This is a genomic window from Inquilinus sp. 2KB_23 (genome assembly GCF_052115705.1).
Taxonomy (GTDB): domain Bacteria; phylum Pseudomonadota; class Alphaproteobacteria; order DSM-16000; family Inquilinaceae; genus Inquilinus; species Inquilinus ginsengisoli_A.
Genome location: NZ_JBFRHF010000001.1, coordinates 342803 through 399658, shown reverse-complemented (window position 1 = coordinate 399658; position 56856 = coordinate 342803). Strand labels below are relative to the sequence as shown.

Sequence of the window (56856 nt, the reverse complement as noted above, 5' to 3'; positions counted from 1 at the left end):
CGCCCGCCGCGCCGGGGTGCCGGCGGCGATGTAGCCGGTGGCGACCACCGGGCCGTCGGCGGCGCCCCAGCCCTCCAGCAACGGCTTCGCGGCGCCCCCGGTGGCGTTCGGCTTGGCGGCGATGATCGGCCGCTGCGGCGGCGGCTCGAAGCTCTCGATCGGGTCGATCCGGCGGCGCAGGGATTCCAGCATCGAGGCGGCGCCGGGGCGCAGCCAGGCCGGGTCGGCGATCAGCCGGTCGATCATGTCGCGGTTGGCGTCGCACACCGCCGGCCGCTGCTCATGCGCCATCGCCGCGGCCAGCGCGATCTCCGGCCCGCGCCCGCCGGCCGGGGCCAGCAGCAGCGACCGCTTGGCGGCGAAGACCGGGGCGAAGGCGGCCAGCCGGTCCTCATGCCGTGTGTCGTCGTCGCCATAGGAGGCGTCGAGGATGGCGAGGCGGGCGGAGGGCGGGCTGCGGTCGACCGCGAAGACCACGGAATCGAAGCCCATGTCGCCGGCATAGAACAGCCCGGCGCCGATCGCGAGATGCAGCCACACCCCGCCCGGGGCATGGCCGGACCGGCCGCAGGTGACGACGAGGCCGCCCGGCAGGGTGTTGCGGCCGAGGGCGAGCGGCCGGCGGTCGACCGCCAGGTCCCGCGGCAGCGCTTCCAGCACCGGCGGGGTGGCATGGACCGGCAGCGGGCCGAACCGCTCCACCGCCTCGGGCAGGGCGTCGACATGATCGGGATGGGCGTGGCTGAGCAGGATGGCGTCGATGCGGCCGAGCCCGGACAGGTCGGGCCGCATGCCCTCGTCCGGCCCGGCGCCGCAATCGAGCAGCAGGCGCAGCCCGTCCGCCTCCACCAGGAAGCAGGCGGGGCCCTTGCCCCCGACGCCTGAGATCGCCCGCACGCTCGCCGCCATCTGATCCTCCGGATCGTCGGACCTGCGTAGCCGGGATCGCCGCGGGACGCCACCCCTTCGCCGGCCGGGCAGCGATGCCGGATCGATATCTCTGAAACAAGGATCGCCCGGGTTCAATCCCGGCCGGGAGAGCACGACGTTGGAGGGCAGGCCTTCCCCGCGGCTCACCCTGGAAAGAGCGACCGATGACCATTTCCCGCTCCGGCAGAAACACCGTCGCGCTGGCCGCCATCTGCCTGGCGGCGCTGATGTTCGGCCTTGAAATCTCCAGCGTGCCGGTGATCCTGCCGACCCTCGAACATGTGCTGCATGCCGATTTCAAGGACATGCAGTGGATCATGAACGCCTACACCATCGCCTGCACCACGGTGCTGATGGCCGCCGGCACGCTGGCCGACCGCTATGGCCGCAAGCGCATCTTCCTGGTCAGCCTGGCGGTGTTCGGCATCACCTCGCTGATCTGCGGCGTGGCGGAGAGCACGCCGGTCCTGATCGTCAGCCGCTTCCTGCAGGGCATGGGCGGTGGGGCGATGCTGATCTGCCAGATCGCCATCCTATCGCACCAGTTCCAGGCGGGCCGCGAACGCGGCAGGGCCTTCGCCACCTGGGGGATCGTGTTCGGCACCGGCCTGGGCTTCGGCCCCATCATCGGCGGCATGATCGTCGCCGTGTCGAACTGGCAATGGGTGTTCCTGGTCCATGTCGTGCTGACCGCCCTGACCGTGGCCCTGGTGTTCGGCAGCGTCGAGGAATCCCGAGACCCGCAGGCCAAGCGGCTGGACCTGCCGGGCATCGTCACCCTGTCGCTGGCGGTGTTCGGCCTGACCTACTTCATCACCCAGGGGTCGGATCTCGGCTTCGGCAGCGCCGCCGCCCTCGGCATCATCGCCGCCGCCGCGGCCAGCTTCATCGCCTTCATCGTCGCGGAGCGGCTGAACCCCTATCCGATGTTCGACTTCTCGGTCTTCGGCATCCGCAACTTCTCGGGCGCACTGATCGGGTCGGTGGGCATGAATTTCAGCTTCTGGCCGTTCATGATCTACCTGCCGATCTATTTCCAGAGCGCGCTGGGCTACGACGTCGTCACCGCCGGGCTGTCGCTGCTGGCCTACACCCTGCCCACCCTGGTGATCCCGCCGCTGGCGGAGCGGCTGTCGCTGCGCTACCAGCCGCGCCTGGTCATCCCCTTCGGCCTGTTCACCATCGGGCTGGGCTTCATCCTGATGCGGATCGGCAGCGGCGCCGACCAGGCCGGCTGGCTGACCATGCTGCCGGGGTCGCTGGTGGCCGGCACCGGCCTGGGCCTGACCAACACGCCGGTGACCAACACCACCACCGGCTCGGTGCCCAGCACCCGCGCCGGCATGGCCTCGGGCATCGACATGAGCGCCCGGCTGATCACCCTGGCCATCAACATCGCGCTGATGGGCTTCATCCTGCTGGAAGGGGTGCTGTCCTCGCTGAGAAGCGCCCTGCCCGGCGCCTTCGACGCGGCGCAGCTGCGGACCCTGGCGGAACGCACCGCCGCCGGCAATCTGGGGGCGCTGCCGCAGGACTTCCCCGCGCTGTCCGCCCTGGATCCGTCCGGCACCGTGCTGCATGCGGCCCTGGTCCACGGCTTCGGCCTGGTGATGCTGTATGGCGGCATCGGCGTCTGGGTCCTGGCCGTGGCCAGCTTCATGGTCTTCGGCCCCCGCAACGCCGAGGCTGGCGCGGCCGGGTTGGCCGCCTGCTCCACGGCGGAGAAGTAGCCCGCCCTGCCCCATTCGGGACGGTTGACTCCCGCATGAAACGTTTCATAGTTGCGGGATGTCGCAGCGGAAGACGACGATCCGGGAGGTCGCGTCGCGGGCCGGCGTCTCGCTCGGCACGGCCTCCAACGTGTTCAACGACAAGACCAGCGTCGCCGCCGAAAGCCGGCAGCGCGTGCTGGATGCGGCCGAGGCGCTGGGCTATCGCCCCAACAGCCTGGCCGCCGGGCTGCGCCGCCAGCGCACCCGCACCATCGGGCTGGTGGTGCCCGACGTGCTCAACATCGTGTTCAACGAGCTGGTCGAACACCTCGAGAACCTGGCGCTGTCGCAGGCCTACGAGGTCATCATCGTCACCTCGCGCGAGGACCCGGAGCGCGAGCATGAGCGGGTGCGGGCGCTGCTGTCGCGCCGGGTCGACGGGCTGATCATCATCCCGACCCGCGACTGGTCGGCGACCGAGCGCGAGATGCGGCATCACCGCATCCCGGTGGTGGTGCTGGACCGCGTCGCGGCGAAAGACCATTTCCCGTCGGTCGCGTCCGACAACGCCGCGGCGACCCGGGCCGGAACGGACTACCTGCTCGGCCTCGGCCACCGCGACCTGGCCTTCGTCATCAATTCCACCCGGCTGTGGAACAGCGCGGCGCGGGTCGACGGCTTCCTGGCGGCGATGCGCGATGCCGGGCTGCAGGACCGCGCCCGGGTGCTGCTGCCGGGCATGACCGAGGAGGAGACCCGGGCCGGGGTGCTGCCGGTGCTGGCCGGGCCGGATCGGCCGACCGCGATCTTCACCGGCAGCAACGTCGCCACGCTGGGCGTGCTGCGCGCGGTGCAGGATGCCGGGCTGGCGATCCCGCAGGACCTGTCGCTGCTGGCCTTCGACGATTTCGCCTGGCTGACCGTGCTGCGGCCCTTCGTCAGCGCCATCCGCCAGCCGACCGAGGCGCTGGCCGGGCATGCCTGGCGCATCCTGACCGCGGGGTTCGAGGCGCCGGACCGGGCGGCGGAGCACATCCGCCTGCCGGCGCCGCTGATCGCGCGCGAAACCACGGCTGCGCCACCAGCGATGAAAGCTTTCAGCCCGGCACGGAGGCGGGCGACGGAGGAGGCCGGACCGCCGTAGCAGCCAACCGGGCGGACGCAACGAAGCCGCCGAGACCGATGGGGGAGGAGACGTGTCGACCACTGCCACAGAGAGTGTGGGCACAGAGAGACCGGCACCGGGCATCCCGGCGCTGGAGGCCGTCGGCATCGGCAAGGCCTTCGCCGGGGTCACGGTGCTGCACGGCGTCGACCTGGCGGTGTTCCCCGGCGAGATCCACGCGCTGATGGGCGAGAACGGCGCCGGCAAGTCGACCCTGATGAAGATCCTGGCCGGGATCCACACCGACTATGACGGCACGGTCGCGGTCGACGGCGTGCCACGCCGCTTCGCCGGGGTGCGCGACGCCGAGGAGGCCGGCATCGGCATCATCCACCAGGAGCTGAACCTGGTGCCGGGCATGACCGTGGCCGAGAACATCTTCCTGGGCCGCGAGCCCCTGCGCGGCGGCATCTTCGTCGACGGGCCGGCCCTGCGCGCGGCGGCCGCCCGGCTGATCCGCCGCCTGGGCATCGCCATCGACCCGGACGCCCGGGTGGCCAGCCTGCGGGTCGGCGAGCAGCAGCTGGTCGAGATCGCCAAGGCGCTGTCGCTGGACACCCGCATCCTGATCATGGACGAGCCGACCTCGGCCCTGTCGCCGGCGGAGTGCACCACCCTGTTCGCGGTGGTGCGCCAGCTGGCCCGCGACGGCGTCGCGGTGGTCTACATCTCGCACCGGATGGACGAGGTGATGGACCTGGCCGACCGCGTCACCATCCTGCGCGACGGCCGTCCCGTCGCCACCGCGCCGATCGCCGCGCTGACCCGTGAGCGCATCATCGCCCATATGGTCGGGCGCGAGCTGGCCGCGGCGGCGCATCCGGCGGGACGGGACGCCGCCGGGGCGCCGGTGCTGAGCGTCCGCGACCTGTCGCTGGAGGTGCCGGGACGGCGCGGCGGCTGGCGCCGGGTGCTGGACGGCGTCGGCTTCGACCTGCATCCCGGCGAGATCCTGGGCATCGGCGGGCTGCTGGGCGCCGGCCGCACCGAGATCCTGGAGACCATCTTCGGCTCCGCCCGCGGCCGCCGCGGCGGCACCGTCCGCATCGACGGCGCCGAGGTCGCGATCGACGGCCCGATCGCCGCCAAGCGGCACGGGCTGGCGCTGGTGACCGAGGACCGCAAGGTCACCGGGCTGCTGCTCGGCGCCTCGATCCGCGACAACCTGGCCCTGCCTTCGCTGCCGCTGCTGTCCCGGCTGGGCATCCGGCTGTTCGGGCGCGAGGCGGCGCTGGCGCGCGACACCATCGGCCGGTTGGGGGTGCGCTGCACCGGGCCGCAGCAGCCGGCCGGCCGCCTGTCCGGCGGCAACCAGCAGAAGGTGGTGATCGGCAAGTGGCTGGCCACCGCGCCCCGCGTGCTGCTGCTGGACGAGCCGACCCGCGGCATCGATGTCGGCGCCAAGAAGGAGATCTACGACCTGGTCTTCGCCCTGGCCGGCCAGGGCATCGCCATCCTGCTGGTCTCCTCCGAACTGCCCGAGCTGCTGCTTCTGGCCGACCGCATCCTGGTGATGTGCGAGGGTCGGCAGACCGGCCTGCTGTCCCGCGCCGAGGCCAGCCAGGAGGCGATCATGCACCTCGCCACCGCCCGCACCCCCACCCGATCCGCCGAGATTGCGTCATGACCCTGCTGCGCCTGCTGTCCCGCACCAAGCTGTACTGGGGCCTGCTGGTCATCCTGCTGATCGGCGTCGCCTTCTCGCCGGTCACCGGCAGCGGCAAGAACATCTTCCTGTCCTACGGCAACCTGACCGACGTGCTGCGCCAGGTCTCGATCACCGGCCTCGCCGCGGTCGGCATGACCGTGGTGATCCTGATCGCCGGCATCGACCTGTCGGTCGGGTCGGTGATGGCCTTCGGCACGGTGCTGACCGCGACGCTGCTGACCCAGGCCGGCTGGACCAGCGCCGCCGGGGTCGGAGTGCCGGCCGCGATCGCCGTCGCCTTCGTCGCCGCCTTCCTGCTGGTCCGGTTCGTCGGACGGGGATTGCGCCGCACGGCCGGGCCGGTCGGCGCCCGCCACCGCGCGGCGGCCGACCCGCTGCGCGACGGCTGGGTGCCGGGCGCCGCCGGCCTGGCGCTGGCGGCGCTGGTGGCAGCCTGGCTGGTGCCGCAGGTCGACACCAAATTCGGCGTCCCCGCTTTGCTGGTGGCGGTGCCCTGTGCCGGGCTGATGGTCGGCGCGGTCAGCGGCGCCATCATCGTCGCCGGCCGGCTGCAGCCCTTCATCGTCACCCTGGCGATGATGGTCGGCATGCTGGGCCTGTCGCGGCTGACCGCGGGGCAGGACAGCGCGGTGCTGCCGGTCTATGCCGGCACCAACGCCACCGAGGACATCGAGCTGCTGCGCAGCATGCTGTGGGGCGTGCTGCCGGTGCCGGGCCTGTTCTTCCTGGCCGCCGTCGCCGTGTTCGCGGTGCTGCTGCGCCTGACCGTGTTCGGCCGCTACGTCTACGCCATCGGCGGCAATGAGGAGGCGGCACGGCTGTCCGGCATTCCGGTCGACCGGGTCAAGATCGCCGCCTACGCCTTCTCCGGCATGCTGTCGACCCTGGCCGGCATCCTCTATGTCGCCCAGTACCGCCAGGGCAAGCCGGACGCCGGGGCGGGGCTGGAGCTGGACGCCATCGCCGCGGTGGTGATCGGCGGCACCAGCCTGATGGGCGGGCGCGGCGCGCTGGCCGGCACCCTGGTCGGGGTCCTGATCTTCGGGCTGCTGTCGAACATCCTGCAGCTCCACAACATCAACTCAAACCTGCAGCTCGTGTTCAAGGGGGCGATCATCATCGTCACCGTGCTGCTGCAGGAGCGCAACCTGGCCGATCTGCTGGCGCCGTTCCGCACGGCGCGCGCAGCCCGGCGGGACCCCGCCGCCCGATCCGAGGCGCCGGGCCAACAAGGATCGTCGCTGATCCATCGGGAAGGAACGCAACCATGAACCGTCGCGATCTTCTGAAGACCACCGCGCTGGCGCTGGGCGCCGGCGTCACCCTGTACCTGCCCGCGGGCTGGACCGCGGCCCGCGCCGCCGACAAGAAATGGCGCATCGGCTTCTCCCAGGCGACGACGCTGGAGCCATGGCGGGTGCAGTTCAACAAGGACATCAAGGCCGAGGCCGAGAAGCAGCCCGATGTCGAGCTGCTGATCGCCGACGCCGAGGACAAGACCGAGAAGCAGGTCGCCGATGTCGAGAACTTCATCCGGCAGGAGGTCAACGCCCTGCTGATCTCGCCCAAGGAATCGGCCGGGCTGACCGGGGTGGTGGAGAAGGCGATCGCCGCCAAGATCCCGGTCTTCGTGCTGGACCGCAACGTCGACACCCAGGGCTACACCCAGTTCATCGGCGGCGACAATGTGGTGATCGGCAAGGCGGTGGGCGACTTCGTGGTCAAGACCCTGGGCGGCCCGGGCAAGGCCGCGGGCAATGTGGTGGAGATCTGGGGCGGCCTCGGCACCCAGGCCTCGCATGACCGGTCCGACGGCTTCCACGCCGTGGCGGACAAGGAGCCCGGGCTGAAATACCTGCTGGACAAGCAGTCGGCCGATTGGAAGCAGAACCTGGCCTACGACATCATGACCACGGCGCTGCGCAACTTCGAGAAGATCGATCTGGTCTACGGCCACAACGACCCGATGGCCTATGGCGCCTATCTCGCCGCCAAGGATGCTGGGCGCGAGAAGGAGATCAAGTTCGTCGGCGTCGACGGGCTGCCCAACGAGGGCGTGGTCTGGGTCAACAAGGGCGAGCTGGCGGCGACCTTCCTGTACCCGACCCCGGGCGCCGAAGGCCTGCGCCAGGCGGTGAAGCTGCTGAAGGGCGAAAAGGTCGAGAAGACCATCGTCCTGCCGACCGAGACCATCACCAAGGAGAACGCACCCGAGATCCTGAAGCGGAACGGGCTGCTGTAGCACCGGCCGCAGGTTGGGCTCGCCGATGGGCGGGCCCGGCCTGCGCCTGGACTGCGGACCCCTTGGATCGACGCAACAACTGTAAAATTTTATCTGATTTCTGGTTGCAGTTCCCTCTGGGCATCTTCAGAAATTAACATTATCTTAAGCTTCCAGTTTGCAGATCATTATTTCACGAACGATGTATTTCGAGACATCAGGACGCGCCCGACCGGCATTTCGACTTCGGCGCGGCCTGATCCCCGAGGCATCGCGGGTTTGTCCTCAACGCCGCACCGGGACGGACACCATGGCCTTCAGATTCTGCCTCGCCGCGTGCCTGTTCCTGGCCGCCTGTGGCAACGTTACCACCGGTGACGCGCCGCTGGTCGGTGAAGGGCCGGTGACCGATGTGCCCTATCCCGGCATCCTCATCCCCGGGCTGCCCCCCACCGCACCACCGCGGGTTGCAGCCCTGCCCGAGCCGTCATCGCCCGACGCCATCGCCGAGGTCGGCGCCGGGCCCGGCTGCGGCTCGGGCCGGCTGGGCCCGGCGCAGCGCGCCATCTGCGGGTCGCCGACCGCGCTGTGGCTGGACCGCCAGATCGACGGCATCCAGGGCTGGAAGATCGCGGCGACCGGGCCGGCGCAGGTCGGCCCCGGAAAGACCGACGCCATGCGCCTGGCCGTGCGCCGCTGGGTCGAGCAGTGCGGCGCCGACATCGCCTGCATCCAGACACGGCAGTTCGGCATGCTGCGCACCCTGACCGCGGCGATCGACCCGGCCGGATGGGGCGGCCGCTACGACGGCCCGCATTGGACCATGTATGTGCTGCCGGCCCAGTATGTCGGCGAGGTCAACGTCTTCTTCCATCTCGACCACAACGGCCATGAATGCGCGGTCGCCCTCACCGGCGTCCGCCTCGACCTCGACGACCGCTTCCCGCTGCCCGACCTGCGGGACGGCGCGATCGGCGGCCGCGACCGGCTGTACCTGGCCGACCCGCTGAATCCGTCCGCCCTGATCCGGTTCACCCGGGTCGGCACCAAGGTCTGGATCAACCGCGACGGCCGGACCCCGGCGCTGGACCGGCAGTGCCGGGCCGGCGCAATCTACGGCGAATACCGCAAGGCCGAGGCGAAGAAGCCGGTGGTCAGCTATCTCGGCGCCCCGGGGCTGGAGCCCCTGCCGCCGCACATCATGATCCCGGGGGCGTGAGTCACCTCCGAAGCGCCGCCAGCCTACGCCGCCTTCGCCACCCTGGCCGCGCCGAGGCCGCGCTCGAGGTCGACCAGGATGTCGTCGATATGCTCGATCCCGACCGAGAGCCGGACATAGCCGGCGGAGACGCCGGTCGCCTGCTGCTCCTCGGCGGTCAGCTGCGAATGGGTGGTCGAGGCCGGGTGGATCGCCAGGCTGCGGGCGTCGCCGATGTTGGCGACGTGGTACAACAGCTGCAGCCCGTCGATGAAGCGGCGCCCCGCCTCGGCCCCACCGGCCAGCTCGAACCCGACCAGGCCGCCGAAGCCGCCCTTGAGGTAGCGCTCGGCCCGGTCGCGCGCCACCCCGGTCTGCAGCGACGGGTGGATCACCCGCGTCACCTCCGGCTGCCGCGCCAGGAAGGCGGCGACGGCACTGGCGTTCTGGGAATGCCGCTCGATCCTGAGCGGCAGCGTCTCCAGCCCCTGCAGGATCTGGAAGGCGTTGAACGGTGACAGCGCCGAGCCGAGGTCGCGCAGCAACGTCGTCCGCGCCTTGACGATGTAGGCCACCGGGCCGAGCGGCTTCGTCGCCTCGACCCAGACTGCGCCGTGATAGCTGGGGTCCGGCGTGTTCAGCGCCGGCTGCCGCTCGGGATGCGCCGCCCAGTCGAAATTGCCGCCATCGACGATCAGCCCGCCGATCGAGGTGCCATGGCCGCCGATATACTTCGTGGTGGAATACACCACCACGGCGGCGCCGTGCTCGAACGGCCGCAGCAGGACCGGGGCGGCGGTGTTGTCGACGATCAGCGGGATGCCGAATTCGCGCCCGATGGCGGCCACTTCCGCGATCGGGAACACCGTCAGCTTGGGGTTGGGCAGGCTTTCGGCGTAGAAGGCGCGGGTGCGGTCGTCGACCGCACGGCGGAAATTCTCCGGGTCGGCCGGGTCGACGAAGCGGACCTCGATGCCCTGGTCCTTGAGCCGGTTGGCGAACAGGTTCCAGGTGCCGCCATAGAGGTCGGTCGAGCTGACGATGTTGTCGCCGACCCGGGCCAGGTTCTGCACCGCGAAGGCCGAGGCCGCCTGGCCGGAGCCGACGGCGAGCGCCGCGGCCCCGCCCTCCAGCGCCGCGATCCGCTGTTCCAGCACGTCGTTGGTCGGGTTGCCGATGCGGCTGTAGATGTTGCCCAGCTCCTCCAGCGCGAACAGCTTCTGCGCGTGGTCGGTGTCGCGGAACTGGAAGGAGGTCGACTGGTAGATCGGCACCGCCACGGCGCCGGTCGCCGGATCGGCCCGCCAGCCGGCATGGAGGGCGAGGGTTTCGGGGCGCAGCGCCGGATCGGACATCTCTCTCTCCCGAGGTAAGGCAATGGCGTCATGGAGAGATTAACACGGATTTGGTGCGGCACAATTTGCAAAGTCATTTTCTGTTTGTTCATTAACATATATAACTATTTCATGATGTTATAACTACTCCTCAGATGTCATTGCCCGGCTTGACCGGGCAATCCAGGGGCCCCGAAGAGCCGCTCTGGCCGCCCCTGGATGCCACGGTCAAGCCGTGGCATGACAAAGTGCGAGTAGGTTGGGTTCGCGGCTCGCGAACCCAACATGTCCCGTCCGGATCTGCGGCCCGATGTTGGGTTCGCCGAGGCGAACCCAACCTACCCCGTGGGCGGCGTTACTCCGCCGCCTCGGCCTGCGGATCGAGAATCTCGGGCGGGTCGAAGGCCGTCACCCGCGGCACCGGGCCTTCGTGCTTCGCGATCTCGACCAGGCAGGTGTGGGCGCTGGGCCCCTGCCCCAGCCGCGACGTGCCCTTGTCGCGGGTCAGGACATTGGGGTTGCCGTGCTTGCACATCGCCCCGATCTCGCCCGGCACCTCCGGGTCGTACCAGGCGCCGGTGGCCAGCTGGATCACGCCCGGCATCACCCGGTCGGTGACCAGCGCCCCGGCGAGGCAGGCGCCGCGGTCGTTGAACAGCCGCACCACGTCGCCGTCCTGGATGCCGCGCGCCGCGGCGTCGGTCGGGTGGATCCATACCGGCTCGCGGTCCGCCACCTTCTCGCCCCGGCTGGTCACCCCGGCGTCGAGCTGGCTGTGCAGCCGGGTCTTCGGCTGGTTCGAGATCAGGTGCAGCGGGAAGCGGTCGGTGGCCGCCGCGCCGAGCCATTCCGCCGGCGCCAGCCACACCGGATGGCCCGGGCAGTCGTCATAGCCGAAGCCGGCGATGCGGTCGGAGAACACTTCGATCCGGCCGCTCGGCGTGGCCAGCGGGTTGGCGCCGGGATCGGCGCGGAACGCCTCGAGCAGGATCTTCGGCCGGGCCGACAGCGGCATCTCGACATGGCCGCGCTCCCAGAACTCCTGGAAGCCCGGCAGCTCGACGCCCTCCTCGGCCGCGGCGCGGCGGTCGCCGTCGTAGAAGTGGCGCACCCAGCCCATCTCGTCGCGGCCTTCGGTGAAGGTCTCGCGCACGCCACCGCGGTCGGACAGCTCGGCCAGGATGTCGAAGTCGCTGCGCGCTTGGCCGACCGGCGGGATCGCCTGCGGCATCGCCAGGATGAAGGGGTCGCGCGCGGCGCCGCCGATGTCGTTGCGCTCGAAGCTGGTGGTGGCCGGCAGCACGATGTCGGCGCGGCGGGCCACCGGCGTCCACCACGGCTCCTGCACGATCACCGTCTCCGGCTTCCGCCAGGCCAGCAGCAGGCGGTTGAGGTCCTGATGGTGGTGGAACGGGTTGCCGCCGGCCCAGTAGACCAGCCGCGTGTCGGGATAGGTGATCTTCTGGCCGTTGTAGTCGTCCTCCATCCCCGGGTTGAGCAGGAGGTCGGAGATGCGGGCCACCGGGATGTAGCGGCCGGTCGGGTTCGGCCCGGCGCCGATGCGGGCGCGGCCGCGGCCGTCGCTGGCCGAGCCGACATTGCTTTCGGCGCCGTAGCCGTAGCCGATGCCGCCGCCGGGCAGGCCGATCTGGCCCAGCATCGCCGCCAGCACCGTGCCCATCCAGTAGGGCTGCTCGCCATGGTCGGAGCGCTGCAGCGACCAGCTGAGGCTGATCAGCGTGCGTTGCGACGCCATGCGCCGGGCCAGGTCGCGCAGGGTGGCGGCGGGCAGGCCGCAGATCGCGGATGCCCAGTCGGCGTCCTTGGCCACGCCGTCGGCCTTGCCCATGAGATAGGGCAGGAAGCGGTCGAAGCCGGTGGTGCAGCGGTCGAGGAAGGCGCGGTCGTGCAGCCCCTCCGTCACCAGGGTGTGAGCCAGGCCCAGCATGATCGCGGTGTCGGTGTTGGGCCGCGGCGCCAGCCATTCGGCCCCGGCCTCGGCCGCCATGTCGTCGCGCACCGGGCCGATATAGACGAACTGCACCCCGGCCTCGCGGCTGCGGCGGTTCCAGTCGCGCTGCTGGTGCCGCCCGGTGCCGCCGGAGGCGATCTGGCTGTTGCGCGGCGGCATGCCGCCGAAAGCCACCACCAGCCGGGCGTCGCTGGCGATGCTGCGCCAGTCGGTCATGTCGGTCAGCACCCGGTTGAAGTCGCCGATGATGTGCGGCATCAGCGGCAGGGCGGTGCCGAAGCTGTAGTTGTTGACCGAGGCGGTGTAGCCGCCGGTGACGCCGAGCATGCGGCGCAGCAGCGTCGGGGCGTTGTGCAGCCGGCCGGCGCTGCCCCAGCCGTAGCTGCCGCCATAGACGGATTCGGGGCCGTGTTCGGTCCGCACCCGCGCCAGCTCTTCCGCCGCCAGGGCCAACGCCGTCTCCCAAGACACCGGCACGAAGGCGTCGGCGCCGCGGCGGCTGGTGTCGCTGTTGTGCCGCTTCGCCAGCCAGCCGGCCCGGACCATGGGCTGCGAGATGCGCAGCCTGCTGTGCACCAGGCCGGGCAGCGAGTTGATGATCGGCGACGGGTCGATGTCGCTGGCATAGGGTTCGATGCCGACCAGCTTGTCGCCGTCGACGACAGCCATGACGGCGCCGTAATGGGTGGAGGACGGGCTGAGACGGCGCACGGCGAAGCTCCCTGGTCGATCGCAGGCGGATAACCCGATCGTCGCAGCCAGGCCCGCCGCGTCAACCGGATTTCCGGCATGGCCGCCAACACTTATGGTCGGAATCCGGGAACGCGGCCACCGCCGCGCCGTTCGGAGTCGGAGGCAGGGGCCGCAATGGGGAGCGGGATGGAGGCGGAGGAGGCAACCGAACCAGCGACCGGCGCGCCCAACCCACGGAGGCGCCCATGGAAGCGCATGGCGCGCCGCTGCGGCATCGTCCTGTGGCGGGTGTGGCACGAGATCGGCGACGACCGGGTCTTCGCCCTGGCCGCCGGCGTCGCCTACTACACCCTGCTGGCGCTGTTCCCGGCAATCGGCGTGTTCGTGTCGCTGTACGGGCTGATCGCCGACGTCTCCACCGTGCAGCAGAACATCGACGACCTCGCCTTCATCCTGCCCAGCGGCGGGCTGGAGATCATCGGCGGGCAGCTGCAGCGCATTGCCAGCCAGCCGCCGAAAAGCCTGGGCATCGCCTTCTTCGCCGGCCTGGCGATCTCGCTGTGGAGCGCCAATGCCGGGGTCAAGGCGATGTTCGATGCCCTGAACGTGGCCTATGACGAAGAGGAGCGGCGCGGCTTCATCCGGCTGAATGCGGTGTCGCTGCTGTTCACGGTCTGCGCCATCGTCTTCGCCACCCTGGCGATCGGCGTGGTGGTGGCGGTGCCGATCGTCCTGAACCTGGTCGGGCTGGGGCCGGCCGCAGGCACGCTGGTCTGGATCCTGCGCTGGCCTGCCCTGTACCTGGTGACCATCCTGGCGCTGACCCTGGTGTACCGCTACGGCCCCGGCGGGCGGCGCGAGCACTGGCTGAACTGGGGCGGTATCATCGCCGCCACCATCTGGCTCGGCGGGTCGATGCTGTTCTCGTGGTACGTCGCCAATTTCGGCAATTATGGCGCGACCTACGGGTCGCTGGGCGCCGTCATCGGCTTCCTGACCTGGATCTGGCTGTCGACCGTGATCTTCCTGATCGGCGCCGAGTTGAATGCCGAGATCGAGCGCGAACGCGGCCCCCGACCTGGACGCAGGCCACCCTCCTGACGCGGCGCCCTTCCTGACGCGGCGGCGGCCCCACCCGCCGCCGCCGGCGCCGCATCCGATCAGCGCGTGACGAGATCGGGCGGCAAGTCGCGATCGTGGAACTTCTTGAAGGTGGCATTCAGGCTGCCATCGGCGAAATGGGTCTTGATCCAATCGTCGAGCCAGGTCTTGAGCGCGGTCTCGCCCTTCGGCAGGGCGATGCCGAGGTTGAGCTCGCGCTGCACGAACTTGGTCTCGAGCTTCTCGGTGCGGTTCTTGTTCATCTCCGCGACCACCGCCGCCTGGGTCGAGACGATGTCGACCTGGCCCGACACCGCCGCGGTGATCAGCGTCGCGTCGTCCTCGAAGCGGACGATGTCGGCGTCCTTGGCGTTCTGGGTCACCAGCGTGTCGTTGACCGTGGCGCGGGTGACGCCGATGCGCTTGCCGGCCAGGTCCGGATAATCCTTGATCGCCTCGCCGGCTGGGGCCGCGACCACGATGCTCAGCGTGGCGTAGGGGATGGTGAAGTCGACCGCCTTCTTGCGCTCGTCAGTGATCGCCAGGTCGGCGACCAGGAAGTCGGCCTTGCGGGTCTGGATGGTCGGCACCCGGGCGGCGTTGGTGATCTGGACCAGCTCGAGTTCGACGCCGAGGTCCTTGGCGATCATCTTGGCGGTCTCGACATCCGAGCCGGTGGGCTGCAGCTTGTCGTCCACGAAGGCGAACAGCGGCACCCCCATGGCCACGGCGATGCGCACCTTCTTCGCCGCCTTGATGTCATCCAGCGAATCCGCCTGCGCCACCGGCGCGGCCGCGACCCACAGCGCCGCCGCAGCCGCGGCGACCTTCAGCAAACCTGTCAGCGTCATGACGTTCCTCCACCCTCATTTGTCTTGTCGTCCGGCATCGGGCCGGCACCGGGTCCCGCGGCTAGAGTTCGTTGGACAGGAAGTCGCGGAGTTCCTCCGTCCGGGGGGCTGTCAGCATCTCGCCCGGCCCGGTCTCCCAGACCTTCCCGAGATGCATGAACACGATCCGGCTGGCGACGCGCCGGGCGAAGGCCATCTCGTGGGTGACCACGATCATGGTCATGCCGCCGCGCGCCAGGCTTTCCATCACCTTCAGCACCTCGCCGGTCAGATGCGGATCGAGCGCCGAGGTGACCTCGTCGAACAGCATCACCTGCGGGTTCATCGCCAGCGACCGGGCGATCGCCACCCGTTGCTGCTGGCCGCCGGACAGCTGCTCCGGATAGGCCTGGATCTTGTCGGCCAGGCCGACCCGCTCCAGCGCGCCGCGGGCCAGGTCGCGCGCCTCGGCGCCGCGGATCTTGCGGACCCGGCGCGGCGCCAAAGTGATGTTCTGCTCCACCGTCAAATGCGGGAACAGGTTGTAGCTCTGGAACACCATGCCGACGTCCTGGCGCAAAGCGCGCAGGTTCAGATCGGCCGAATCCACCCGGTGGCCGCAGACCTCGATGCTGCCGGACTGGATGGTCTCCAGCCGGTTGACGCAGCGCAGCGCGGTGCTCTTGCCCGAGCCGCTGCGGCCGATCACGGCCACGACTTCGCCCTTGGCGACTTCGAAGGACACGCCCTTGAGCACTTCGAGGTCCCCGAAACGCTTATGCACATCACGCAGCGTGACGACGGCCGACATTCAGCTTCCTTTCGAGCGAACGGCTCCAACGCGACAGCGGATAGCAGAGGGCGAAGTAGAACAGCCCTGCGATGCCGAAGACGAGAAACGGCTGGAACAGCGAGTTGTTGATGACCTGGGCGGCGCGCGTCAGTTCCACGAAGCCGACCACGGAGGCGAGCGAGGTGCTCTTCAGCACCTGGACCAGGAAGCCGACGGTCGGCGGCGTGGCGATGCGCGCCGCCTGCGGCAGGATGACGTCGACCAGCACCTGCCAGCGGGTCAGGGCCAGGCATTCCGCCGCCTCGCTCTGCGTCTTCGGGATCGCCTCGACGCAGCCGCGCCAGATCTCGCCCAGGAAGGCGCTGCAATAGACCATCAGCGACACCCCGGCGGCGAGCAGCGGCGGGATCTCGATGCCGACGATGCCGAGCCCGAAATAGACCAGGAACAGCAGGATCAGCAGCGGCGTGCCCTGGACGATCTGGACATAGACGAAGGCCGCGCGCCGCACCCAACGGCGGCGGGCGATCCGCAGCAGCATGACGCCGAAGCCGGCGACCCCGCCGAGGCCGAAGGCCAGCAGCGAGAGCACCACGGTCCAGACCACGCCCTGCAGCAGGTAGACCAGGTGGTTGAAGGTGAAGGCGCCGCCCATCCGGCCTCTCCTACAACGGGGTGCCGAGCCGGCGGCGGCGCGGGAAGATCGCCTGGCCGAAAAGGTGGAAGCCGAACTTCAGCAGCATCGCCATGGCGAGGTAGAGCACCGCCACCACGATGTAGGTCTCGAACGGCCGGAAGGTGTCGGACTGGATGTTGTTGGCCACCGCCGTCAGCTCCTCCGCCGAGATTTGCGAGGTGATCGAGGAGGCCAGCATCATCAGCACGAACTGGCTGGTCAGCGCCGGATACACCCGCTCCAGCGCTGGGCGCAGGATCACGTCCCAGTAGATCTGCGGCGTCGACAGGCCCAGCGCCTGGGCCGCCTCGACCTGGCCGGGGGGCACGGTGTCGATGCCGGCGCGCACGATCTCGGCGGTGTAGGCCCCGACATTGATCACCATGGTCAGCACCGCGGCGAAGAAGATCGGCAGCCGCAGGCCGATGCTGGACAGGCCGAAGAACAGGAAGAAGATCTGGATCAGGTAGGGGGTGTTGCGGACGATTTCGACATAGGCGCCGCACAGCCCGGCGATCCAGCGCGACCGGCCGCGCCGGCCGATCGCCAGGACCACGCCGATGGCCAAGCCCAGCACCGTGGCCAGCGCCGTCATCTCCAGCGTCATCAGCGCGCCGCGCAGGAAGGACGGCCAATACGCGACCAGGCTGTCGAAATCGAACTCGTACCGCATCGGGCCGCCAATCCTCCCTTGTCTTGCAGCCTGGTCCCAGGCTTGCGCCGCTTAGAAGCCGATCGGCCTCGCCGCATCGATGAAGTAATCCGGGTTGTGGCCCTGGATGTCGCCGATCTCGCCGAGCAGCGCGCCGAGATGCGCCCCCATCCGCGCCGCGGCGCGATCGGGGTCATGCGCCTCGATCCCCGCCAGGATGGCGTCGTGCTCCGCGATCACCCGCGGCAGCCGCCCGTCCTCGGGCAGGGTCAGCCGCCGGTAGCGGTCGACCTGCAGCTTGACCTGCTGCACCAGGGTCCAGATGCCGGGATGGCCCGCCGCATCGGCCACGCCGGCGTGGAAGGCCTCGTCGGCCTGGTGGAAGCCGTCGCGGTCGTCCGCCGCCGCCCGCTCGCGCTGCCGCTCCATCACCGCGCGCAGCCCGGCGATCTGGCTGCCGCTGGCGCGCTCGGCCGCCAGCCGCGCCGTCGTCTCCTCCAGCGATTTGCGGATGATGATCGCCTCGGGCAGGGACCGGACCGGAATGCGCGACACGAAGGTGCCGGATTGCGGGAAGATGTCGACCAGCCCCTCATCGGCCAGCCGCAGCATGGCCTCGCGCACCGGGGTCCGGCTGACGCCGTAGAGCTCGGCGATCTCCTTCTCGACCAGCGGCGCGCCGGGCTTCAGCCGCAGCGCGACGATGTCGCCGCGCAGCGCCCGGCGAATCAGCGCCGCGGCGGTGTTGGGCTGGCCGGTCGACCATGCGTCCAGCCGCGGCGATCGCGGCATCCGCCGCCGTCCCACCGACCCGTCACCCTCTTCGGCCATGGCCGCACCTCGCATCCGCGTCTCCCCACCGCGTTTGTGATATGCAGCGTATACTAAAATATCAGTTGATCAAGCTCTGGTATGGTACGGATCACGATTGAGGGATTCCGCGGCCTCCAGCGGAATCGATCGAAAGAATTAGCCACCGCGACAGGGTGTGACTTGATTCTCGCGGAGGAAGGTCATTTGATTAAAGGGTCGAAGGATCGTGGCGCCCCCCTGAACCGGATGGGAGCAGAACGCCGGGGCCTGGTGTTGATAGGGAGAGCGAAGAGGATGGTCGTGAAACAGCGGGCCCATCAGCGGTTGAAGCAGATGCTGAAGAGTTGCGGCGCCCGCGCGGACGCCAAGGTGCGTGAGCAGCTGGCCACGCTGCCCGCCGGCTGGGCCCGGTCGGTGACCGGCATGTTCGCCCGGGTCGAGCGCATCCTGACCGACGAGGAACGCCAGACCTTCCGCTGGACCGAGATCCGCGACCGCGACGGTCGCCTGGCGGCCTCCTGGTCCGGCGCCCGCGATTCGGGGGTGCTGATCGACCAGATCGTCGAGGAGGCGGCGACCGACGTCTCCGACCCCGGGCCCGCCGCCTGGAAGGATTCCGCCGCCGAGCTGGCGCAGAGCATCCGCGGCATGGCCGCGAAGGCGACGTCGCAGGCCGCCGCCGCCAAGGCCGCGGCTGCCACCCTGCCCGTGCTGATCGCCGAGGCGCAGGCCTATTTCCGCACCCCGGACGGCGATTCCGGCGCCATCACCCAGCAGATCCGCGAGGCCCTGCAGCGCCTGGACCGCGAGGCCCGCCGCTCGCTGCGCGCCAAGCTGATCCCGGACGCGTCGTAAGGGCCACAAACACGTTGCCTCTCCCGCGTGGCGGGAGAGGCAACGCTTTCACACCTCGCAGGCCTCCGTCGTCTCCAACGTCACCCGCTCTCGGCGGCGCAGCAGGGCATAGGCCACCAGCGCCGCCGCCAGGGTCGCGGCCACCAGCACCGCCAGCATGGCCTGGAAGGCCCCGCCATAGGCCTGGGCCAGCGCCGCCCGGCCGAGGCCGGGCAACAACGCCTCCGCCCGGCCGAGGTCACCGCCGGCCATGGCGTTGACCGCCTCGGCCACCCGCGCCGCGGACTCGCTTCCAACGGCCTGGTGCAGGCCGGACTGGCCGAGCGCCACCACCACCGCCCCGGCGGCCGCGATCGCCACCGCCTCGCCCGCCACCCGCATGGTCGAGAAGATGCCGGTGGCCATGCCGGCGCGCTCGCGCGGCACCACACTGACCGACAGGTCGTCCATCAACCCCCAGGGCAGGCCGGTGCCGACGCCGACCACCAGCATCGGCAGGGCCAGCGCCAGGGCGCCGGCGCCGACCGGCACGGCGGCGAGCCAGGCGAGGCCGAGCGCCGCGACCACCAGGCCGAGGCCGGACAGCGCCGCTGCCGAAAACCGGCGGGCCAGCAGCCCGGCCAGGAACGGCACCACCGCCATCGGCGCCGACAGCGCGATCATCAGCCCGCCGGCCTCGATCTCGCTCATCCCCTCCGCGCCGATGAAGCGCACCGGCAGCAGCACCAGCGGCACCACGAAGCAGACCGCGGTGGCGATCGGCAGGAACTGCGCCCCGACGAAGCGGGGATAGCGGAACAGCGACAGGTCGAGCATCGGCCGCCGCACCCGGGTCTCGACCGCCACGAACAGCGCCAGCATCGCGGCGGCGCCGAGCAGCAGGGCCAGCACCACCGGGCTGCCCCAGCCGCTCTGCGGCCCCTGCATGATGCCGAAGGTCAGCAGCACCAGGGCGGCGGTGAAGCCGAGCAGCCCCGGCCAGTCGACGCCGGTGGCGCCGGGATCGCGCGATTCCCGCATCCGAGGCACGCCGAACCCCAGCACAGCCGAGCCGATCACCGTGCCGGTCAGGAAGATGGCGCGCCAGCCCAGCGTCTCGACCAGCGCGCCGGCCAGGATCGGGCCGAAGGCCAGGCCGATGCCGAAGCTGGTGCCGAGCAGGCTGAAAGCGCGGGTGCGGGCCGGGCCTTCGAACTCCTGCGCCAGCGAGGCAGCGCCGCCGGCCATGGCGATCGCCGCGGCGACGCCCTGGGCGCCGCGCAGCAGGTCGAGCACCACCACCGAGGGGGCGAAGCCGATCACCAGCGACAGCAGCGAGAAGCCGGCCACCCCGGCGCGGAACATGCGCTTGCGGCCGAGCTGGTCGGACAGCGCACCGGCCGCCATGACGAAGCTGCCGAAGCTGAGCACGAAGGCGTTGACCACCCAGGCCAGCGCCAGCGGGCTGCCGCCAAGGTCGCGGCCGATCGCCGGCAGCGCCACCGCCGGGCCGGTGAAGCTGAGCGGCATCATCAGCCCGGCGAGGCAGACGGCGCCGAGCACCCAGGCGCTGTTGGCGGTGCCGTCGGAGATCGCGCGTGCGGTCATCTCGTTGCTCCCGTGATGCGAGGATCAAGGTCCGTTTCGAAACTCGCTCCGGTGAGTCGGCTGGCGTGGTTTTCGAGAACCGGAGCGCAGCGGACGTTTGGGTCCGTGAGCACCGGAAGCGCAGAAAACCGCGTCAGACGGCCGCCGGGGCGAGTTTCGAAACGGGCTGTCAGATCGACATGCCGCCGTCGATGGTCAGCGCGGCCCCCGTGAGGAAGCGGCTCTCGGCCGAGGCCACCCAGGCGACCAGCCCGGCGATGTCGGCGCCGCTGCCGTAGCGCGGGATCGCCATCAGCGACCGCAGCGTGTCGGCGCGCGGCCCGTCGGCCGGATTCATGTCGGTGTCGGTGGGGCCCGGCTGCACCAGGTTGACGGTGATGCCCTGGGGCCCGAGATCACGGGCTGCGCCCTTGGCCAGGCCGGTCAGCGCGGTCTTGCTGAGGGTGTAGAGCGTGGCGCCGGCCCGCGGCACCCGGTCGGCCAGGTTGCTGCCGATGATGATGATCCGCCCGCCCTCCGGCAGGTGGCGGGAAGCGGCCTGGGCGGCGACGAAGACACCGCGGACATTGATCGCGAGGGTGCGGTCGAAATCCTCGAGGCTGAATTCGGCGAAGGGCTTCTGGATGGCGATGCCGGCATTGGCGACCAGGATGTCGAGCCGGCCCAGCCCTTCCGCCGCAAGGTCCACCGCCGCCGCGGCCGCGGCCGGGTCGGCGCTGTCGGCCTGCAGCACAAGGGCGCGCCGGCCGAGCGCCTCGATCTCCCGCCCCACGGCTTGGGCCTTCTCGGGCGAGGCGCTGTAGGTCAGGGCGACATCGGCGCCGTCCCGCGCCAGGCGAAGGGCGATGGCGGCGCCGATGCCGCGGCTGGCGCCGGTGACCAGCGCCACCTTTCCGGTCAGGTCGGGCATGCGAAGTCTCCATATTTTTAATGATCGATAAACAAATCAATGGAACGGTTGCATCCGACGGTCAAGAGAATTATTTATGGAACGTTAAAGAAAGGAATTGAGATGGCGGAACGTGGCCGGCCCCGTGGTTTCGATCGCGACGCCGCCCTGCGGCGGGCGATGGAGCTGTTCTGGCGGCGCGGCTTCGAGGGCGTGTCGATGGCCGACCTGACCGCGGCGATGGGCATCGCGGCGCCGAGCCTCTACGCCGCCTTCGGCAGCAAGGAGGCGCTGTTCCGCGAGGCGATCGCGCTGTACCGCGCCACCGACGGCGCCGCCACGCGCCGGGCGCTGGACTGCCAGCGGACCGCACGCGCGGCTATCGAGGCGATGCTGCGCGACAATGCCGACGCCTTCACCGATCCCGCCCTGCCGAATGGCTGCTTCGTCATCCTCGGCGCCATCAACACGGCGCCCGAGCACGAGGGCGTGCGTGCCCACCTGCTGGACCTGCACCAGGAATCCTGCGGCCTGCTGCTGCGCCGGCTGGAACAGGGGGCGGCGGCCGGCGAGTTCCCGCCGGGCACGGCGCTGGGCCCGCTGGCCGGCTTCTATTCGACCGTGTTGGCGGGGATGTCGATCAAGGCCCGCGACGGCACCAGCCGCGCCGAGATGCACGCCATCATCGACCACGCCATGGCGGCGTGGGACGCGATGACGGCGGCTACGCCGGCGGCCGCTGCCAGCGCCGGCTGATGCGGTAGACCGCGGCCGGCGGCACATTCGCCACCGCCCGGCCGATCCGCACCGCCTTCAGCCCGAGCCGGTCGAGGATGGCGCGCGGGATCGGGCAGCGCGGGCCGTAGGTGAACTGGTAGAAGGCGCCGTCCGGGCGCAGGTGGTGGAAGGCGCCGTCGAGGATGGCGATCACCGCCCGCGGCGGCATCGACAGCACCGGCAGGCCGCTGACCACCGCGCCGGCCTTCTCGCCGCCGAACGGATCGGCGGCTGACAGCCGGGTGGCGTTCATGCACAGCACCTGCGCCTCGGGGAACCGCTCCTGCAGCAGCTTGGCGAAGTCCGGCCCGGCCTCGACCAGGGCCAGCCGCGATTCCGGCACGCCGCGGGCCAGCAGCGCCCGGGTGAAGGCGCCGGTGCCGGGCCCCAGCTCGATCACCGGGGCGGTGTCCGGAACGATCTCGGCGGTGATCGCGGCGGCCAGCGCCCGGCCGGACGGCACCACCGCGGCCACCCGCAGCGGCGCCTTCAGCCAGGCCCGAAAGAAGGCGAAGTCATCCGCCGCATCCTGGCGGCGCGAAGCCACCATCGGCGGCAGGGTCGCCGGCGATGCCCCGGCGGTCGAGGCGGCGAGGCCGACGGCCTGACGCCGCCGGGAGAAGTTGCGCCAGATCATGGTGCCCAGAAGCTCCAGCAACAGCAATGCGACCAGCGCCTTCAGCGCGGTCGCGGTGGCATTCGGATTGGGTTGGACCAGCGTCGCCGCGGCATAGCCGGTGCCGATGAACAGCCCGTTCCACAGGCCGATCCCGAGGGCGGTCGCGGTGAAGAACATCAGCGGCCGGGCGCGCAGCAGCCCGGCGATGCCGGGCACCACCAGCCGCACGGTCGGCACCAGCTGGGCGAACAGCGCGAACACTGCCCCGCGGTCGCGGAGCCAGGCGATGCAGCCGTCGATCCGCGCCGGCGCCATGCCGAAGAACCCGGCGGAGCGCCGCAGCAGCGCCCCGGCGCGGGCCTCGCCCAACCCCCAGCCCAGCCCGTAGAACAGCACGCTGCCGGCGAAGCTGCCGGCCACGGACAGCGCCAGGGCCATCGGCCACGACCAGTAGCCCTCGTTCACCGCTACCCCGACCGCCACCAGCAGGCCATAGGAGGGCAGCACCGGCAGCAGCCGTTCGAACAGGGTGATGCCGAGCAGGCCCGCGACACTGCAGGCGGCGATCCAGGGCATGAGGTCTCCAAGCGGATCCATGGACGACTCCGGATGCATCATAACAAGGAGATACAGGGAGATCGCGGGAAGATGATAGCGCCGCTTCGCTTCCACCAGAACCGAAGCGAGAGGCCGGGCCCGAAAGCGGCGTTCCGCCGCGGCAGCAACGTCCCCCTCCAGCACGATCAGTAGGACTCTATGCAGGCTCGATTTCCGGCGGCACCCCCGGCCTGTTCCTGTACTAACCCCAGCCGGGCCTAGGCCCTGCCCAAGCTGCCCGCCGTCGTGCAGTTCGCGCACGACACGCTGCGGCCGCACCCGATGCGGATTCTGGCGAAAGCCTGAAAAAATCTCGCGGCGATGTCGGAACCGGCGCCGCCGGACCGTCCTTGGGTCAGCAACCACGAGAGGAGGGCGGGATGTCCTATGTCGACGGATTCGTGCTGGCGGTGCCGAAGGCCAAGCTCGATGCCTACAAGGCGCTGGCGCGCAAGGCCGGCGCCGTGTGGAAGGAGCACGGGGCGCTGGCCTATGCCGAGTGCATCGGCGACGACGTGCCCTATGGCGAGCTGACCTCCTTCCCGCGCGCGGTGCAGGCGAAGGAGGACGAGGTCGTGGTGTTCTCCTGGGTCGTCTATGAATCGCGCGCGGCGCGCGATTCGATCATGGCCAAGGTGATGGCCGACCCACGGATCGAGATGGATCCGGCGTCGATGCCCTTCGACGGCAAGCGCATGATCTTTGGCGGGTTCGAGGCCTTCGTGGAGCTTTGAGCTCAGCTGATCGACCCGGCCGGCGCCCGTGAAGGGTGCCGGCCGGGACACCATCCGCGCAGGATAAGGTCCGAACGGCCGCGCAAACGTTGTCGATCGCTGCGCGAAAGGTTACGGTGCAGCTGCATATTCGAATGCTTTCGGGGACGTCGACGATGCAGGGCATCCGGTTTTCGTCCCAGGCGCTGCCGCATGGCCTCGACGAGCGGGCGCGGTTTTCGCTGTGGCGCGATCTCTACATCGCCAATATCGGGTCCCTGGACATCCGGATCTCGGAGGCGGCGCCGTTCCGGGCGGACCTCGACATGACGCTCTACGGCGCGGTCGGGCTCGCCAGCTTCAGCGGGACGGTGCAGACCGTCAAGCGGACCCCGCATGACCTGCACGCCGACAGCCAGGACGCCTATTTCCTGATGATCAACGATGGGCCCGACACGGTCGGCGGCCTGCATGTCGGGCGCGAAATGGCGCTGGCGCCCGGCGCGGCGGCGCTGATGTCGACCCAGGAATGCGGTTCGATCACCGGCGGGGCGGCGCCGCGCGGCGGGCATGTCTGGCGCAACTTGGTCGTGCCGGGCGAGCTGATGCGCGGCGCGCTCGGCGGGGTCGACGATCTGCTCGCCACCAGCCGGTCCGGCGCGTCGCTGGCCTTCCTGCGCAGCTATCTGACGCTGCTGAACGACACGCCGCCCAGCGACGACCCCGCGCTGGCCGCCCACATCTCCACCACCCTGATGGACCTGCTCACCCTCGTCCTCCGGGGCGCGGGGGATGCGGCCCGGCAGGCGGCGTCGCGGGGTCTGCGCGCGGCGCGGATCGACGCCGTCCTCGCCGGCATCCGCGACGGCTACACCGATCCCGGCTTCTCGGTGAAGTCGCTCGCCCGCCAGCTCGGCCTCTCCGTCCGCTACATCCACGACCTGCTGCAGGAGACCGGGACGGGCTTCGCCGAGCGGGTGCTGGAGCTGCGGCTGCAGCGCAGCGCGGTCCTGCTGGGCGACCGGAGGTCCGACGCCCTGCGCATCGCCGACCTCGCTTTGGCGGTCGGCTTCAGCGACGTGTCCTATTTCAACCGCTGCTTCCGCCGGCGCTTCGGCTGCACCCCGACCGCCATGCGTTGACCGCCAGACGCCGACTGCACCGCGAGTCAATTCCGGTGCCGTTCAGTCCAAGACACCCCGCCGCCGGCCATGCGATCAACCGCTCAGCGCTGCCACATCACCGGCACGCGCGCCGCAAGGCACCCCGTCTCCCGGCAGCGGGACATCGGCCGTCGGCCTTTGTCCCGCTGTTGGGCGTGCCGCGTCGCGGCGCCAACCGCAGCATCGATTTCGGAACGGAGAGATTTTTCATGCCGACCATCAACGGCGACGCCGGCAACAACACCATCACCGGCACCGCGGCCGGCGAGACGATCAACGGCCTTGCCGGAAACGACTATCTCTTCGGCGCAGGCGGCGATGACATCCTGAATGGCGGCGACGGGAACGACCTGCTGCAGGGCGATGCCGGGGTGGACACGTTCCACGGCGGCGCCGGCGTCGATGTGGTCGCCTATGACAGCACCGTGATCGGGGTGAACGTCACGATCGGCGGCTTCGGCTTCGGTGGCGAGGCCCAGGGCGACGTGATCGGCGCCGATATCGAGTGGCTCCACGGCACGAATGCCGGCGACACGCTGACCGGTGCGGCGACGGACAACATCCTGACCGGCGTCGGCGGCGACGATTTCCTCATCGGCATGGCCGGCGATGACACGCTGCAAGGCGATGAAGGCGACGACTTCCTGCGCGGCGGGGATGGGGCGGACATGTTGTCCGGCGGCAACGGCATCGACACGATCGACTACAACGGCGCCAGCGTCACCATCAACCTGTCGACACTGACGGCGGCCGGCGGCGAGGCCCAGGGCGACGTCATCGGCGCCGATATCGAGAACGTCCAGGGCACCGACAGCGATGACAGCCTGACCGGCTCGGCCGTGGCCAACCTGCTCGCCGGTTTCGCCGGCGACGACGTCCTCATGGGCCTGGCCGGCAACGACACGCTCAACGGCGGCAACGGCGACGATTTCCTGGATGGCGGGGCCGGGGCGGACACGCTGAACGGCGGCGCCGGCATCGACACCATCGACTACAACGGCCCGGCCGGAGTGACGGCGACGATCGGCGGCAACGGGCTGGGCGGCGACGCCCAGGGCGATGTGATCGGCAACGACATCGAGAACCTCCGGGGCACCGACGGGTTCGGCGACAGCCTGGCCGGTTCGGCCGGGGCCAACGCCCTGTCGGGCTTCGGTGGCGATGACCACCTCTTCGGCATGGATGGCGACGACGTGCTGGATGGCGGCAGCGGCAACGATGTCATGGAAGGCGGGGCCGGCGCGGATGTCCTGACCGGCGGCAGCGGCACCGACACGGTCGACTACAATGGCACGGCGGGCGTGATCGTGACGATCGGCGGCACCGGGTCGGGCGGCGACGCCGAGGGCGACACCATCGGCGCCGACATCGAGAACCTCCAGGGCACGTCCGGCTTCGGCGACACGCTGACCGGATCGGCCGGGGACAATGTCCTGCGCGGCTATGGCGGCGACGACCGCCTCTACGGCAAGGCCGGCAACGACACGCTCATCGGCGACGACGGGGCCGACTTCCTGCAGGGCGGGGCCGGGGCGGACACGCTCAGCGGTGGCGCCGGCATCGACACCATCGACTACAACGGCCCGGCCGGGGTGATGGTGAACCTGACCACGCTGGCCGCCTCCGGCGGCGAAGCCCAGGGCGACGTGATCGGCGCCGACATCGAGAACGTCCAGGGCACCAATGTCGACGACGCGCTGACCGGCGCAGCCACCGACAACGCCCTGTCCGGCTTCGGCGGCAGCGACACCCTGTCCGGGCTGGACGGCACTGACAAGCTGAACGGCGGCGACGGCAATGACGTGCTGCGCGGAGGCGCCGGGGCCGATGCGCTGGACGGCGGCATCGGGACCGATGCGGCGATGTACAGCGAGGGCAGCAACGGCGTGACGGTCGACCTGCTCGCCGGCACCGGCGTCGGCGGCAACGCCCAGGGCGACACCCTGGCCGGCATCGAGAACGTCTATGGCAGCCACGGCAACGACGCCATCACCGGCAACGACGCCAACAACGGCCTGGTCGGCAGCGACGGCAACGACACGCTCAGCGGCGGCAACGGCACCGACACGTTGCTCGGCGACACCGGCAACGATGTGCTGCGCGGGGGCGCCGGGGCCGACAGCCTGCAGGGCGGCGACGGCATCGACATCGCGATGTACAGTGAGAGCGCGGTCGGCATCACGGTCAATCTCGCCCTCGGCACCGGCCTCGGCGGCAACGCCCAGGGCGACACCCTGACCGCCATCGAGGGCGTCTATGGCGGCAGCGCCGGCGACACCCTGGTCGGCGATGCCGGGGTGAACACGCTGGTCGGCAACGCCGGCGACGACGTGCTGCGGGGCGCGGCCGGCAGGGATATCCTGGCCGGCGGCGCCGGCGCGGACCGCTTCGTCTATGCCGCGACCGCCGACAGCGCCGTCGGCAATGCGGCCGATGTGATCAGCGATTTCAGCCACGCCCAGGCCGACCGCATCGACCTGACGCAGATCGACGCCAACGCCGGCCTGGCCGGCGACCAGGCGTTCAGCTTCATCGGCGCCGGGGCCTTCACCCACCATGCCGGCGAACTGCGCGGAGTCGTCATCGGCAGCCAGACGGTGGTCACCGGCGACGTGAACGGCGACGGCGCCGCCGATTTCAGCATCACCCTGACCGGTGCCATCACGCTGGCGGCTGCCGACTTCCAGCTGTAGCCGGCGCCGGACCGACGGCCCGCCTCCTTCTGCGGAGAGGCCGTCGGTCCGGTCCTTACAGCACGAAATCCGCGGCTGTCAGGCTGTGGCCGGCGATGACGTTGATCGCGAAATCGAGCTGCCGGTCGCCATTGGTGTCGGCACAGACCAGTTGCACCGCGCCGATCAGCACCACCCGCAATTCCCCGGCCTGGCCGGTGAGCGGCCCGGTCGCGGTGCTGAAGTGGAAGGCGGTGTTGCCGTTGCCGGCATTGCCGTCGGCGTCGATCGCCGACAGGTCGATCCTGTCGCCGGTGGTGAAGTCGGCAATCACATCCTTGCCCGCCGCCGCCACCGTGCTGTCGCCGATCGCCAGATAGATGAAGCGGTCGTTGCCGGCGCCGCCGGTCAGCCGGTCGCCACCGGCGCCCCCCGTCAGCGCGTCATTGCCCGCCCCGCCCGACAACGCGTTGGCGCCGGCATTGCCGCCCAGCCCATCGTCGTGACCCGACCCGACGAGGTTCTCGATGAGCACGAGCGTGTCGCCCTCGGCGTCGCCATGGTGGCCGAGGCCATCCGCCAGGCTGACCGTCACGAAAGCAGCCGACCCTCCATAGGAGGCCGCGTCGATGTTGCCGCCCCCGTTGAGCACATCGGCCCCTGCCCCGCCATTCAGCACATCGTTCCCGGAGCTGCCATAGAGGCCGTCATTGCCGGCGCCGCCATCGAACCGGTTGTCGACGGCACTGCCGCCCATCACGTCGTCGAAGGCGGAGCCGACGAGGTTCTCGATGGCTACGAGCGTATCGTTTTCGGCATCGCCATAGTGGGCGACGCCATCCGCCAGAGTGATCCTCACGGCGGCGCCCGATCCGGCATAGGAGGCGGTGTCGACATTGCCGCCGCCGTCGAGCGTGTCGGCCCCTGCGCCACCCTCCAGTACGTCGTTCCCACTGCTGCCGTAGAGGTGGTCCTCACCCTTGCCGCCGAACAGTGTATCGGCACCGGCTTTGCCGATCAGATGGTCGTCACCCAGGCCGCCTTCGAGGTGGCTGCCTGCCACGGCACTGGCCAACCAGTCGTTGAAGTCCGAGCCGGCGACGCTTTCGATGCTGATCAGTTGATCGCCTGTGGCCTCGCCGCCGAAATACCGCCCGGCCCCGAGATCGACCTGCACCCTAAACTCGGAATAGCGATAGTTGGCGATGTCAAAGCCATCGCCGCCGTCGATGGTGTCGGCGCCTTCGCCGCCGAACAACGTATCGTCTCCGGCGCCGCCGAAGAGACTGTCAGCCCCGTCGTCGCCAAGCAGATAATCGTTGCCTGCCTGACCAGACAGATGGTCGTCGCCCGCACCGCCCGCGAGTTGGTTGCCGCCTGCGTCACCGGCCAGCCGGTCGTTGAAGTCGCCTCCGACGAGGGACTCGATACTGATCAGGGTGTCGCCCGCTGCACTCCCGCCAGACACAGTGCCGGCGGCAAGATCGACATTCACTTCGGCATCAGAGTCGCTGTAGTTCGCGGTATCATAGCCAATGCCGCCATCGAGAATGTCGTTGCCCAGGCCTCCATATAGGAAATCATTGCCACCATTTCCCGAGAGCCTGTCGTTGCCTTGCAGGCCACGGACGAAATTGTCCGCGGCATCTCCATTGAGGACGTCATCTCCCGGAGTGCCGATATAACCCGACAAGCTCGCGCTGGAGTGACCAAAAGATTCCAAGATCGGCTTGATCAGGTCCGAGAGCTCGTTTCTGTCGCCACTTTCCGAAAAAACAACAGCCATTTCTATCCCCATTCTCTGTCACACTTTGCTTTATTGTTATTTATAGGTCAAAATCTATATCGCTTATTCTCGAATTCTAAAGAATTACCATTTCCCAAGAGCGTAATATCTAAGATCATCGATGCAATTGATTAGATATATTTTTCAATTCGGCGAGATCGGTTGTTAGTGAATTTCGGAAAAGTTAGTACTGATTCCCAACCCCCCGGCAAGCCGAACAATTATGACGTTTCGGACTCATTTGCCGTGAACTCGCCGGAATTGCAGCGCTCACCGGTTGGATGGCCTCTCATCCCAGATCGTCACTCCGGCCGCCGCCCGGCCACCAGCAGCCCCTCCAGCAACGCGTCGAACGCCGCCACCGCCTTGCGCGCCGTGGCCTCCGGGTCCGGGGCGTTGGCGATCCACAAAGCGGCGTGCAGCATGGCGCCGTTGACCAGGCGCGCCGTTGCCTCCGGGTCGACCGCGACGATCACCCCGTCCGCCGCCAGCCGCCGCAGCGTGTCCGCCATCGAGCGGATGCATTCGCTCTGGCTGGGCCAGGTCGAGGGGTCGCCCAGCACCGAGGGGCCGTCGCGCAGCACGATGCGCTGGATCTCGGGCTCCAGCGCCATCTCCAGATAGGCGGTGCATTCCGCGACGAAGCCGCGCCACGGGGTGTCGGCGCGGCCCGAGACCTGGTGCAGCCGCGCGCCCATCTCGGCGTCGATCTCGGCCACCACCGCCTGCAGCAGCCCCTTCTTGTCGCCGAAATGATGGTACAGCGCGCCCCGGGTCAGGCCGGCGGCGGCGGTGAAGTCGTCCATCGCGGCGTCGGCATAGCCGACCGTGCCGAAGGCGTGGCGGCCGGCGCGCACCAGCTTGGCGCGGGTTTCGGCGATCATCTCGCTGCGGGGCTTGCGGGCCATGGCTCCTCTTTCACATACGCTTCGTATGCTAATTGACATACGCCGCGTATGCAACTATGTCATCTCACATACGCCGCGTATGTCAGCTATGATGGATTTCGAGGACCCCGTGATGCCCAACCCATACCGCGAGATCTTCCAGGCCCCCGGGGCCAAGGCGTTCTCCGCCACGGGGTTCGTCGCCCGGCTGCCGCAGGCCATGATCACGCTCGGCATCGTCACCATGCTGTCGCAGACCCGCGGCGAATACTGGCTGGCCGGCGGCGTGGCCGCCACCTTCGCCCTGGCCAATGCCCTGATCGCGCCGCGGGTCTCGCGGCTGGTCGACCGCTACGGCCAGGCCCGCGTGCTGCTGCCCGCCAGCGCCGTCAGCGTCGCGGCGCTGGCCGCGCTGATGCTGGCCGCCCGCACCGGCGCGCCGGACTGGACCCTGTTCCTGTTCGCCATGGTGGCCGGGGCGATGCCGGCCATATCGGCGATGGTGCGGGCACGCTGGACCAAGCTGTACCGCGACACGCCGCAGCTGCACGCCGCCTTCGCCTTCGAATCGGTGGTCGACGAGGTGATCTACATGACCGGGCCGGTCCTCGCGATCGGCCTCAGCGTCGCCCTGTTCCCGGAGGCCGGGCCGCTGGTCGCCGCGCTGCTGCTGGCCGCCGGCGCGCTGCTGTTCGCGGCGCAGCGGTCGACCGAACCGCCGGTGCATGCGGCCGAGGCCGGACGGGGCACCACCGTCATCCGCCTGGGGTCGCTGCGCATCATCGTGCTGACCCTGGCGGCGATCGGCGCGATCTTCGGCACCGCCGAGGTCACCGCCATCGCCTTTGCCGAGGCGCAGGGCCAGAAGGCCGCGGCCAGCCTGGTCCTGGCCAGTTATGCCGCCGGGTCGCTGATCGCCGGCCTGGTCTTCGGCACGCTGAAGCTGCGGGTGTCGCTGGCCGGGCAGTTCGTCCTGGCGATCGGCCTGGCGGCGCTGACCACGCTGCCCCTGCTGGTGGTCGACAGCATCCCGGTGCTGGCCGCGGTCCTGTTCCTGGCCGGCGCCGCGGTGTCGCCCACCATCATCACCGCGATGGGGCTGATCGAGCGGCTGGTGCCGCCATCGCAGCTGACCGAGGGCATCACCTGGGCGATGACCGGCATCGGCATCGGCGTGGCGTTCGGATCCTCGGTCTCGGGCTGGGTGATCGACACCTACGGCGCCCAGAGCGGCTTCCTGGTGTCGCTGGCCTCGGGCGCGCTGGCCCTGGCCATCGCCCTGTTCGGCCAGCGCTGGCTGCGCGGCGAGGCGCGGACCGCGGCGGCCCGGCAGGCGGTCGCCTGACCGCCGGCGACGTGGGCTGGGTTCGCTCTCGCGAACCCAGCGGTGGCCCGGACGGTGCGATGTTGGGTTCGCAGACCGCGAACCCAACCTACGCGGTAATGCCGTTCCAGATTACAGATGCGGCCCCAGCAGGGAGAGGTCGGCTGCGCCCAGCCGGTCCTTGGCGGTGCGCAACTGGTGCCAGTAGGGGTACAGCACCGGCGGTGCGCTGACCTGGTCGAGGCGCTGCCGTTCCTCCGCCGTCAACACCAGCCCGGCGGCGCCGAGATTGTCCTTCAGCTGCGCCTCGGTGCGCCCGCCGATGATCACCGAGGTCACCGCCGCGCGGCCGAGCAGCCAGGCCAGCGCCACCTGGGCGCCGGAGACGCCGCGCGCCTCGGCGATCGCCACCAGCACGTCGACGATGGCCCACAGCCGGTCCTCGTCGCGGATCGGCGGCTCGCCCCAGCCGGCGAGCTGGCGGGTGCCTTCCGGCGACTGGCCGCGGCGGTGCTTGCCCGAGAGCAGGCCGCCGGCCAGCGGGCTCCACACCAGGATGCCGAGGCCCTGGTCGATCGACACCGGCAYCAGCTCGTACTCCGCCTCGCGCGCCTCCAGCGTGTAGTGGATCTGCTGGCTGACGAAGCGCTGGCGCAGGGTGCGGTCGCTGACGGCCAGCGCCTTCATCAGGTGCCAGCCGGAGAAGTTCGAGGCGCCGATGTAGCGGACCTTGCCCTGGCGCACGAGGCTGTCGAGCGCGTCGATCGTCTCCTCCAGCGGGGTCAGCCCGTCCCACTGATGGACCTGGTAGAGGTCGATCACGTCGGTCTTCAGCCGCTTCAGGCTGGCCTCGCAGGCCTCGATCAGGTGGTGGCGCGACAGGCCGCGGTCGTTCGGCCCGTCGCCCATCGGGAAGCGCGCCTTGGTGGCGATCAGCACGCCGGCCTTGCGCTTGCCGCCCAGGGCCTCGCCGATGATCTCCTCCGACGCGCCGGTGGAGTAGACGTCCGCCGTGTCGATCAGGTTGACGCCGGCATCGAGGCACAGGTCGATCTGGCGCCGCGCCTCGTCCAGGCCGACATTGCCGACCTTCGAGAAGTTGCCCTTCCCGCCCATGGTCATGGTGCCGAGGGTGATGGTGGAGATCTTCAGGCCGGAACGGCCGAGCTGCCGGTATTCCATGGCGACGCCTCTCGCTGTCGGGATGCCCCAGTCCTAGACCCGTCGGTTTCAGCGTTCCAACGGAAAGATGTGATCGCATTCAGCAGCGATGGCGCTGAATAGGCCGGTGTGGTTGCGCCGCCGGGTGCGGACGGCGCGGTTGCGCCGCCGGGTGCCGGACGGCGCGATTGCGCCGCCGGGGGCAAGCCGGCCACACTGGCGGCATCGGTCCCGCCCCAGCACCCGCCGCCATGCGCTCCACCATCGCCATCCCGGTCACCGTCCACGCCACGCCCGAGGCGCTGGGCCGCGCCATCGCCCAGCGAATCCTGGGCGGGATCGAGCGTGCGGCCGAGGAGAACCGGCCCTATCTGCTGGGCTGCCCCAGCGGCCGGTCGGCCAAGCCGGTCTATGCGGCGCTGGGCGCCCTGGCCGGCATGACCCGGTTCGACCTGTCGCGCCTGGTCGTGGTGATGATGGACGAATACATGGTCGACGGGCCCGACGGCCCGGTGCCCTGCGATCCCCGGGCGCATTTCAGCTGCCGCCGCTTCGCCGAGCAGGACATCCGGGCGGTGCTGAACGCGAAGCTGCCGGGGCCGCGACAGGTGCCCGCCGCCGCCATCTGGTTCCCCGACCCGAGGCGGCCGGAGGCCTATGACCGGCGCATCCAGGAGGCCGGCGGCATCGACCTGTTCCTGCTGGCCAGCGGCGCCAGCGACGGGCATGTCGCCTTCAACCCGCCAGGCAGCCCGGCCGAGGGCGGGTCCGGCATCGTCAGGCTGGCGGAAGAGACCCGCCGCGACAACATGGAGACCTTCCCCGATTTCGCCGCCATCGCCGAGGTGCCGCGCTGGGGCCTGACCGTCGGCCTGGGCACCATCGCCGGCCTGTCGCGCGCAGCGCTGATGATCCTCCATGGCAGCCACAAGCGGCAGGCGGTGCAGCGCCTGCTGGAAAGCCGGGACTTCGAGCCGGACTGGCCGGCCACCATCCTGCACCGATGCCGCCACCCCGAGATCCATCTCGACGCCGCCGCGGCGCAGGAGGCCTCATGACCGGCGCGTCCGACGCTGCCGAGCTGGCCCGGCTGCGGGCGCTGATCCTGGCGTCGCGCGCGGTGGCCTGCGGCATGGTGCATGAGTCGGTGCCGCGGGATGCGGCGGGACAGCCGCTGCCACATGCGGTCGAACCGGACGGCTATGCCCGCCCGGCGCTGTGTTCGGCCATGCGGCGCGGCACCCAGCTGGCCTGCAGCCACAGTGCCGCGCGGCTGCCGCTGCGCCAGGCCATTGAGGCGCTGCAGGCGCGCGATGGCGCCGACGCGGCGGCGCTGGAAACCCTGCTGGAGGATTGGATCCGGCTGGACGCGGCGCTGGGCACGCTGGACCACCGCCGCTATGCCGCGGAGACGCGGCTGGCCGATGCGGTTCGGACCGGGACGGCCGGGACCGTCGACGGTGAGCGGTCGATCGCGGCGCTGGTCCAGGAGCATCGCGACCTCGCCCGAGGCCTCGATGCCCTGAAGGACCGTGTGCTTGCCGCGATAGACCGATCAGGCTGCTAGTTGAACACCGCCTCGTAGAAGCGGATGTCCTTCGCCTGCGCGATGTCGGCGGCCGCCGGCACCACCGGGTTGATGAAGACGCCCTCCATCAACCCCTTCTCGGGATGCCGGATGTTGTAGACCTGCGGCCCGAGATCGGACGCCGCCGGCGCCGTGAACAGGATCGCGAACGGATGGCGCCGCAGCAGGCCGGGCGACGCATAGGGCGACAGCCGGGCGGCGACCAGCGTGGCCTCCACCCTGCCGCCCGTGCCTTCGACCACGAAGGTGCCGCCGCGATGATCCTTGAAGTCGTCGAAGCTGAGTTCGGCAAGCATCGGGGTCGCTCCTCAGTTGCGCGGCGGGAAGATGCCTTCGAGCGCGATGATCCAGTTGATCGCCAGGTAGGGCGGCAGGATCGAGAACGGCTGGTTGTTGCCGGCCAGGCCGGTCGCACCTGCGACCGGAGCCGGGATGCTGACGGTCGGGGTGGTGCCGCTCGGCGCGTAGCTGTTGACGTCCGTCGTGCCGCCGGTGTTCGGGTCGGGGAAGTTCGCCGAGCCGAGGATCGAGGTGGCGGTGGGCGCCGACTGGCTGGTGCCGCCCACGTTGCTCGTGGCGGTCAGCTGTGAAGCAAGTGTGCCGGCCGGGTGGTTGTGGGACGGCAGGTTGTTGTTGGTCAGCGTCGTGTTCTCGGTGCCGCCGACCTGGCCGAGGACATAGGTGCTGAGGCCTGGGCCCTGGCCAGCGCCGATCGGGAACCGGCTGGCCAGGTTGGGCAGCTGGAAGGTGGTCTGGCCGTTGCCGCCATAGGTGGTGCCGAGCAGGCTGAACAGGGCGGTGTTCTGGGCGATCGACAGGATCTGGCCCCAGCAGAACGCCCAGCCGCGCGGCGCGAAGTTCGGGGCCCAGCCCATGATGGTGGCGAGATAGGCTTCCATTTCAAATGCTCCATGAAAAATGCGGATCGAAAAAACGACAGTGCTGAGACCGGCTCCGACCGCCCGAAACCGGGCGGCGGATCGGCGATTACAAAGGCAACTCAAAGCGAAATATAATAATAAGCAGTCAGATACAAACGCTGCATTATGTCATGAAGCGGCGCCAAGCCAAGAGCAAAGTTCAGCGCGCCAGCCAGCCGCCGTCGACCGGCAGGATCGTGCCGGTGACGTAGCCGCTGTGGGGCGAGGCGAAGAACAGCGCCGCTGTCGCCAGATCCTGCGGCAGGCCCCAGCGCCCGACCGGGATGCGGTCGAGGATCTGCCGGGTCCGCACCGGGTCGGCGCGCAGCGCCTCGGTGTTGTCGGTGTCCATGTAGCCCGGTGCGATGGCGTTGACGGTGATGCCCTTGGGCGCCAGCTCGTTCGCCAGCGCCTTGGTCAGCCCGGCCAGGCCGTGCTTGGCCGCGGTGTAGGACGGCACCCGGATGCCGCCCTGGAAGGACAGCACCGAGGCGACCTGGATGATCCGGCCCTGGATCCCCTGCCCGACCATGTGGCGGGCCACCGCTTGGGTCAGGAAGAAGGCGCTCTTCAGGTTCACGGTCATCACCGCGTCCCAGTCGGCCTCGCTGAACTCCAGCAGGTCGGCGCGGCGGATGATGCCGGCGTTGTTGACCAGGATGTCGATGCGGCCGAGCCGGGCGACGATGTCGCCGACCACGGCGTCGAGCCCTGAGGAGTCTTCGAGATCGCGAACGATCTCGACAAACCGTCGGCCGGCGCCGGCCACCCGCTCCGCCGTCTCCGGCATCGGGCGGGAGCCGAGGCCGGCGATGTCGGCCCCGGCCTCTGCCAGGGCCAGAGCGAGGCCCTGGCCGAGGCCGGTGCGCGCACCGGTGACCAGCGCGACCTGGCCGGTGAGGTCGAACGGCTTCGCCGTCACAGCAGGTCGCCCATGGCGACGAAGTCCATGTCGGTGAAGGCCTGGTTGTCGCCGGCCATGCTCCAGATGAAGGCATAGGCCGAGGTGCCGGCGCCGCAATGGATCGACCAGGGCGGTGACAGCACCACCTGCTCGTTGCGGATCACCAGGTGGCGGGTCGCCTCCGGCCGGCCCATGAAATGCATCACCACTGCGTCGGCCGGCAGCTCGAAGTAGAAATACGCCTCCATCCGGCGGTCATGGGTGTGCGCCGGCATGGTGTTCCAGGCGCTGCCGGTGGCCAGGCGGGTCAGGCCCATCAGCAGCTGGCAGGTCGGCAGCACCTCGGGGTGCAGGTACTGGTACAAGGTGCGGCGGTTGCAGGTCTCGGGCGCCCCCAGCTCCTTGACGATCGCCTGGGCCTTGGTGATCAGCCGCGACGGGTGGACGGCATGGGCCGGCGACGAGTTGATGTAGAACTTCGCCGGATTGGCCGGATCGACGCTGGCGAAGGCCACCGAGGCGATGCCGCGGCCGAGATAGAGGGCATCCTGCGACCCGACCTCGAACGCCGTGCCGTCGGCCGTGACCCGGCCGGGACCGCCGACATTGATCAGGCCGAGCTCGCGACGCTCCAGCAGCGTGGCGCTGCCGACCAGCTTGGCCAGGTCCTCGCCGACCGTCAGCGGCGCGTCGGTCGGCACGGCGCCCATCACCAGCACCCGGTCGTAGTGGGTGTAAGTGGCCGTCAACTGGCCCGGCACCATCAGCTGCTCGATCAGGAAATGCCGGCGCAGATCCTCGCCGTCCAGCATCTCGGCCTGTTCGTAATGCACCGCCTGTCGGGTGGTCGGGGTGTTGCTTGCCGTCATCGCCTGTCCTTCTCGCGCATTCGTCTAGCGTGTCCGGCCCACAGCGGGGTCATCGAACAGTTCGGGGTGGTCGGCCTCGATCCGCGGCAGGGCGCGCAGGATCTCGGTCAGGTGGTGCCGCATCGCCCGCTCCGCCCCATCGGCGTCTCGGGCGTCGACCGCCGCCATGATGTCCCGGTGCTGGGCGACCAGCGGCGCCATGGCGTCGCCGCCCGGCAGTGTCAGGGTGCAGATGCGGTCCATGTGCGACTTCAGGTCGGCGACCGCCACCCAGGCCATGCCGCAGCCCGCGCCCTCGGCCAGGGCGATGTGGAACAGCTCGTCATAGCGCTGGAAGTCGTGGTGGCTGCCGCGCGCCGCCACCCGGTCCTGGGCGTCGAGCAGGTCGTCGATGCGCTCGCGGCTGGCGCGGTCGAAGCCGTCGCAGGCGCGCCGCACCACCGCGACCTCGACCGATTCGCGGACGAACCGCGCCTCCATCATCCGGCGCACCGACAGCTTCACCACCACGGTGCCGCGCTGGGGCTGGATCTCGACCAGACGGGACCGGGCCAGGGCGATCAACGCCTCGCGCACCGGCTGGCGCGACACGCCGTAGCGCTGCGCGATCTCCTGCTCCGACAGCCTTGCCCCGGGCGCCAGCTCCAGCGCCATGATGGCGCGGCGCAGTTCGCGCTCCAGCCGGTGTGCGGCGGATTCGAAGCTGTGGGCGGGGTCGAGATTCACGCGGGTTCCAGGACCTCAGGTTGTCCGCCTTGCATAGCAAGCCATACTACCATACACAAGAATCCAACGACCTGCCTGGGATGGAGCCGTCGATGAGTGCGCCCCGCGATCTGGCCATTGCCTTCACCGAGGCGCGCCGCGCCGGCCGCGCCCTGCCCGAATATCCCGGCACGCTGCCGCCCGACCTGCCGACCGCCTATGCGGTGCAGGAGGAGGCGATCGGACTGTGGCCCGACACCATCATCGGCTGGAAGGTGGCCGGCATCGCCGAGACCTGGCGGCCGCGCTACGACGCGCCGCGCCTGGCCGGGCCGATCTTCGCCCGCAACGTCCGCGACGCCCGCCACGGGCCGGTCGAGACCCCGGTGATCCCCGGCGGCTTCGGCGCGGTCGAAGCCGAATTCCTGCTGCGCATCGGCCGCGACCTGCCGGCGGAAGCTAGAGCCTGGAGCGCCGAGGAGCTGCGGCCCTTCGTCGACGCGGTCCATGTCGGGATGGAGATCGCGGGCAGCCCGCTGGCGATCCTGAACGACCTGGGGCCCGGCGCCGTGGCCAGCGATTTCGGCAACAACGCCGGCATGGTGATCGGGCCCGAGATCGCGGATTGGGACAGCAAGCCGCCCTCGGGCTGGACCGTGCGGATGCGGGTGGACGGCGCGGTGATCGGCGAGGGCAGCGCCGCCCGCGTCGCCGGCGGCCCCTTCGCCGCCCTCGCCTTCCTGGTCGAGCACCTCGCCCGGCGTGGCCGGTCGCTGCCGGTCGGCAGCTGGGTGTCGACCGGCATGACCACCGGCGTGCACGACGTGGTGCCGGGCGCCCGGGCCCACGCCGAGTTCGACGGCGTGGGCGTGGTCGAGACGCTGATGACCGCGGTCGGCGGCTGAGGCCGCCGGGACCCGAGAATCCCGGAAGACGACCTGCTGGGACGCGAAGACAGCGCGGCCGCCAGGATCCATACTGCGTCCCGATGATCCACCATGAGGACATCGGCGATGCTGCCCGATATCGCGGCCCCCCTGCCGACGGCACTGACGTCGAACGGCCATGACCTGGATTGCGGCCCGGCGCGGCTGGGTTGGCTGACGCCGAGCGACCCGGGCGACGACCTCGCAACCCTGCGGGCGCGCTACGAGGCCGACGGCTATCTCTGGCTCAAATCGCTGCTGCCGCGCCCGGCGGTGCTGGAATTCCGTCGCCACGTCTTCGCGCAGTTCGCCGAGTTCGGCCTGCTCGCCGCCGGCTCCGATCCGGTGGAAGGCCGCGCCTCCGACCGCCCATCCGACGCCGCCTCCCGCAGCCGGATGATGGAGCTGGTGCGGTCGGCCGCCTTCGAATCCTTCTGCCTGACGCCGGAGCTGTGGCGCTTCATCGACCGGCTGATCGGCGGCATGAGCACCCTGCACAAGCGCAAGATCCTGCGCTTCACCCGGCCAGGCGACCCGGCTGCCACCGGGGCGCATTACGACCTGATCTATCTGCGCGCCGGCACCGATCGGCTGGTCACGGCCTGGATCCCGATCGGCGACGTGCCGGTGCGGATGGGCGGGCTGCTCTACCTCGAAGGCTCGCACCGGCTGGGCCGCACCATGGAGGCGGAGTTCGCGCTGAAGAATGCGGAGCTGTCGCCGGAGGAGCGGATCAGCGCCTACAACCGCAACATGACCGAGACCGGCTGGATCTCGAAGAACCTGCCCGAGATGGCGGAGCGCTTCGCCACGCGCTGGCTGGCCGCCGACTACACTGCCGGCGACGTGGTGCTGCACAGCCCCTACATGATCCACGCCGCGACCCGCAACGACGACCCGGACGGAATCATGCGCCTGTCGGCCGACATCCGCTTCCAGGACGTGCGCGACGAGGCCGACCCGCGCTGGGGCCGGCACTGGGCCACCGATGACGGGCTGTGATCAGGCGCGGTCCCAGGGCGGGATGCCGCGGAAGGCCTCGGCCAGGAAGTCGACCATCACCCGGACTTTGGCGCTGAGGTGCCGGCGGCTGGGATAGACCGCAAGCACGTCGATGTCGGGCATGCGGTGGCCCGGCAGCAGCGGTATCAGCCGGCCCTGACGCAGGTCGTCGCCGATCAGGAAGGTCGGCTGCCAGATGACGCCGAGCCCCGCCAGCGCCGCGGCGCGGACGGTGTCGCCGTTGTTGCTGTGCATGACGCAGGGCACCTTCACCGCATGCGGCCGGCCGGAGCCGTCGACCAGGTGCCATTCGTCGGCCGTGGCGGCGCCGCTGTAGCCGACGCAGTCGTGGCCCAGGAGGTCGGCCGGGACCGCGGGCGCGCCGCGGCGGGCGATGTAGTCGGGCGAGGCGCAGACGATGTTGCGCGAGGCGGCGAGCTTGCGGCCCACCAGGGCCTGCGACCCGACCCGCGAAATCCGGACCGCCAAATCGTAGCCCTCGCCCACCAGGTCGACGACACGGTCGATCAGGTCGACATCCAGCTCGATCTCCGGGTAGCGCGCCAGGAAGCGCGGCCACAGCGGCGCCAGGTGCAGCATGCCGAAGCTGAGCGGCGCGTTGAGGCGCAGCCGGCCGCGCGGGCTGAGCGCGGCGGAGGAGGCGATCGCCTCCGTCTCCGCCACCTCGTCGAGAATCCCCCGGGCCCGTTCGACCAGCGCCTCGCCCGCCTCGGTCAGCGACAGCCGGCGCGAGCTGCGGTTGAGCAGGCGGGTGGCGAGATGCGCCTCCAGCTCGTTGACGTAGCGGGTGACATTGGCCGGCGAGGTGTCGAGCGTTTCGGCGGCACGGGTGAAGCTGCCCTTCGCCACCACCGCGACAAACACCTCATAGGCGCGCAGCCGGTCCATTCACGTTTCATCATTCAGGAAAGCTGAATGATGCTAGCATGATCCCTGCCTTCCTCCCAGGTTTCCTGTTGCATATGTTTCGGACGACAGCGAGCCGCGGGCCCGCCCTGACCACAGGAGATCCGGAAATGAATCGTCTCGAAACCAAGGTCGCGATCGTCACCGGCGCCAGCGCCGGCATCGGCCGCGCCACCGCCAGGCTGTTCGCCGCCGAAGGCGCCAAGGTCGTGGTCGGCGCCCGCCGCGACGCCGAGCTGGCGACCCTGGTCGCGGAGATCGCGGCCGCAGGCGGCCAGGCCGTGGCGCTGGCCGGCGACGTCCGCTCCGAAGACTACGCCAAGGCGCTGGTGGCGCTGGCGGTGGAGCGCTTCGGCCGACTCGACGTCGCCTTCAACAACGCCGGCACGCTGGGCGAGATGGGCGCCAGCACCGGCGTGTCCGAGGCCGGGTGGAGCGACACCGTCGCCATCAACCTGACCGGCGCCTTCCTGGGCGCCAAGCACCAGATCGCCGAGATGGTGAAGCGGGGCGGCGGGTCGGTGATCTTCACCTCGACCTTCGTCGGCCACACCTTCTCCTTCCCCGGCGTCGCCGCCTATGCCGCCAGCAAATCCGGGCTGATCGGCCTGACCCAGGCGCTGGCCGCCGAATTCGGCCCGCAGGCCGTGCGCGTCAACGCGGTGCTGCCCGGCGCGGTCGACACCGACATGTACCGCACGGCGAACGGCACGCCGGAGGCGCGCGAGCATCTGAGCAGCCTGCATGCCCTGAAGCGCGTCGGCACGCCGGAGGAGATCGCCCGGTCGGTGCTGTACTTGGCCTCCGACGATTCGTCCTTCGTCACCGGCACCGCGTCGCTGGTCGATGGCGGCATCTCGATCGCCCGGGGCTGAGCCGGAGGCGGCGGGGTGAGGGGCGGGACCGGCGTCCCGACCCTCACCCCGCCCCGCGATGGGTGATGCGGAACTGCCAGGGCGGCATCGCGAAGTGCCGGCTGAAGGCCTCGTAGAAGCGGGAGGCGGAGCCGAAGCCCGCCTCGAAGGCGATCGAGACGATGTCGGTGTCGGTCGAGAGCAGCAGCGCCTGGGCGACATAGAGGCGCTGGCGGGTGATGTAGCCGCCGATGGTCATGCCCAGGCTGTCGCGGAAGATCGCCATGGCGTAGTTCGGATGCAGGCAGACCGACGCCGCCACATCGGCCACCGCGATCGGCTCGGTCGCCCGCGCCGCGATGAAGCCCGCCATCGCCCAGACCTTCTCGTGCCGGCCGTCACCCCGGGCGCCGGCGTCGCTGGTGTCGGACAGCACCTGCCAGCCGCACAGGTCGCTGCGCCGCAGCCGCTGCTCGATCTCCTGGCGCACCAGCGCCGTGATCGCATCGTCGCCCCGGCGCAGCTCCGCGTGCCAGTGCTGGAACTGCGCCGCGTCGAAGGGCAGCGCCGCCTGGTCGCCGATCATGCCGCCGCCGAGCACGGCGCTCTTCAGCCGCGACCCCAGGGCCGCGCTCAGGAACATCTCGATCGGCAGGTACAGGCAGACGAAGCTGGCCGGGCTCGAGACCTCGATCGCCTGGTGCGGGATGGCGCCCCAGAAGAACACGAAATCGCCGGCCCCGATCGTCACCCGGCGGCCGTTGAACAGGTAGGTCATGGCGCCTTCGAGCATGTAGTTCAGCTCGATCTGGCTGTGCTGGTGGGCGTGGCGCATGACCAGGACCTGCCGCCGCGCGTCGGCGCTGACGATGCGTTCCGACAGGCCCGGAAGCCTGGGTATGCGTGCGGTCGCGGTTCGGCTCATCGGATGCCTTAGGATCCAGGAACAATCTGCCACTTATCCGGACGACATGCGGAAATATCGGATTCATACTCCCTGCGCAACATGGCGATAAGCCCCGCGGAGAGGGTTCGACCTTCCGCCCGCGGGCCCGTTCGTCCCAACGAGACACGAGGGAGGAGATCATGAGTGGCTTCGGCAGGATCGCCGGAATTCTCATCGGCACCGTCGCGCTGGGGCTGGCCGCGGCCGGGCCGGCGCTGGCGCAATCGGACCTGAAGGGCGAGATCACGGTCTGGAGCTGGAATGTCGCGGCGACGGCCCTGAAATCCGTGGTCCCCGACTTCAACAAGGCTTATCCGAACGTCAAGGTGACGGTCGAGGATCTGGGCAACCAGCCGGTCTACGACCGCGGCCTGGCCGGCTGCTCGGCCGGCGGCGTCAACATGCCGGACGTCTATTCGGTCGAGAACCATGAATCCTCGGTGTTCTGGGCCCGCTTCCCGGATTGCTTCGCAGACCTGAAGACGCTGGACCCGAAGGAGGCCGACCTCCTCGCCAAGTTCCCCAAGTTCAAGCTCACGGAGCTGACCGTCGGCGACAAGATCTACGCCATGCCCTGGGATTCCGGCCCGGCCGTGGTGTTCTACCGCCGCGACATGTACGAGGCCGCGGGCGTCGACCCGGCCAAGATCGCGACCTGGGACGATTTCATCGCCGCCGGCAAGGCGGTGCAGGCCAAGGCCGGCCCCGACGTGAAGTTCGTCTCGAACAACACCGATTCGATCAGCACGACCTGGTTCCGTATCCTGGCCAACCAGGCCGGCTGCGCCTATTTCGACGAGACCGGCGAGAATGTCACGGTCAATCAGGCCGGCTGCGTCCAGGCGCTGGAGACGGTGAAGAAGATCTCCGACGCCGACCTGTTCCTCAACGCCGGCTGGGACGGCAGCCTGCAGGCGATCAAGGCCAACCGGCTGGCCAGTTCGGTCTACGGCGCCTGGTACGAGGGCTCGGTCCGCGGCAACGCGCCGGAGCTGAGCGGCAAATGGGGCGTCTTCCAACTGCCCGCCTTCGCCGCCGGCGGCAACCGCGCCGCCAATATCGGCGGCTCGTCCCTCGCCATCCCGGCCTCCTCGAAGAACCCGCAGGCGGCCCTGGCCTTCATCAACTTCGCGCTCGGCCGGCCGGACAGCCAGATCACCCAGCTCAAGGCCTCGGGCCTGGTGCCGACCCTGCCGGAGGCGATCAACGATCCCTACATCCAGCAGCCCCAGCCCTACTGGGGCGGCCAGAAGGTCTGGGAGGTGGTGCTGGCCACCCTGTCGCAGATCAAGCCGGCGCGCGGCACCCAATATTTCGCCGAGGCCGACGGCATCGCCGACGGCATCCTGCTGGCCTACATGAAGGGCAACGGCAAATCGGCCAAGGAGACCCTGGACGAGGCGGCCGAGCAGATCTCCGCCGCGACCGGCCTTCCCGTCGCCGAGTGACGTGATGGGAACCGCCACCCGAGCCGGCATCCAGGCCCCGCGGACACCCGGGGCCTCAGCCGCCGTTCCATTGGATATCCGGGGCGGGTGGCGGCGCCGGCGGCACGCACTGGCGCCGTACTGGTTCCTGTTGCCCTATTTCCTGGTCTTCGCCGTGTTCTGGTGCTGGCCGATCATCGATTCGGCACTGCTGTCGCTGCAGAACACGCGGGTCAATCCCTGGGGCTGGAACCTCGCGGTCAACTGGCGGCGGTTGTGGGTCGACCGCGCCTTCCACGCGGCGCTGGGAAACACGCTGACCATCATGGCGATCCAGGTGCCGGTGATGCTGACACTCGCGACGTTGCTGGCCGTGGCCCTGAACTCGCCGCTGCTGAAGCTGCGGCCGATCTACCGCTTCGCCTTCTTCGCCCCGGTGGTGGTCAGCGACGCGGCCTATTCCGCGGTGTTCCGGGTGCTGTTCAACGGCCAGTTCGGCGCCGTCAACCACGCCTTCGCGGCGCTCGGCCTGCCCACCGTCGAATGGCTGCAGGACCCGAACGCGATGCTGTCCACCGTCATGGTGGCGATGACCTGGCGCTGGACCGGCTACAACGCCATCATCCTGCTGGCCGGGCTGCAGTCGATCCCGCGCGACCTGTACGAGGCGGCGGCGATCGACGGTGCCACCCCGTTCGACCGCTTCTTCCGCATCACCCTGCCGCTGCTGAAGCCGATCCTGATCTTCTGCCTGGTGCTGTCGGTGATCGGCACCACGCAGCTGTTCACCGAGCCCTGGCTGATCACCGACCGCGGCGGGCCGGGCGGCGGCGCCGAGACCCTCGGCACCTACCTGTACAAGCAGGGTTTCGTCAGCATGAACTTCGGCTATGCCGCGGCGATCGCCTACACCATCGCGGGCATGGCGGCGGTGCTGGCGGCGCTCAACCTGGTGCTCACCCGCGGCAAGCAGGCCTGAGGAGGCAACGATGATGCTCCGCACCATCGGATCGCGCCGGCGCTGGGGCAGCTGGCTGCTCACCGGCGGCCTGGCGCCCGTGGCCCTTCTGTGGCTGGCGCCGCTCTACCTGATGGGCGTGTTCGCCACCCTGCCGGACTACGCCATCTTCTCGCCGGATCTGCCGCTGACCCCCGGCGGCAACTTCCTCGAGAACTGGGCCTTCCTCGACGACACGGCCAATTTCGGCCGGGCGATGCTGAACTCGATCGGCATCGCCACCGTCTCGGCGGCGCTGTCGCTGCTCTTGACCAGCATGGCCGGCTACGCCTTCGCCCGGTTCAAATTCATCGGCAAGCAGGTGGCCTTCAGCCTGCTGGTCGCGACCCTGACCGTGCCCTATGCCGTGCTGATCGTGCCGCAATACGTGCTGGTGGCGCGCGACCTGGCGCTGTCCAACACCTGGATCGCGGTGATCGTGCCGCCGCTGTGCCATTCGATCGGCGTGCTGTTCATGCGCCAGACCTTCCTGTCGCTGCCGCAGGAGCTGCTGGACGCCGCCCGCATCGACGGCGCGCGCGAGGGCCGGATCTTCTTCTCCATCGCCCTGCCGCTGGTGCGGCCCAGCATGGCGGCGCTGGCGATCATCCTGTTCCTGGCCTCCTGGAACAACTATCTGTGGCCGTTGCTGGTCGCGACCGAGTCGGGGGCCCGCACCGCGCCGGTGGCGCTGGGCAGCCTGATCGGCCTCAACGTCGTGCCCTGGGGCGCCTTGATGGTCGGGGCCACGCTGCTGACCCTGCCGATGATCGTAGTCTTCATCTTCCTGCAGCGCTATTTCGTCGCCGGCATCACCGCCGGCGCGGTGAAGTAGCGCCCCACCCTTCGCTCCTGACGAGGCTGTGTCATGCTCGGCGTCTGCTACTACCCGGAACATTGGCCCGAAGACTGGTGGGCGGACGACGCCCGCCGCATGCGCGAGGTCGGCATCAGCTTCGTCCGCATCGCCGAATTCGCCTGGTCGCGGATCGAGCCGGAGCCGGGGCGGTTCGACTGGGGCTGGCTGGACCGGGCGATCGACACGCTGGGCGCCGCCGGGCTGAAGGTGGTGATGTGCACGCCGACGGCGACGCCGCCGAAATGGCTGGTCGACAAGCACCCGGACATCCTGCCGGTGGACGAGGACGGCCGGGTCCGCGGCTTCGGCTCGCGCCGCCACACCAGCTTCTCGAGCCGGACCTGGTTGCGCGAGAGCGCCCGCATCACCGAGGCGGTGGCGCGGCGTTACGGCGGCCATGACGCGGTCGCCGGCTGGCAGACCGACAACGAGTTCGGCTGCCACGACACCGTGCTGTCCTACGGGCCGGAGGACGTCGCCGCCTTCCGCGACTGGCTGCGCCGCCGCTACCAGACGCCGGACGCGCTGAACCAGGCCTGGGGCAACGTGTTCTGGTCGATGGAGGTGGCCGGCTTCGGCGAGATCGAGGCGCCGGTGGCGGCGGTGACCGAGACCAACCCGGCGGCGCGGCTGGACTACTGGCGCTTCGCCTCGGACCAGGTCGCCGCCTACAACCGGATGCAGGTCGAGATCATCCGCAAGCATTCGCCGGGGCGCTTCGTCACCCACAACTTCATGGGCTTCTTCCAGGATTTCGACCACTGGCCGCTGGGCGAGGACCTCGACGTCGCGTCCTGGGACAGCTACCCGCTGGGCACGCTGGAGAAGATCGCGGCCGACGACGACGAGCGGGCGCGCTGGGCCCGCACCTCGCATCCCGACTTGGCGCCGTTCAACCATGACCTGTACCGCGCGGTCGGCCGCGGCCGCTGGTGGGTGATGGAGCAGCAGCCCGGCCCGGTGAACTGGGCCGCCTGGAATCCGGTGCCCAAGCCCGGCATGGTCCGGCTGTGGAGCTGGGAGGCGCTGGCCCATGGCGCCGAGGTCGTCAGCTATTTCCGCTGGCGGCAATGCCCCTACGCGCAGGAGCAGATGCATGCCGGGCTGAACCGGCCCGACCGCAAGCTGTCGCCGGGCGGCGAGGAGGCGACGGAGGTCGGGGCGGAGCTGGCCCGCATCGGCGCCCTGCCCGCCTCGGCCGCGGCCCCGGTGGCGCTGGTGTTCGACTACGAGACCGCCTGGATCACCCGGATCCAGCCGCAGGGCCGCGACTTCCGCTACACCGACCTGGTGTTCCGCTGGTACGAGGCGATCCGGCGCCTGGGCCTGGATGTCGACATCGTCCGCCCCGGCGCTTCGCTGGCCGGCTACAAGGCGGTGGTGGTGCCGTCGCTGGCGCATGTGTCGGAGGCGGCGCGCCATGCCTTCGCCGCGACCGACGCCGTCACCCTGTTCGGTCCGCGCAGCGGCGCCAAGACCCGCGACTTCCGCATCCCCGACGAGCTGCCGCCGGGGCCGCTGCAGGAGTTGCTGGCGCTGAAGGTCACCCAGGTCGCGTCGCTGCGCCCGAACCTGGCCGAGCCGGTCGAGGGCGCCGGCCTGTCGGGCCATGTCCGGCGCTGGCGCGAATGGCTGGAGACCGACCTGCCGGTGCTGGCCCGCTACGCCGACGGCGAACCGGCCCTGGTCGGCGACGGCAGGCGCTTCTACCTCGCCGGCTGGCCGGACGCGGAGCTGCTGCACGGCGCGATGGCCGACCTGCTGCACCGCGCCGGGCTTGAGGTGGTGGAGCTGCCGGAGGGGGTGCGCCTGCGCCGCCGCGGCGGCCTGACCTTCGGCTTCAACTACGGCGATGCCGACTGGGCGGCGCCGGTGCAGGATGCCGGGCGCTACCTGCTGGGCGGACCGGTGGTGCCGCCGCAGGGCGTGGCCTGCTGGCGGGCCGAGTGAGAGGCCAGGGGGAAACAGGATGATCTACGGCACGATCCCCGGCGTCGCGACGCCGGTGGCCCGGATGGTGATGGGCGTCGACAACCAGGACGACCTGACCCGGGCGGCGCCCCTGTTCGACGACTACATCGAGCGCGGCGGCAACTGCTTCGACACCGCCCGGGTCTACATGCGCGGCGGCTGCGAGACGCTGTTCGGCGAGTACCTCACGAAAAGCGGTGTGCGCGACCGCATCGTCCTGATCGGCAAGGGTGCGCACACTCCGAACTGCACGCCGGAGGCCGCGCGGAGCCAGCTGGAGCAGAGCCTCGAGGCGCTGCGCACCGACCGCGTCGACATCTACTTCCTGCACCGCGACAACCTCGAGGTGCCGGTCGGCGAGTTCGTCGACGTGCTCGACGCGCTGCACCGCGAGGGACGGATCGGCGTGTTCGGCGGCTCGAACTGGAGCCTGGAGCGTTTCCGGGCGGCCAATGACTATGCGAAGCGCACCGGCAAGACCGGCTTCACGGTGCTGAGCAACAACCTGGCCCTGGCCCGCATGGTCGAACCGGTCTGGGCCGGCTGCGTCTCGGCCCGCGACCCGGAGTGGCTGCGCCATCTGGAGGACAGCGGCACGGCGCTGTTCGCCTGGTCCTCGACCGCGCGCGGCTTCTTCACCGAGCGCGGCGACCCCGGCCTGCGCGACGATGCCGAGATGGTGCGGGCCTGGCACGCCGAGGACAATTTCGAGCGCCGCCGCCGCGCCATCGCCCTGGCCGCGGCCAAGGGCACCAACCCGGTGCAGATCGCCATGGCCTGGGTGCTGTCGCAGCCCTTCGCCACCTTCGCCCTGTCCGGCCCGCGCTCGATCGAGGAGAGCCGGCGCAACATCGAAGGCCTGTCCGCCGATCTGACCGAGGCCGAGCGCGACTGGCTGGATTTGCGCCGGGACACGCTGTAGGGCCAAGCCGACCTTCCTCATCTGTCATTGCCCGGCTTGACCGGGCAATCCAGGGGCCACCAAGAGCCGCTCTGGCCGCCCCTGGATGCCACGGTCAAGCCGTGGCATGACATTTGGGGGGATACGCGATGCGTAGGTTGGGTTCGCGGCACGCGAACCCAACCTACGCACCTGCGCGACCACCCAGGAAACCATTTGCAAATTGGTTCCCTTTGCGCTTGGCTGTCGGCAACGACCAGCGGCGCCGTGCGCAAGGATCGGTCCTCAGGACCGGCCGGCCGGCGCCTTAAGCATCAACAGGGGAACGGCGCATGGCCCGGAATCGGGACGGCGGATGCAGCCATTGGGAGACCAATGGCTGACTTGGTTTCACCCAGCTCGATCGACCCCAACCCCGCGCCGCGGGGCGTGTCGAACTCCAGCGTCGCGCTGGAGCGGCTGCGCGCCCTGCTGGACGCCGAGGGCGACCGCGCCGAATGGCAGCTGCCGACCGAGCGCGACCTGGCTGCCAAGATCGGGGTCGGCCGCCGCGCGGTGCGCCGGGCGCTGGAGGTGCTGGAGGCCGAGGGCAGCATCTGGCGCCATCAGGGCAAGGGCACCTTCGCCGGCCGTCGCCCCGCGGTGCAGCCGCATCTGATCGCGTCGCTGGCCGACCGCACCAGCCCGCTGGAGGTGATGGAGGCGCGGCTGCAGATCGAGCCGGCGCTCGCCCGGATGGCGGCAATGCGGTCCACCCCCGAAGCTGTCGCCGCGCTGCAGCGGATCGAGCGCAAGACCGCGGCCACGGCGGATGGCGACGGGCACGAGCTGTGGGACAGCGCCTTCCACCGCCACATCGCCGAGACCGCCGGCAACGGCCTCTTGCTGGCCCTGTTCGACTGCATCGACCGGATCCGCCAGTCGCCGTCCTGGCGCCGGCTGCGCGAGGCGGCGCGCAACCGCATCCGGCTGCGCGCCTACACCAGCCAGCATGCCGATATCGTGGCCGCGATCGCGCGGCATGACGGCGCCGGCGCCGAGGCGGCGATGCGGCGCCATCTGCTGGCACTGCATGCCAATCTCGAGGCGGCGATGAATGGCGAACCGGCGCCGCACGACGCGGCCCAAGGCCGCACCGCCACTCATGCCGAAGCGACAGCCGTGGAGGCGGGCGATGGCCTCTGACATCGGTATCGCCCCGACCCCGATGGCCGCCACCCCCGATGCGGCACCGGCCCGCGAGGTGGTCCTGGCGGTCGAGAATTTCGGTCTGAGCCTGTCCGGCGTCTCCAGCGGCCGCAACCTGGTCGACGGCGTCTCCCTCTCGGTCGCCCGCGGCGAGACCCTGTGCATCGTCGGCGAATCCGGCTGCGGCAAGAGCATCACCGCGCTGGGGCTGATGGGCCTGCTGCCGCCGGTGGCGCAGATCACCTCCGGCACCGCCATGTTCGAGGGGCGCGACCTGTTCCGCCTGACCGACCGGCAGCGCGCCGACATCCGCGGCAGCCGCATGGCGATGATCTTCCAGGAGCCGATGACCAGCCTGAACCCGGCCTTCACCATCGGCAACCAGATCGCCGAAGGCATCCGCCGCCACCGGGCGATGGGCAAGGCCGAGGCGCGCAGCCTGGCGCTGGAGATGCTGCGCCGGGTGCGCATCCCGGCGCCGGAGAAGCGGCTGGACGCCTATCCGCACCAGCTGTCGGGCGGCATGCGCCAGCGCGCCATGATCGCGATGTCGCTGGCCAACGACCCGCAGCTGCTGATCGCCGACGAGCCGACCACCGCCCTTGATGTCACCATCCAGGCGCAGATCCTGGCGCTGGTGCGGCGGCTGCAGGACGAGACCGGCACCGCCATGATCCTGATCACCCACGACCTGGGCGTGGTGGCGGAGGTCGCCGACCAGGTGGCGGTGATGTATGCCGGCCGCATCGTCGAATCCGGCCCGGTCGACGCCATCTTCGCGGACCCGCAGCACCCCTACACCATCGGGCTGATGGGGTCGGTGCCCTCGCTGGGCCGGCGCGCCGGGCGGCTGGCCACCATCCCCGGCACGGTGCCGCCGGCCGACCGCATGCCGGCGGGCTGCCGCTTCGCCCCGCGCTGCCCCTTCGCAGCACCACGCTGCACCGCCGAGGCGCCGCCCGCCCAGCTGGTCGGGCCCGACCACCGCGCCGCCTGCTGGTTCGCCCCGCTGGAACTGCACGCCGGAGGCCCGGCATGAGCGACGCCATCACGACCGACGCGCCCCTCCTGGAAGCAAAGGCCCTGGTCAAGCGCTTCGGCGGCGGCCACAGCCTGCTGGGCGGGTCGCCGCTGGTGCATGCGGTCGACGGCGTGTCGCTGGCGATCCGGCCGGGCGAGACCTTCGCCGTGGTCGGCGAATCCGGCTGCGGCAAGTCCACCCTGGGCCGGCTGCTGCTGCGGCTGATCGAGCCGACCGCGGGCGACGTGGTCTATCGCGGCCGCAGCCTGATGGCGCTGTCGGCGACGGAGATGCGGGGGCTGCGGCGCGAGCTGCAGATCATCTTCCAGGACCCCTACGCCTCGCTCAACCCGCGCATGACCGTCGGCGACATCATCGGCGAGCCGATCTGGCTGCACCGCCTGGCCGGCCGGGCCGAGCGGCGCGAGCGGGTGGCGGAGCTGCTGCGCATCGTCGGCCTGCTGCCGGACCATGCCGGGCGCTATCCCCATGAATTCTCCGGCGGCCAGCGCCAGCGCATCGGCATCGCCCGGGCGCTGGCCGGGAAGCCGGTGCTGATCGTCGGCGACGAGCCGGTGTCGGCGCTGGACGTCTCGATCCAGGCCCAGGTGATCAACCTGCTGGAGGAGCTGAAGGAGCGCTTCGGCCTGACCCTGGTGATCGTGGCCCACGACTTGGCCGTGATCCGCCACATGAGCGACCGGGTGGCGGTGATGTATCTCGGCGAGATCGTCGAGCAGGCGCCGGTCGACGCGCTGTTCGACGCGCCGCTGCACCCCTACACCCAGGCGCTGATGAAGGCGATCCCGGTGCCCAGCCCGGCCGGGCGCCAGGCCAAGACGCTGCTGCAGGGCGACGTGCCCAGCCCGACCGCGCCACCGCCCGGCTGCCGCTTCCACACCCGCTGCCCGCATGCCAGGCCGCTGTGCTCCGAGGCCCGGCCGCCGGTGGAGGAGGCCGCGCCCGGCCGCACCGTCGCCTGCCATTTCTGGCGCGAGATCCAGGATGCCGGGTCCGGCGCCCTGGTCGCGCCGCCGACGCCGCCCAACCTGGCGGCCCGGCTGTCGCTCTATCGCGCCCGGCAGAAGGATGCCGCGGCGGTCCACCCATAAGAAACCCGAAAGGAGGCTCACTTCATGCGCGCACGCACTCTCCTGGCCATCGCCGCCGGCATTCTGCTGAGCGGCACGGCCTACGGCCAGACCACGCTGCGGATCGGGCTGAACGAGGACCCCGACGTGCTCGACCCGCACCGGGCGCGGACCTTCGTCGGCCGCATCGTCTTCGCCTCGCTCTGCGACAAGCTGCTCGACATCAACCCCGAGCTGGGCTTCGTGCCCAAGCTGGCGACGGCGTGGTCGTGGAGCGACGACAACCTGACCCTGACCTTCACCCTGCGCGACGGCATCACCTTCCAGGATGGCGACCCGATCGACGCCACCGCGGTGAAGGCCAATCTCGACCGCGCCCGCACCCTGCCGGACAGCCTGCGCAAGAGCGAGCTGGCTTCGGTCGCCGATGTCGTCGCGGTCGACCCCAAGACGGTGGCGATCAAGCTGTCGCGGCCCGACGCCACCCTGCTGGCCCAGCTGTCCGACCGCGCCGGCATGATGCTGTCGCCCAAGGCCTTCGCCGCCGGGGATTTCGGGCAGAAGCCGGTGTGCTCCGGCCCCTACAGCTTCGTCGAGCGGGTGCAGAACGACCGCATCGTGCTGCAGAAATACGCCGGCTACTGGGACGCCGCGAACTACAAGATCGACAAGGTGGTGTTCCAGCCGATCCCGGACACCACGGTGCGGCTGGCCAACCTGCAGGCCGGCGACCTGGACATGCTGGAACGGCTGGCCCCGTCCGACGTGGCGGCGGTGAAGGCCGACCCGAACCTGGTGTTCGCGCCGGTGACCGGCATCGGCTACCAGGGCATCACCATCAACACCGGCAACGGCGACCGCGCCAAGAACCCGCTGGGCCAGGACAAGCGGGTGCGCCAGGCGCTGGAGCTGGCGGTCGACCGCAACGTCATCAATCAGGTGGTCGGCGCCGGCCTGTACGCCCCGGCGCAGCAGCCCTTCCCCGAGGCCAGCCCCTATCTCAGCGACAAGTTCCCGGTGCGGCAGCGCGACGTCGAGAAGGCCAAGCAGCTGCTGAAGGAGGCCGGGCACGAGCGGGTGTCGTTCGAGCTGACCTTCGGCACCGGCACCACGGCGCAGCAGATCGCCGAGCTGACCCAGGCGATGGCGTCCGAGGCCGGCTTCGACATCAAGCTGCGCGCCACCGAATTCGCGGCGATGATGAAGGAAGCGGCGTCGGGCAATTTCGAGGCCGAGCAGGTCGGCTGGTCCGGCCGGGTCGACCCCGACGGCAACATCCACGCCTTCGTCACCTGCAAGGGCAACCTGAACGACGGCAAGTACTGCAACCCCGAGGTCGACAAGCTGCTGGACGCCGCCCGCCAGTCGCCGGACCAGGCCAAGCGCAAGGAGCTGTACGACCAGGCCCAGGCCATCCTCGAGGACGAGCTGCCGATCATCTACACCTACTACCAGCCCTGGCCCTTCGTGCTGTCGACCAAGGTGAAGGGCTTCACCGCCTACCCCGACGGCATGATCCGCCTGAAGGGCATGAGCATCGAGGGCTGAGGATGCTCGCGACGGAGCAAGCTGCCGATCGGCTCAACCTATTGCCTCTCCCGCTTGCGGGAGAGGTCGGAGACGCGCGGCGGCTCCGAGTGAGGGCGTTTGTCGAGGCCGGGACCAGCCCTCACCCGGTCTCGCTGCGCAAGCCCGGCCTCTTCCGCATCCGGCGGGAGAGGCAACGCGAACGTACCTCCGGGATCCACCGCCCATGATCCGCATCATCCTCCGCCGGTTCATGGTGGCGCTGCCGACGCTGGTGCTGGTGTCGATGCTGGTCTTCACCCTGCAGAAGATGCTGCCGGGCGACCCGGTGCTGGCCATGGCGGGGGAGGAGCGCGACCCCGCGGTGCTGTCCTACCTGCGCGACAAGTACCGGCTCGACGACCCGCTGCCGCTGCAGTACTTCGCCTGGATCGGCCAGGTGGTGCAGGGCGATTTCGGCATCTCGCTGCGCACCGACGCGCCGGTGACCGAGCTGATCGCCCAGAAGCTGCCGGTGACCATCCAGCTGGCCGCCATGGCCATGGTCTTCGCCCTGGTGATCGGCATCCCCGCCGGCATCCTGGCGGCGGTGTACAAGGGCACGGCGGTCGACTACGGCGCCAATGTCTTCGCCCTGTCCGGCCTGTCGATCCCGAACTTCTGGCTCGGCATCATGCTGATCCTGCTGGTCTCGGTGGAGTGGAAGCTGCTGCCGGCCTCGGGCTACGTGTCGCCGTCGCAGGACCTCTGGCTCAGCCTGAAGACCATGCTGATGCCGGCCTTCGTGCTGGGCAACGCCCTGGCGGCCACGCTGATGCGGCACACCCGATCGGCCATGCTCGGCGTGCTGCGCTCCGACTACATCCGCACCGCGCGGGCCAAGGGGCTGTTGAGCCCCGCCGTGGTGCTGAAGCACGCCTTCCGCAACGCGCTGGTGCCGATCGTCACCCTGGTGACGCTGCTGTTCGGCGAGCTGCTGGCCGGCGCTGTGCTGACCGAGCAGGTCTTCACCATCCCCGGCTTCGGCAAGCTGATCGTCGACGCCGTGTTCAACCGCGACTACGCGGTGGTGCAGGGCGTGGTGCTGTGCACCGCGATCGGCTTCATCGCCATGAACCTGCTGGCCGACATCCTGTACGTCCTGATCAACCCGCGGCTGAGGCACCCGTCATGACCGCGACCGCCCTGGCCCCGGAAGCGGCCGCGCCGAAGCGGCGCCACCGCGGCCTGGCCAAGTTCCTGCGCAACCGGGGCGCGGTGGTCGGCGCCGTGCTGGTGCTCGGCTTCGTCTTCCTCGCGGTCTTCGCCGCGGTGGTCAGCGGGCAGGACCCGCTGCAGACCAGCTTCCTGACCATCCGCAAGGCGCCGTCCGCCGCCCATTGGCTGGGCACCGACGACCTCGGCCGCGACATCTTCACCCGCCTGGCCTACGGCGCCCGCGCCTCGCTGTCGGCCGGGGTGATCTCGGTCGCCATCGCGATGGCGGTCGGCGTGCCCTTCGGCCTGATGGCCGGCTATTACGGCGGGCTGGTCGACGGCGCCATCTCGCGCGCCACCGAGGCGATGCTGGCGATCCCGTTCCTGATCCTGGCGATCGCCCTGGCCGCCTTCCTCGGCCCCAGCCTGTCCAACGCGATGATCGCGATCGGCCTGTCGGCGATGCCGCTGTTCATCCGCCTGACCCGCGGCCAGGTGCTAAGCATCAAGACCGAGGACTATGTCGAGGGTGCGCGGTCGATCGGCCTGCCCGACCGCTGGATCATCATCCGCTACATCCTGCCCAATGTGCTGCCGCCCCTGATCGTGCAGGCCACCCTGACCATCGCCACCGCGATCATCGCCGAGGCCAGCCTGTCTTTCCTCGGCCTCGGGCAGCAGCCGCCGAGCCCGTCCTGGGGCTCGATGCTGAACACCGCCAAGAACTTCATGAGCCAGGCGCCCTGGATGTCGATCTTCCCGGGCGGCGCGATCTTCCTGGTCGTGCTGGGCTTCAACCTGCTGGGCGACGGATTGCGCGACGCCCTCGACCCCCGCGAAAGCTGAGAGACATCCCATGTTCACCACCCGCCCCGAACTGCTCGGCACCTTCGGCATGGTCACCTCGACCCACTGGCTCGGCAGCGCCGCCGGCATGGCCATGCTGGAGCGCGGCGGCAACGCCTTCGATTCCTGCGTCGCCACCGCCTTCGTGCTGCAGGTGGTCGAGCCGCATCTGGTCGGCCCCGGCGGCGACGTGCCGATCGTGTTCCACTCGGCCAAGACTGGGAAGACCGAGGTGCTGTGCGGCCAGGGCCCGGCCCCGGCCGGCGCCACCATCGCCCATTACAAGAGCGAGGGGCTGGACCTGATCCCCGGCAACGGCCTGCTGGCCACCGTCATCCCCGGCGCCTTCGGCGCCTGGATGGTGCTGCTGCGCGACCATGGCACCCTGACCGTGCGCGACGTGCTGGAGCCGGCGATCCACTACGCCGAGGGCGGCCACCCGATGCTGCCGCGCGTGGCCGACACCATCGCCGGCCTCGCGACCTTCTTCGAGACGGAGTGGCCGACCTCGGCCGCGGTGTTCCTGCCCGGCGGCGTGGCGCCGCAGGCCAAGCGGCTGTTCCGCAACCCGGCTTTGGCCGAGACCTGGAAGCGGGTGCTGCGCGAGGCCGAGGCCGTCGGCGGCGACCGCGAGCGCCAGATCGAAGCGGCCCGCAACGCCTTCTACCGTGGCTTCGTGGCCGACGCGATCGACCGCTTCTCGCGCAACACCGAGGTGATGGACGAGAGCGGGCGGCGCCACCGCGGCGTCATCACCGGCGACGACATGGCGGGCTGGAGCCCGACCTACGACACGCCGCTGACCTACGACTATCACGGCCACACCGTGGCCAAGATCCGGCCCTGGGGCCAGGGGCCGGTGTTCCTGCAGACCCTCGCCCTGCTGAAGGACATCGACCTGGCCTCGATGGGCCCGGCCAGCGCCAATTTCGTCCACACTGTGACCGAGGCGATGAAGCTCGCCTTCGCCGACCGCGAGATCTATTACGGCGACCCGGACTTCGTCGACGTGCCGGTCGAGGCGCTGCTGTCCGACGCCTACAACGACGCCCGCCGCGGCCTGATCGGCGCCACCGCGTCGCGCGAGCTGCGGCCCGGCCGGGTGGCCGGCTATGAGGGCCAGGTCGACCGGGTGATGGCGGCGCTGGAGCGGCTGTCCAAGGTCAGCGGCGCCGGGGCCGCGAACAGCGAGCCGACCACGGCCGAGATGCTGTCGGCCCGGCGCGGCGACACCACCCACATCGATGCGGTCGACCGCTGGGGCAACATGGTGGCGGCGATGCCGTCGGGCGGCTGGCTGCAATCCTCGCCGGTGATCCCGGAGCTGGGCTTCATGCTGAACAGCCGCGCCCAGATGTTCTGGCTGGAGCCGGGGCTGCCGGCCAGCCTGGAGCCGGGCAA

At 70.1% G+C, this 56856-nt stretch carries 51 protein-coding genes (2 of these 51 only partly in view); 30 read left to right on the top strand and 21 right to left on the bottom strand.

Going from position 1 to position 56856, the window contains the following annotated elements; genetic code table 11:
• On the bottom strand, positions 1-909 hold the 5' portion of the coding sequence (locus tag AB4112_RS01720) for an MBL fold metallo-hydrolase (RefSeq protein WP_309800390.1). The gene continues 204 nt to the left of window position 1, outside the view; 909 of the gene's 1113 nt are visible here — the first part of the coding sequence; its start codon is at positions 907-909; the stop codon falls past the left edge of the window.
• 185 nt (positions 910-1094) lie between these two features.
• Between AB4112_RS01720 and AB4112_RS01715 the strand changes: the two genes are divergently transcribed.
• The 6 genes from AB4112_RS01715 (at position 1095) to AB4112_RS01690 (ending at position 8916) form a co-directional block, all read left to right on the top strand.
• Positions 1095-2660, top strand: coding sequence for an MFS transporter (locus AB4112_RS01715; RefSeq protein ID WP_309800388.1), 1566 nt, complete (start codon positions 1095-1097; stop codon positions 2658-2660).
• A gap of 58 nt (positions 2661-2718) precedes the next feature.
• Positions 2719-3786, top strand: coding sequence for a LacI family DNA-binding transcriptional regulator (locus AB4112_RS01710; protein WP_309800386.1), 1068 nt, complete (start codon positions 2719-2721; stop codon positions 3784-3786).
• A gap of 76 nt (positions 3787-3862) precedes the next feature.
• Positions 3863-5434, top strand: coding sequence for a sugar ABC transporter ATP-binding protein (locus tag AB4112_RS01705; RefSeq protein ID WP_309800385.1), 1572 nt, complete (start codon positions 3863-3865; stop codon positions 5432-5434).
• Positions 5431-6747, top strand: coding sequence for an ABC transporter permease (locus AB4112_RS01700; protein WP_309800383.1), 1317 nt, complete (start codon positions 5431-5433; stop codon positions 6745-6747). Before AB4112_RS01705 ends, AB4112_RS01700 begins: the two co-directional genes overlap by 4 nt.
• Entirely contained in the window at positions 6744-7718 is a 975-nt protein-coding gene (locus AB4112_RS01695) for a substrate-binding domain-containing protein (protein ID WP_309800382.1), read from the top strand. The genes AB4112_RS01700 and AB4112_RS01695 overlap by 4 nt, the downstream gene beginning before the upstream one ends.
• Before the next feature lie 289 nt (positions 7719-8007).
• On the top strand, positions 8008-8916 hold the full coding sequence (locus AB4112_RS01690) for a hypothetical protein (RefSeq protein WP_309800380.1): 909 nt from the start codon (positions 8008-8010) through the stop codon (positions 8914-8916).
• A gap of 23 nt (positions 8917-8939) precedes the next feature.
• On the opposite strand, the gene AB4112_RS01685 is transcribed toward AB4112_RS01690, so the two are convergent.
• Positions 8940-10250, bottom strand: a complete 1311-nt coding sequence (locus tag AB4112_RS01685; protein ID WP_441716785.1) for an O-acetylhomoserine aminocarboxypropyltransferase/cysteine synthase family protein — start codon at positions 10248-10250, stop codon at positions 8940-8942.
• A gap of 334 nt (positions 10251-10584) precedes the next feature.
• Entirely contained in the window at positions 10585-12912 is a 2328-nt protein-coding gene (locus tag AB4112_RS01680) for a molybdopterin guanine dinucleotide-containing S/N-oxide reductase (RefSeq protein WP_309800377.1), read from the bottom strand.
• A 237-nt stretch (positions 12913-13149) separates the two neighbouring features.
• Here AB4112_RS01680 and AB4112_RS01675 point away from each other — a divergent pair, with 237 nt between their 5' ends.
• Positions 13150-13995, top strand: a complete 846-nt coding sequence (locus tag AB4112_RS01675) for a YihY/virulence factor BrkB family protein (protein ID WP_309800376.1) — start codon at positions 13150-13152, stop codon at positions 13993-13995.
• A gap of 59 nt (positions 13996-14054) precedes the next feature.
• Here AB4112_RS01675 and AB4112_RS01670 read toward each other — a convergent pair whose 3' ends face one another.
• The 5 genes from AB4112_RS01670 to AB4112_RS01650 all read right to left on the bottom strand — a co-directional run bounded on the left by AB4112_RS01670 (position 14055) and on the right by AB4112_RS01650 (position 17792).
• Positions 14055-14846, bottom strand: coding sequence for a transporter substrate-binding domain-containing protein (locus AB4112_RS01670; protein ID WP_309800374.1), 792 nt, complete (start codon positions 14844-14846; stop codon positions 14055-14057).
• A 61-nt stretch (positions 14847-14907) separates the two neighbouring features.
• Complete coding sequence (locus AB4112_RS01665; protein ID WP_441716782.1) at positions 14908-15636, bottom strand: amino acid ABC transporter ATP-binding protein; 729 nt, start codon at positions 15634-15636, stop codon at positions 14908-14910.
• Positions 15611-16273, bottom strand: a complete 663-nt coding sequence (locus AB4112_RS01660; protein WP_441716780.1) for an amino acid ABC transporter permease — start codon at positions 16271-16273, stop codon at positions 15611-15613. Before AB4112_RS01660 ends, AB4112_RS01665 begins: the two co-directional genes overlap by 26 nt.
• A gap of 10 nt (positions 16274-16283) precedes the next feature.
• Positions 16284-16967 (bottom strand): amino acid ABC transporter permease, encoded by a 684-nt coding sequence (locus AB4112_RS01655; RefSeq protein ID WP_309800369.1) that lies wholly within the window; start codon positions 16965-16967, stop codon positions 16284-16286.
• A 51-nt stretch (positions 16968-17018) separates the two neighbouring features.
• Complete coding sequence (locus AB4112_RS01650) at positions 17019-17792, bottom strand: GntR family transcriptional regulator (RefSeq protein ID WP_441716777.1); 774 nt, start codon at positions 17790-17792, stop codon at positions 17019-17021.
• A gap of 261 nt (positions 17793-18053) precedes the next feature.
• Between AB4112_RS01650 and AB4112_RS01645 the strand changes: the two genes are divergently transcribed.
• Positions 18054-18614 carry a hypothetical protein gene (locus tag AB4112_RS01645; RefSeq protein WP_441716776.1) on the top strand — a complete coding sequence of 187 codons (561 nt, stop codon included), beginning with the start codon at positions 18054-18056 and terminating at the stop codon, positions 18612-18614.
• A 48-nt stretch (positions 18615-18662) separates the two neighbouring features.
• Here the strand turns inward: AB4112_RS01645 and AB4112_RS01640 are convergent, their stop codons facing one another.
• Positions 18663-20201, bottom strand: a complete 1539-nt coding sequence (locus AB4112_RS01640) for an MFS transporter (RefSeq protein ID WP_441716774.1) — start codon at positions 20199-20201, stop codon at positions 18663-18665.
• Positions 20202-20370: 169 nt separating this feature from the next.
• Positions 20371-21111, bottom strand: a complete 741-nt coding sequence (locus tag AB4112_RS01635) for an SDR family oxidoreductase (RefSeq protein WP_441716772.1) — start codon at positions 21109-21111, stop codon at positions 20371-20373.
• A gap of 102 nt (positions 21112-21213) precedes the next feature.
• Between AB4112_RS01635 and AB4112_RS01630 the strand changes: the two genes are divergently transcribed.
• A complete protein-coding gene (locus AB4112_RS01630; RefSeq protein WP_441716771.1) occupies positions 21214-21846 on the top strand; it encodes a TetR/AcrR family transcriptional regulator in 633 nt (210 codons plus the stop codon).
• Here AB4112_RS01630 and AB4112_RS01625 read toward each other — a convergent pair.
• Positions 21815-23083: a VTT domain-containing protein gene (locus AB4112_RS01625; protein ID WP_309800363.1), complete on the bottom strand. Its 1269-nt coding sequence runs from the start codon at positions 23081-23083 to the stop codon at positions 21815-21817. The two genes, AB4112_RS01630 and AB4112_RS01625, sit on opposite strands and share 32 nt — an antisense overlap.
• A gap of 380 nt (positions 23084-23463) precedes the next feature.
• Between AB4112_RS01625 and AB4112_RS01620 the strand changes: the two genes are divergently transcribed.
• The 3 genes from AB4112_RS01620 (at position 23464) to AB4112_RS01610 (ending at position 27652) form a co-directional block, all read left to right on the top strand.
• Positions 23464-23817, top strand: a complete 354-nt coding sequence (locus AB4112_RS01620; protein ID WP_309800362.1) for a DUF1428 domain-containing protein — start codon at positions 23464-23466, stop codon at positions 23815-23817.
• Positions 23818-23972: 155 nt separating this feature from the next.
• A complete protein-coding gene (locus AB4112_RS01615) occupies positions 23973-24938 on the top strand; it encodes a helix-turn-helix transcriptional regulator (RefSeq protein ID WP_309800361.1) in 966 nt (321 codons plus the stop codon).
• A 230-nt stretch (positions 24939-25168) separates the two neighbouring features.
• Positions 25169-27652: a beta strand repeat-containing protein gene (locus AB4112_RS01610; RefSeq protein WP_441716768.1), complete on the top strand. Its 2484-nt coding sequence runs from the start codon at positions 25169-25171 to the stop codon at positions 27650-27652.
• Positions 27653-27707: 55 nt separating this feature from the next.
• Here AB4112_RS01610 and AB4112_RS01605 read toward each other — a convergent pair whose 3' ends face one another.
• Complete coding sequence (locus AB4112_RS01605; RefSeq protein WP_441716766.1) at positions 27708-29417, bottom strand: calcium-binding protein; 1710 nt, start codon at positions 29415-29417, stop codon at positions 27708-27710.
• A gap of 302 nt (positions 29418-29719) precedes the next feature.
• Positions 29720-30325: a TetR/AcrR family transcriptional regulator gene (locus AB4112_RS01600; protein ID WP_441716764.1), complete on the bottom strand. Its 606-nt coding sequence runs from the start codon at positions 30323-30325 to the stop codon at positions 29720-29722.
• Between the two features lie 112 nt (positions 30326-30437).
• On the opposite strand from AB4112_RS01600, the gene AB4112_RS01595 reads away from it, so the two are divergent.
• The gene (locus tag AB4112_RS01595) at positions 30438-31649 is read left to right on the top strand and encodes an MFS transporter (RefSeq protein ID WP_441716762.1); all 1212 of its coding nucleotides are present in this window, start codon (positions 30438-30440) and stop codon (positions 31647-31649) included.
• A gap of 111 nt (positions 31650-31760) precedes the next feature.
• On the opposite strand, the gene AB4112_RS01590 is transcribed toward AB4112_RS01595, so the two are convergent.
• The gene (locus tag AB4112_RS01590; RefSeq protein ID WP_441716760.1) at positions 31761-32810 is read right to left on the bottom strand and encodes an aldo/keto reductase; all 1050 of its coding nucleotides are present in this window, start codon (positions 32808-32810) and stop codon (positions 31761-31763) included.
• A 230-nt stretch (positions 32811-33040) separates the two neighbouring features.
• Here AB4112_RS01590 and AB4112_RS01585 point away from each other — a divergent pair, with 230 nt between their 5' ends.
• The gene (locus AB4112_RS01585; protein WP_309800355.1) at positions 33041-33847 is read left to right on the top strand and encodes a 6-phosphogluconolactonase; all 807 of its coding nucleotides are present in this window, start codon (positions 33041-33043) and stop codon (positions 33845-33847) included.
• A complete protein-coding gene (locus tag AB4112_RS01580; protein ID WP_309800354.1) occupies positions 33844-34356 on the top strand; it encodes a hypothetical protein in 513 nt (170 codons plus the stop codon). The genes AB4112_RS01585 and AB4112_RS01580 overlap by 4 nt, the downstream gene beginning before the upstream one ends.
• On the opposite strand, the gene AB4112_RS01575 is transcribed toward AB4112_RS01580, so the two are convergent.
• The 5 genes from AB4112_RS01575 to AB4112_RS01555 form a co-directional block, all read right to left on the bottom strand.
• Positions 34353-34673 carry a DUF6916 family protein gene (locus AB4112_RS01575; protein ID WP_309800353.1) on the bottom strand — a complete coding sequence of 107 codons (321 nt, stop codon included), beginning with the start codon at positions 34671-34673 and terminating at the stop codon, positions 34353-34355. The two genes, AB4112_RS01580 and AB4112_RS01575, sit on opposite strands and share 4 nt — an antisense overlap.
• A 12-nt stretch (positions 34674-34685) precedes the next feature.
• Positions 34686-35276, bottom strand: coding sequence for a phage tail protein (locus AB4112_RS01570; RefSeq protein ID WP_309800352.1), 591 nt, complete (start codon positions 35274-35276; stop codon positions 34686-34688).
• A gap of 181 nt (positions 35277-35457) precedes the next feature.
• Positions 35458-36219, bottom strand: coding sequence for a 2-dehydro-3-deoxy-D-gluconate 5-dehydrogenase KduD (gene kduD / locus AB4112_RS01565; RefSeq protein WP_309800351.1), 762 nt, complete (start codon positions 36217-36219; stop codon positions 35458-35460).
• Positions 36216-37070 (bottom strand): 5-dehydro-4-deoxy-D-glucuronate isomerase, encoded by an 855-nt coding sequence (kduI, locus tag AB4112_RS01560; protein ID WP_309800350.1) that lies wholly within the window; start codon positions 37068-37070, stop codon positions 36216-36218. Before kduI ends, kduD begins: the two co-directional genes overlap by 4 nt.
• Before the next feature lie 24 nt (positions 37071-37094).
• The gene (locus AB4112_RS01555; RefSeq protein ID WP_309800349.1) at positions 37095-37796 is read right to left on the bottom strand and encodes a GntR family transcriptional regulator; all 702 of its coding nucleotides are present in this window, start codon (positions 37794-37796) and stop codon (positions 37095-37097) included.
• A gap of 92 nt (positions 37797-37888) precedes the next feature.
• On the opposite strand from AB4112_RS01555, the gene AB4112_RS01550 reads away from it, so the two are divergent.
• Together AB4112_RS01550 and AB4112_RS01545 are read left to right on the top strand one after the other, a co-directional pair.
• Positions 37889-38680 (top strand): 2-keto-4-pentenoate hydratase, encoded by a 792-nt coding sequence (locus AB4112_RS01550; protein WP_309800347.1) that lies wholly within the window; start codon positions 37889-37891, stop codon positions 38678-38680.
• Positions 38681-38788: 108 nt separating this feature from the next.
• A complete protein-coding gene (locus tag AB4112_RS01545) occupies positions 38789-39703 on the top strand; it encodes a phytanoyl-CoA dioxygenase family protein (protein WP_309800346.1) in 915 nt (304 codons plus the stop codon).
• On the opposite strand, the gene AB4112_RS01540 is transcribed toward AB4112_RS01545, so the two are convergent.
• Positions 39704-40612, bottom strand: a complete 909-nt coding sequence (locus AB4112_RS01540) for a LysR family transcriptional regulator (RefSeq protein ID WP_309800343.1) — start codon at positions 40610-40612, stop codon at positions 39704-39706.
• 128 nt (positions 40613-40740) lie between these two features.
• Here AB4112_RS01540 and AB4112_RS01535 point away from each other — a divergent pair, with 128 nt between their 5' ends.
• A complete protein-coding gene (locus AB4112_RS01535) occupies positions 40741-41505 on the top strand; it encodes an SDR family oxidoreductase (protein WP_309800342.1) in 765 nt (254 codons plus the stop codon).
• A 43-nt stretch (positions 41506-41548) separates the two neighbouring features.
• On the opposite strand, the gene AB4112_RS01530 is transcribed toward AB4112_RS01535, so the two are convergent.
• Positions 41549-42409, bottom strand: coding sequence for a helix-turn-helix domain-containing protein (locus AB4112_RS01530; protein WP_441716756.1), 861 nt, complete (start codon positions 42407-42409; stop codon positions 41549-41551).
• 161 nt (positions 42410-42570) lie between these two features.
• On the opposite strand from AB4112_RS01530, the gene AB4112_RS01525 reads away from it, so the two are divergent.
• From AB4112_RS01525 to AB4112_RS01470, 12 genes are all read left to right on the top strand, one after another.
• Positions 42571-43878, top strand: a complete 1308-nt coding sequence (locus AB4112_RS01525; RefSeq protein ID WP_309800337.1) for an ABC transporter substrate-binding protein — start codon at positions 42571-42573, stop codon at positions 43876-43878.
• Between the two features lie 4 nt (positions 43879-43882).
• Positions 43883-44836 carry a carbohydrate ABC transporter permease gene (locus AB4112_RS01520; protein WP_309800335.1) on the top strand — a complete coding sequence of 318 codons (954 nt, stop codon included), beginning with the start codon at positions 43883-43885 and terminating at the stop codon, positions 44834-44836.
• A 10-nt stretch (positions 44837-44846) separates the two neighbouring features.
• Positions 44847-45689 (top strand): carbohydrate ABC transporter permease, encoded by an 843-nt coding sequence (locus AB4112_RS01515; protein ID WP_309800333.1) that lies wholly within the window; start codon positions 44847-44849, stop codon positions 45687-45689.
• A gap of 33 nt (positions 45690-45722) precedes the next feature.
• Entirely contained in the window at positions 45723-47663 is a 1941-nt protein-coding gene (locus AB4112_RS01510; RefSeq protein ID WP_309800332.1) for a beta-galactosidase, read from the top strand.
• A 19-nt stretch (positions 47664-47682) separates the two neighbouring features.
• The gene (locus AB4112_RS01505; protein ID WP_309800330.1) at positions 47683-48606 is read left to right on the top strand and encodes an aldo/keto reductase; all 924 of its coding nucleotides are present in this window, start codon (positions 47683-47685) and stop codon (positions 48604-48606) included.
• 354 nt (positions 48607-48960) lie between these two features.
• Entirely contained in the window at positions 48961-49770 is an 810-nt protein-coding gene (locus tag AB4112_RS01500) for a FadR/GntR family transcriptional regulator (RefSeq protein WP_309800328.1), read from the top strand.
• Complete coding sequence (locus AB4112_RS01495; protein WP_309800326.1) at positions 49760-50812, top strand: ABC transporter ATP-binding protein; 1053 nt, start codon at positions 49760-49762, stop codon at positions 50810-50812. The genes AB4112_RS01500 and AB4112_RS01495 overlap by 11 nt, the downstream gene beginning before the upstream one ends.
• Entirely contained in the window at positions 50809-51906 is a 1098-nt protein-coding gene (locus AB4112_RS01490) for an ABC transporter ATP-binding protein (RefSeq protein ID WP_309800324.1), read from the top strand. Before AB4112_RS01495 ends, AB4112_RS01490 begins: the two co-directional genes overlap by 4 nt.
• 24 nt (positions 51907-51930) lie before the next feature.
• Positions 51931-53433 (top strand): ABC transporter substrate-binding protein, encoded by a 1503-nt coding sequence (locus AB4112_RS01485; RefSeq protein ID WP_309800322.1) that lies wholly within the window; start codon positions 51931-51933, stop codon positions 53431-53433.
• A 205-nt stretch (positions 53434-53638) separates the two neighbouring features.
• The gene (locus AB4112_RS01480; protein ID WP_309800320.1) at positions 53639-54586 is read left to right on the top strand and encodes an ABC transporter permease; all 948 of its coding nucleotides are present in this window, start codon (positions 53639-53641) and stop codon (positions 54584-54586) included.
• The gene (locus AB4112_RS01475; RefSeq protein WP_309800318.1) at positions 54583-55455 is read left to right on the top strand and encodes an ABC transporter permease; all 873 of its coding nucleotides are present in this window, start codon (positions 54583-54585) and stop codon (positions 55453-55455) included. The genes AB4112_RS01480 and AB4112_RS01475 overlap by 4 nt, the downstream gene beginning before the upstream one ends.
• A gap of 10 nt (positions 55456-55465) precedes the next feature.
• Positions 55466-56856, top strand: partial view of a gamma-glutamyltransferase family protein gene (locus AB4112_RS01470; RefSeq protein WP_441716750.1) — the 5' portion only. It continues 406 nt past the right edge of the window; only the first 1391 of its 1797 coding nucleotides appear in the window; its start codon is at positions 55466-55468; its stop codon lies off the right edge, out of view.

Coding starts and splice junctions, on each gene's coding strand:
- AB4112_RS01715 (WP_309800388.1), top strand. CDS start 1,095: ATGACCATTTCCCGCTCCGGCAGAAACACCGTCGCGCTGGCCGCCATC.
- AB4112_RS01710 (WP_309800386.1), top strand. CDS start 2,719: ATGTCGCAGCGGAAGACGACGATCCGGGAGGTCGCGTCGCGGGCCGGC.
- AB4112_RS01700 (WP_309800383.1), top strand. CDS start 5,431: ATGACCCTGCTGCGCCTGCTGTCCCGCACCAAGCTGTACTGGGGCCTG.
- AB4112_RS01695 (WP_309800382.1), top strand. CDS start 6,744: ATGAACCGTCGCGATCTTCTGAAGACCACCGCGCTGGCGCTGGGCGCC.
- AB4112_RS01690 (WP_309800380.1), top strand. CDS start 8,008: ATGGCCTTCAGATTCTGCCTCGCCGCGTGCCTGTTCCTGGCCGCCTGT.
- AB4112_RS01685 (WP_441716785.1), bottom strand. CDS start 10,250: ATGTCCGATCCGGCGCTGCGCCCCGAAACCCTCGCCCTCCATGCCGGC.
- AB4112_RS01675 (WP_309800376.1), top strand. CDS start 13,150: ATGGCGCGCCGCTGCGGCATCGTCCTGTGGCGGGTGTGGCACGAGATC.
- AB4112_RS01670 (WP_309800374.1), bottom strand. CDS start 14,846: ATGACGCTGACAGGTTTGCTGAAGGTCGCCGCGGCTGCGGCGGCGCTG.
- AB4112_RS01665 (WP_441716782.1), bottom strand. CDS start 15,636: ATGTCGGCCGTCGTCACGCTGCGTGATGTGCATAAGCGTTTCGGGGAC.
- AB4112_RS01660 (WP_441716780.1), bottom strand. CDS start 16,273: ATGGGCGGCGCCTTCACCTTCAACCACCTGGTCTACCTGCTGCAGGGC.
- AB4112_RS01655 (WP_309800369.1), bottom strand. CDS start 16,967: ATGCGGTACGAGTTCGATTTCGACAGCCTGGTCGCGTATTGGCCGTCC.
- AB4112_RS01650 (WP_441716777.1), bottom strand. CDS start 17,792: ATGCGAGGTGCGGCCATGGCCGAAGAGGGTGACGGGTCGGTGGGACGG.
- AB4112_RS01645 (WP_441716776.1), top strand. CDS start 18,054: ATGGTCGTGAAACAGCGGGCCCATCAGCGGTTGAAGCAGATGCTGAAG.
- AB4112_RS01640 (WP_441716774.1), bottom strand. CDS start 20,201: ATGACCGCACGCGCGATCTCCGACGGCACCGCCAACAGCGCCTGGGTG.
- AB4112_RS01635 (WP_441716772.1), bottom strand. CDS start 21,111: ATGCCCGACCTGACCGGAAAGGTGGCGCTGGTCACCGGCGCCAGCCGC.
- AB4112_RS01630 (WP_441716771.1), top strand. CDS start 21,214: ATGGCGGAACGTGGCCGGCCCCGTGGTTTCGATCGCGACGCCGCCCTG.
- AB4112_RS01625 (WP_309800363.1), bottom strand. CDS start 23,083: ATGGATCCGCTTGGAGACCTCATGCCCTGGATCGCCGCCTGCAGTGTC.
- AB4112_RS01620 (WP_309800362.1), top strand. CDS start 23,464: ATGTCCTATGTCGACGGATTCGTGCTGGCGGTGCCGAAGGCCAAGCTC.
- AB4112_RS01615 (WP_309800361.1), top strand. CDS start 23,973: ATGCAGGGCATCCGGTTTTCGTCCCAGGCGCTGCCGCATGGCCTCGAC.
- AB4112_RS01610 (WP_441716768.1), top strand. CDS start 25,169: ATGCCGACCATCAACGGCGACGCCGGCAACAACACCATCACCGGCACC.
- AB4112_RS01605 (WP_441716766.1), bottom strand. CDS start 29,417: ATGGCTGTTGTTTTTTCGGAAAGTGGCGACAGAAACGAGCTCTCGGAC.
- AB4112_RS01600 (WP_441716764.1), bottom strand. CDS start 30,325: ATGGCCCGCAAGCCCCGCAGCGAGATGATCGCCGAAACCCGCGCCAAG.
- AB4112_RS01595 (WP_441716762.1), top strand. CDS start 30,438: ATGCCCAACCCATACCGCGAGATCTTCCAGGCCCCCGGGGCCAAGGCG.
- AB4112_RS01585 (WP_309800355.1), top strand. CDS start 33,041: ATGCGCTCCACCATCGCCATCCCGGTCACCGTCCACGCCACGCCCGAG.
- AB4112_RS01580 (WP_309800354.1), top strand. CDS start 33,844: ATGACCGGCGCGTCCGACGCTGCCGAGCTGGCCCGGCTGCGGGCGCTG.
- AB4112_RS01575 (WP_309800353.1), bottom strand. CDS start 34,673: ATGCTTGCCGAACTCAGCTTCGACGACTTCAAGGATCATCGCGGCGGC.
- AB4112_RS01570 (WP_309800352.1), bottom strand. CDS start 35,276: ATGGAAGCCTATCTCGCCACCATCATGGGCTGGGCCCCGAACTTCGCG.
- kduI (WP_309800350.1), bottom strand. CDS start 37,070: ATGACGGCAAGCAACACCCCGACCACCCGACAGGCGGTGCATTACGAA.
- AB4112_RS01550 (WP_309800347.1), top strand. CDS start 37,889: ATGAGTGCGCCCCGCGATCTGGCCATTGCCTTCACCGAGGCGCGCCGC.
- AB4112_RS01545 (WP_309800346.1), top strand. CDS start 38,789: ATGCTGCCCGATATCGCGGCCCCCCTGCCGACGGCACTGACGTCGAAC.
- AB4112_RS01540 (WP_309800343.1), bottom strand. CDS start 40,612: ATGGACCGGCTGCGCGCCTATGAGGTGTTTGTCGCGGTGGTGGCGAAG.
- AB4112_RS01535 (WP_309800342.1), top strand. CDS start 40,741: ATGAATCGTCTCGAAACCAAGGTCGCGATCGTCACCGGCGCCAGCGCC.
- AB4112_RS01530 (WP_441716756.1), bottom strand. CDS start 42,409: ATGAGCCGAACCGCGACCGCACGCATACCCAGGCTTCCGGGCCTGTCG.
- AB4112_RS01525 (WP_309800337.1), top strand. CDS start 42,571: ATGAGTGGCTTCGGCAGGATCGCCGGAATTCTCATCGGCACCGTCGCG.
- AB4112_RS01520 (WP_309800335.1), top strand. CDS start 43,883: ATGGGAACCGCCACCCGAGCCGGCATCCAGGCCCCGCGGACACCCGGG.
- AB4112_RS01515 (WP_309800333.1), top strand. CDS start 44,847: ATGATGCTCCGCACCATCGGATCGCGCCGGCGCTGGGGCAGCTGGCTG.
- AB4112_RS01510 (WP_309800332.1), top strand. CDS start 45,723: ATGCTCGGCGTCTGCTACTACCCGGAACATTGGCCCGAAGACTGGTGG.
- AB4112_RS01505 (WP_309800330.1), top strand. CDS start 47,683: ATGATCTACGGCACGATCCCCGGCGTCGCGACGCCGGTGGCCCGGATG.
- AB4112_RS01500 (WP_309800328.1), top strand. CDS start 48,961: ATGGCTGACTTGGTTTCACCCAGCTCGATCGACCCCAACCCCGCGCCG.
- AB4112_RS01495 (WP_309800326.1), top strand. CDS start 49,760: ATGGCCTCTGACATCGGTATCGCCCCGACCCCGATGGCCGCCACCCCC.
- AB4112_RS01490 (WP_309800324.1), top strand. CDS start 50,809: ATGAGCGACGCCATCACGACCGACGCGCCCCTCCTGGAAGCAAAGGCC.
- AB4112_RS01485 (WP_309800322.1), top strand. CDS start 51,931: ATGCGCGCACGCACTCTCCTGGCCATCGCCGCCGGCATTCTGCTGAGC.
- AB4112_RS01480 (WP_309800320.1), top strand. CDS start 53,639: ATGATCCGCATCATCCTCCGCCGGTTCATGGTGGCGCTGCCGACGCTG.
- AB4112_RS01475 (WP_309800318.1), top strand. CDS start 54,583: ATGACCGCGACCGCCCTGGCCCCGGAAGCGGCCGCGCCGAAGCGGCGC.